This is a genomic window from Gemmobacter sp. 24YEA27 (genome assembly GCF_030052995.1).
Lineage (GTDB): Bacteria > Pseudomonadota > Alphaproteobacteria > Rhodobacterales > Rhodobacteraceae > Pseudogemmobacter.
On record NZ_JASJPW010000009.1, the window covers coordinates 1 to 57,671 of the forward strand.

A 57,671-nucleotide genomic window follows, 5' to 3' on the forward strand; every position below is an offset into this window, starting at 1 on the left:
CACAGAACCAAATTGCGATCTGCCTCTGTTGCACCTTTTACAAAGCTGGGGACAAGCATGCACAAATACCCGTGAAGTTTCAGCTGTTCTGCAAGGGCTTGCGTTGGAGATTTGCCGTCTTCCGCATCCTGATCCGCCAGTCTTCAACTGCAGAGATCGGCCGGATCCAACTGAGCTTTTTTCAGGGCAGGCAGAATCGGTGGCATCAAAAACCGGATCGAGATCGGCCCGATAAGCTACCAGCGTTGGTCTGGCAAAGGAGGTCCCAATCTGGTTCGCCCTCGGATCGCAGTCATGATCGAGAGTGATGTATAGAGGGCAGGCATTCCTTTCGGATTGAAGCGCCCGCCGAAGCGACGTGCTCCTTCGCCGGACAGAGGCTCGCGAGCAGCCGATTGGATGAGGGCACGATAGAGCAGGCCGCGAAAATACATGGTTCCTCAGGCGTGGACGCCAGCCTCGACTGCGTCGATAAAGTCCATGACATCTGCCGCGTAACCGTCGCGCACGAGTTGCATTGCCGTCAGCCCGCTGAAACCTGCAAGTGGCTCGGAGCGATACCAGGCATAGGCAATAAGCGGAGAACCAAAACGGGGTTCGACCCGATTCAGGATCTCGACCATCTCCCGAAGGCGTTTTTGGGTCTTTGCGCTGGAAATGCGATCAGGCCGCATGACTGCGTCGCGGCCAAGGCCGATGGTTCGGGCGACCTCGTCCCGTGTTGTCCGCAAAACCTGGGCAATCCTGCCGGGTGCAAATTGTCCGCCTTCTGCGAAGGTCTCAATACGCATCGCAAAACTCCATTCTGATTGACGCAATATGGCGTCATTATGGGCGGCAATCAAGTCGAACCTTCCCCTCGCTCACGCTGCGGCACATGAAGAGCAGCAGGGCCATTTTTTCCAGTTGGCCCGGTCTGCAAGCACATAGCGCTTCGTTTCGCGCCTGCAGGCCGGGATCATGGCCCTAGCATTTCGTCGCGGTGGTATGATGGCATCGGCACCTCGGGCTGCGATGGCACCGCGGCACCCCTTGGTGTCATAGATGCCATCGGCAGTAACGCTGCCGATTCGCTCTTCAGCCGGGATCTGCGCTAACAGGTCCGGCAGAACGGGCGCATCGCCGATACGGTTGCTGGTCATCTCCACCGCGCGAACTTCAAGGGTTTCAGCGTCAATGCCAATGTGGATCTTGCGCCATTGCCTGCGGCGACTGGCCCCGTGTTTACGGACCTGCCAAGCCTCTGCTTCCCGCCGCTGGAATGCTGTCGCGGCACGAGACCCAGCCAGGCCGAGAAGTCTCGTCCTTGGCGGAAGCTCTGCAGTGGCGGCGCGAACGCCGCCAGCGCCATCGCGGAAATGGGGCCAACACCGGGCATCCTCTGCAGTCGGGCCGAGAACCGCGACCGTCTGCTGGCCGTCGCGACTTGTGCATCAAGCTCGGCGATGCGCTGCGACAGGCTGTCGATCTGATCAAAGCAAAGCTGCGCCATGTGGCCGACCACCGCAGGAAGATCATCTGCGCCCTCGGCGCCCGGCTCCAGAACGGCCCGCAGCTTATCCACGTTCTCCCGCCCCTTTCCGGCGACAAGCCCGAATTCGGCGAGATGTCCACGCAAGGCATTGATCACCTGCGTTCGTTGTCCGACCAGAAGATCCCGCAGCCTGAAGATCATGCCGAGGCCCTGCTGCTCCGGTGTCTTCACCTCGACAAAACGCATGGTCGGCCGACTGCCCGCCTCTGCGATCGCCTCGGCATCCGCCATGTCGTTTTTCTGGCTCTTCACATATGGCTTGACGAATTTCGGGGCTATCAGGCGCACCTCATGCCCGATGGCCGCCAGCGTCCGCGCCCAGTGATGGGCCGTGGCGCAGGCCTCCATCGCAACGACGCACCCGGGCTGCGACTGCATGAACATGAGAAACTGCTTGCGCGACAGTTTCTTGCGAAACACAACCTCACCCTCTGCTGTCGCTCCGTGCAGTTGAAAGACCTGTTTCGCCAAGTCAACGCCGATGATCGAGACTTCCTTCATAGGGGTTCCTCCTGATCCTTTCTGGATCACTGTGGCACATAAGTGCCGTCGGAGAGGCTACCCAACCCATCATCAGAGCCCCGGAAATGCTGGACAGGTGATTTTAACTATGCGTATAGTTCGAACATTCATAATTAATAAAACATTCCTCAACAGGGAAACATCATGCTCAATCGTCGTTCCTTCCTGGCCAGCACCGCTGGCGCAGGCGCTCTTCTTGCATCCCCTGCGCTACTGCGCCCTGCTTTCGCGGCCGAAACGCTCAGGGTCGGTATCCCGGTTCCGATCTCTGGTCCGAATGCGGCCAATGGCAAATTTGCCTCGATGGGAGCGATCATCGCCGCCGAAGAGGCCGCCGCGAAATACGGTCGCGCAGTTGCAACCCTCGACCTTGATACCGAGGGCAAGCCTGCCACCGCCGTGCGCAAGGTCCAGGATGCGATTGAGCGTGACAGCGTGAAACTCTTCGCGGGCGGCATCCTCTCTTCGGAATCCCTTGCCATGGGCAAGGAATGTGAGAAGGGCGGGGCGAATTTTATCACCACTGCCGGTGCTGATGAGATTACCGGCTCGGATTGCAACAAGGCCACCTTCCGCTGGTCGGTGCCGACCTTTGGCGCGGTGAACCAGTCGATCCGCCCGATCATCGATGCGCTGCCCGAGGCGAAGCGCTGGTATACGATCACGCCGCAATATGTCTTTGGTGAGGGTCTTCTGCAGGCCACCCGCGACGTGCTGGAGGAGAAGGGCCTTGATCTGGTTGGCAACAGCTATCACTCGCTGACCGAAAAGGAATTCTCCGGCTATCTGACCAATGCAATGGCTGAGCGCCCGGATGTGCTGCTGATCCTGAATTTCGGCGCACAATGCGCGGATACGCTGCGTCAGGCGGTCTCTTTCGGGATGAAAGAACGCATGACCATCGTGGTTGCCTGGGCTTCGGGTCTGGAACAGTTCGAGGCGCTTGGTGCCGATCTCTGCGAAGGCATCTATTTCGGGGCGCAATACTGGCACACGGTCGATGCGGGCATTAACCCCGATCTAGTGAAACTGACCCAGGCGAAGTACGGCATCAATCCGAATTACTCGCTCGCGGGATCCTACATCTGCACGAAGCTGATGATAGATGCGGCTCAGACCGCTGGTTCGGATGACCCAGAGGCCGTGCGCGCTGCGCTTCAGGGACTGGCCTATCAGGGCCTGACCGGCGAAGAGAGCATCCGCGCAGATGACCATCAGGTTTTGAAAAACTACTATCTGCTCAAGGCGCGCGCCAAAGCGGATATGGCCGACAAGGATGATTTCGCAGAAATTATCTCGTCGGGGCAGAGCTTCCTCAGCGCGGAAGCCGCTGGCTGCAAACTCGGCTGATAACGGAGAAGGGCGGGCTCTCGCAGGCCCGCCTTTGCCTCTGCGCTAACAGGAGATCCTCGGTGACTTATTTATTCCAGATGCTGAATGGCATCGGGCTGGGCATGCTTTACTTTCTGCTTGCCGTGGGCCTGACCATCATCTTCGGCCTGCTGCAATTCGTGAACTTTGCCCATGGCGCCTTCTATCTGCTGGGCGCCTACCTGACCTATGACTTCGTTGAGCGCGGAATGAACTTCTGGCTCGCGATGCTGCTGGCGGCTGTGATTGTCGCCATCGTGGCGGGGGCGGTCGAGGCGATCCTGCTCAGGCGAATATATAAGTTACCCCATACCTTCCATATCCTCGTGACGGTGGGGATCGCGCTTTTCATCCAGGAGATGGTGATCATTCTCTGGGGTCCGCTGGGGGCAGTGTGGCGGCACCGGACGGGCTGAACGGCGTCGTGATCATGGGGGATTTCATCTATCCGAAATACCGCCTCTTCACAATCGCCTTCACCGCCGTCCTGGCCATCGCGCTCTACTGGGCGCTGGAGCGGACCCGGCTGGGGGCCGTGGTGCGCGCGGGGTCCGAATCCGCCGATAATATGGCGCTGCTTGGCTATAACACGCTGAAAATCAACACGCTGGTCTTCGCGGCCGGGGCGGGGCTTGCCGGGCTTGCCGGTGCGCTTGTCTCGCCAATCCGGGGGGTGGAGCCCTTCATGGGGATCGAGGCGCTGTCCATCGCCTTTGTCGTCGTGGTGATCGGTGGCATGGGGTCTTATACCGGGGCACTGGTTGCGGGCATCCTTGTTGGCGTGGTGCAAAGCCTGATGGCGACGATCTGGCCCGAGGGCGCGCGCCTGATGATCTATCTCGGTATGGCGGCGGTTATCGTGATGATGCCCCGCGGCCTGTTCGGGAGGGCATGAGATGCTTCTGATCAACCGACCCTATGTACAGTTCGGTCTTGCACTGGCGACTGTGCTGGCGCTGCCTTTGTTCCTTGGCTCTGGTATCCTTGCCTCCGAGATCCTGATCTATGCGCTGATCGCGGCGGCCTGTAACCTTCTTCTCGGCTATACCGGGCTTTTGTCTTTCGGCCAGGGCATCTTCTTTGGCGTGGGCAGCTATGTGGCGGGGATTTTCCTGACCCGCTATGGCGTTCCGGTCTGGGCGGTGCTGATCATGGCGACGCTTCTGGGCGCGGCGATTGCGACCGTGGTGGGCTGGCTGTCGATCCGGCGCCAGGGCGTCTATTTCGTGATGCTGACACTGGCTTTCTCGCAGCTCTTCTACTTCCTCGCCTATACCTTCGCCGACATAACCGGTGGCGATAACGGTCTGATGGATGTGCCGCGCCCCGAGGTTCTCGGCAACAGGCTGAACTCGGCCTGGAGCTTTTACGTCTTCGTCGCGGTGTCGTTCCTCGTGCTGTTCGCGCTGATGCTGCGCGCCACGCAATCCACCTTCGGCCGCACACTGATTGCGGTGCGCGACAACGAGGAACGCGCGGCGGCGATCGGCTTCCCGGTCAAGGCCTTCAAGACGGCGGCATTCGCGATTTCCGGCGCGGTAACGGCCTATGCCGGGGCGCTGAAGGCGATGCTGATCGGAGTCGCGCCCTTGGCGAATATCGAGCACCACACCTCTGAGATGATCCTGATCATGACGATCATCGGCGGCTCGACGAGCCTCTTTGCCTCGGTGCTTGGTGCTGCGGCCTATATGCTGCTCGCTGACTGGCTGTCGCAAATCTGGCCGCGCTGGCTTCTCCTTTTGGGCCTCGCGCTCGTGGTGGTGGCGCTGTTCCTGCAGAAGGGTCTCTGGGGGCTGGTGGAAAAACTGTGGGTCCTGGCGACCGGCGCGAAGAAGGGGGGCTGAGATATGACCACATCCGACATCGCACTTTCTACGCGGGGCCTCGGCGTCACCTATGGCAAGTTCGTGGCGCTGGCCGATATGGATCTCGATATCCGCCGCAATACGGTGCATTCGATCATCGGCCCGAATGGCGCGGGCAAGACCACGATGTTTCACGCGCTGACCGGGCGGGTGCCGCCCTCGGGGGGGACGATCACCCTGAACGGCACCGACATCACCCGCGTTCGCGATGATGAGAGGGTGCGCCACGGCATCGCGCGGTCTTTCCAGGTGACAAGCCTGTTCCCGACGCTGCCGGTCGCGGAAAACCTGCGGCTGGCGGCCCAGGGCAAGACGCCCTGGCAGGCGCTTGCGCCCTGGCGCAGTGCCGAAAGCAACAAATCCGCGCTGGAAACGGCGGACCGCGTGATGGAACGGCTGCGCCTGACCCATGTCGCCAGGCGGCCTGCGGGCGAGCTGAGCCACGGCCAGCAACGGCGGCTTGAGGTCGGGATGGCGATGGCCTCGCACCCGTCCGTCATCCTGATGGATGAACCGACTTCGGGGATGGGCGTCGAGGATATAGAGGAGATGAAGGCGCTTATTCGCGACCTCGGCCGCGACCATACCGTCTTGTTTATCGAACATAATATGGGGATCGTGATGAATATTTCCGACACGATTACCGTGATGCGGCTGGGGCGCAAACTGGTTGAGGGCAGCCCGGCAGCGGTGCGTGCCGACCCCGAAGTGCAGCGCGCCTATCTGGGCAATATGATCACCGGAGATATCGCATGAGCGTGCTTCTCGAGGTGGAGAACCTCCACGCGTATTACGGCAAAAGCCATATCCTCCAGGGCGTGTCACTTTCGGTGAATGAGGGCGAGGTGGTGACGCTGCTGGGTCGCAATGGCGCGGGCAAATCGACCACGCTGAAAAGCATCGCCGGTGCAGTGACTCCAGCGAAGGGGCGCGTAAGCCTTGGCGGGCGCGATATTGCGGGCCAGCCCGCTTATCGCATTGCGCAGGCCGGTGTCTGTCTGGTTCCGGAAAACCGGGGGATTTTCTCGCTGCTGACGGTCGAGGAAAATCTTAAGATCGCCTGCCGCAAGGGCGCAGCCTGGTCGATTGCAGATATCTACACGTTCTTTCCGCGCCTTGAGGAACGCAAGCGCAACGGGGGCGGCCAGCTCTCGGGCGGCGAGCAGCAGATGCTGTCGATTGCCCGCGCGCTTTTGACCGGCCCGCGTCTTCTGATGCTGGACGAACCGGTCGAGGGGCTTGCCCCGGTGATCGTCGATGAGATCGTGGCGCAGATCCGCAAGATCGCGGCGGCGGGGGTTTCGATCCTGCTGGTGGAGCAGAACCTTGCCGTCTGCACCGCGCTGGCAAGCCGACATAATATAATCGAGCTCGGTCGCATCGTCTATCAGGCCTCTGGCCCGGATTTCATCGCCGACAGCGATGCGCGCGACAGATACCTTGGCGTAAAGGCCTGACAATAAATGAGTAACCTGAATATCAACGGCGAACGCCTCTGGCAGAGCCTGATGGAAACGGCACAGATCGGCGGCAGGACGGATGGCGGCATCGCGCGGCTGACGCTGAGTGCGGATGATGCAAAGATCCGGCAATGGCTGGCTGATCAGACCGCCGCGCTTGGGATGGAACTGGTGGTCGATGAGGTCGGGAATATGTTCGCGACCCTGCCCGGGCGGAGCCCTGATCTGGCCCCGATTGCGATGGGCAGCCACCTGGATACGCAGCCAACCGGCGGCAAGTTTGACGGCGTGCTGGGGGTGCTTGGCGGGCTGGAGGTGTTGCGTACGCTGAAGGACGCGGGCTTCCGGACAGAAGCCCCGCTGATGCTGGTGAACTGGACCAATGAGGAAGGTTCGCGCTTTTCGCCGGCGATGCTGGGCTCGGGCGTCTGGGCCGGGGTCTATTCCCGTGCGGATGCCGATGCACGTCAGGATGCGAATGGCGAGAGTTTTGGCGCGGCGCTTGACCAGATCGGCTGGCGCGGCGAGGCGAAAGCCGGATCGCAGACTTTCGCTGCAATGTTCGAGCTGCATATCGAACAGGGTCCGATCCTTGAGGCCGAGGGCAAGGAGATCGGTATTGTCACCGGGGTTCAGGGTCTCAGATGGTTCGAGGCGCGGCTGACGGGGCGCGCGGCGCATACCGGATCAACGCCAATGTCGATGCGCAAAAATGCGCTGCTGGGTGCTGCGCAGGTGACCCTTGCCGTGGATGCCATCGGCCAGGCCCATGCGCCCAACGCGGTGGCAACGGTTGGTTTCCTGGAGGTTTCGCCCAATTCCAACAACGTCATCCCTGGCGAGGTGAATTTCACCGTCGATCTGCGTCACCCGGATGATACGGTGCTGGAGGCGATGGAGGCCGAGCTGCGCGCGGCCTTTACCGAGGCCGCAGCTACGATCGGGCTGGTGGCGGATCTGCGCCGCATCTCGAAGGTGGATGCGGTCCGGTTCGATCCCGATTGCATTGCATCGGTCAGGACCGGAGTGGAGCGCGCCGGGAATTCCTCACGGGAGATAATCTCGGGCGCCGGCCATGACGCGGTGCATACGGCGGCTGTCGCGCCAACGGTGATGATCTTCGTGCCGTCGCAAGGGGGCTTGAGCCACAATCCGGCGGAATCCACCTCCCTGGCCGAATGTGCCGCCGGGGTACAGGTGCTGCTTGAAGCGGTGCTGGCACATGACCGGCTGCTTGCGGATCGCCGCAAGGCCTGAATGCTCTGCCCGGGCAGGCATCAGCCCCGCCCGGGATTTTCCCATTGAAGACAGACCTATGCGTATCGTCATCGCCCGCCAGAACCACGAGACCAATACATTCTCGCCCGTGCCGACCTCGCTTGCGGCCTTTCGCCCGCTTTATGGTGATGCCGCTCTGGCCGAAGCGAAGGGGATGAAGACCGCGCTCGGCGCGTTTCACGCCTGGGCGAAAAAACAGCGCGCAGAAATTTCCTGCCCGCTGATCGCCCATGCCTGGCCAAGCGCGCCGGTTGAGGATGATGCGTTTGAGCATATGGCCGAAGTCATCCTTGCCGATGTCGCGAAGGGCTGTGATGTCATCCTGCTCGATTTGCACGGCGCGATGGTCACACGTAGCCATGATGACGGCGAAGGCGCGTTACTGTCACAGATCAGGGCGGCCGCGCCCGGCGTTCCGATTGGCGTCGCGCTAGATCTGCACGGGAACATCACGCAGCAGATGGTGGAAAATTGCGATGTGATCGCGGGGTTCAAGACCTATCCGCATATCGATATGTACGAGACCGGCGAACTGGTCTGTAAGATGATGGACCAGATGCAGACGGGTCTGCGCCCGGTCATGGCGCGCGTGCAGCCACCGCTTCTGGGTCATACATTGCCGATGAACACGACCGTGCCCGGAGCGATGCTGGATGTGATCAACCTTGCCCGCGCCGCGGAGGCGCGCGAGGGTGTACTCGCTGTGACGGTATTTGGCGGCTTTCCGGCGGCGGATCTTTACGAGGCAGGGGCGAGTGTGGTCGCGGTGACGACCCCCGATCTTGACCCAAAGGTGGTGGCACATGAGATTGCCCGCGCGATCTGGGATCGCCGGGACGAATTTCTGTATGATCAGAAGCCGCTTGAACAGTCGATTGCGGCCGCCAGGGCGGCGGCGCATGGGCCTGGGCAGGGGCCTGTCCTCATGCTTGACCACGGCGACAACTGTATGTCGGGCGGTACCTGCGAGAATATGGATGTGCTTGAGGCGGCGCTTGCAGCGGGGCTCAGTGGTATTCTGACCGGCCCGGTGGCCGATCCCGAGGCGGTTGAGGCCGCTTTTGCCGCAGGTGTTGGTACAGAGGTGACGATAGATGTCGGCAATAAGATCCCGGCGGAGGGCTTTGCCGCGCCGCGCCCGCCCTTGCCGCTGAAGGGCAAGGTGCTGGCGCTTGGTTCGGGAGATTACCGGATCACCGGACCAATCTACACCGGGATGGAGTGCAGCATGGGCCGTTCTGCGGTGATTGATACCGGCGCGGCCCAGGTGCTGATTTCGTCGCAGACGCATGAACCCTGGGATGAGGCGGTTTTCACCACACTCGGCCTTGATCCGCGCCGCGCCCAATATTTGCTCCTCAAGTCGCGAATGTATTGCCGCCCGGTCTTCGAGCCATTAGCGAAAGCGGTGGTGGAATGTGCCGGAGGCGGGGTGACCGGCTCCGATTACAGCCTTTTCCCATACAGCAAACTACGGCGTCCGATTTGTCCTTTGGATCCGGGCGTCGAATGGGAGTAGCAAATGTCGTCAGATCAGGGCCCGACGGATCATGAAGCGGGCACGCGCATCGTTCTGCCCCCGGCGCGCCCGATGCGGCGGATCAAGCTCTCGGATCAGGTGGCGGAAGAGTTGCGCCGCTGGATTGCACGTGAGAACCTTGGCCCCAGGGACCGGCTGCCCCCAGAAAAGGTGCTGATGCAGCATTTCGGCTGCTCCAAGGGCACGATCCGCGAGGCGCTGAAAGCCCTGGAGGTTGAGGGCCTTTTGATCATGCAGTCGGGCGCAAATGGTGGGCCGGAAATCCAGGCGACCTCGACGCTGGTCGTGATCCAGCAGATGCGGCAGTATTTCCATTTCCAGCATCTCGATTTTAAAGATGTCTACGAGGTGCGCCGCAAGCTGGAAGTGATGCTTGCCGATCACGTCGTCGGGCGTCTGACCCCGGACCACTTTGCCCGTTTGCAGGAAAATATAGACATCTGTCAGCGGGCGGTGCGCGATGATGACCGCGAATCCGGTCGCGTGGTCGAGGTGAAATTCCACGATATCCTTGCCGAGGCCTGCGACAATTCAATCCTTGATCTGATGTGCCGTTTTCTCAATGTGATGGTGCGCGATCTGGTGCTGCGCCGCACCGACAGCCTGCGTGAACACTCGACGTTCGGGCAGCAGAATATTGATGCACATATCGAGCTGCTGGCAGCCTTCCGCCGCGAAGATCGCGCTGCGGTGCGGGAAATCATGGAGCGCCACATGCATTGCGCCGAATGCTCGATGCAGGATCTGGACGCAACCTTCCACCTGGATCTCCTGAGCCGTCAGTAGGACTGACCGCCCCTGCCAGATCCAGACACTCCGGCGCGAGCTCAGGTTGCGACGATGATCCTTTCTCCCGCGGGCCACCTCACTCCGGGCTCAAAGTTGCTTCGCCACATAGGAGCAGACACGATAAGAATAAGCGGCTTTAACGATCGCATATCGTAGGAATGATCCGGGAGCAGGAAGAAAGTATTGGCCGGCCGTTTCGTCCCTCATAGCGGCGATCATGGCCGAGACTTTTCTGCGGCACCATTCGAACGTCAGCATTCAAGAATGCCGCCACGCAGCATTGGCCGGGGCGGACCGTCGGCAAAGGGCCGCCTATTCCTGATCTATCGTCGCCATGTCTCCTCAAAATCCCCTTCGTGAACTTCCCCTGGTTCCCAAATCTCCCCTGTTAAACCTCTCCTGAATTATCCGGAATCTCCCCTCCCTTCACATCGTGATCATCAAGTTCCCCAATCCGATATTTCCATCCTGATATATCTCCCCGCCCATTGGTGGTATTTCCCAGATCAATCTCGAATTCATGTTGTTAACCCTGGGGAGCGGCGGCCCGGTATGATCCGTTCGGCAACCGCCAGCTGCAGGGCAATGGGCGGATGTTCTGCAACGATGTGCTCACACTCCACGACACGCTGACGATCCGTTTCGACCCAGCGATCAAATGGGCTTCCGGGCCGCGGGGGCATGCGTCGCGGATGACCGCTCCGGCTCAGTCGGATCCGGTGTCGTGTGAGGGGCGCCCGACGTCTGCAGAACCGGCTCCAGCGCTTTGCACGACCCTCAGCACCTCACCGAAACAGATCTGATCGAGCCAGTGTCGCAGCGCAGCACCGTTCAGCTCGCGCGCCTCCTGCAGGGCGCGGGCCATTTGCGCCAGGAGCTCGCGGTGGGCGGTGAGAATCTGCAGGGCGCGGCCCTGGCCCTCGGCCAGCCGCTGTGCCACCCGGGCGCGGCGCAGTGGGTCGGCCAGCAAAATGTGATCCGGGGCATCTGTCCAGACCGCACCCTCCCCTCCCAGACCGAAACGGGTGTCGATCATCAGCGCAATCCGGGTCGCGATTGCGAGATCGGAGGCCGGATCCCCTCCGGCACCGACTGAGATCGTGCCGATCAGCAGATGCTCGGCCGCGCGCCCGGCCATGGAGCAGGCGATCTCATCGAGCAGATCACAGAGCAGGTGATTTGTCTTAGCCGACAGCCGATGCGTCTCGCCGCCATCCGCCAGGATCACCAGTCGTTGCGGCACGCCGCGCAGCAAGGCGGCCGCGACAATGGCATGGCCGCATTCGTGGACGGCGGTGCGGGCATCACTGGCGGCCTGTGCCGGGTCAGCGGGCGCGATCCCGAGATGGCCGAGGATTTGCCCGGCATCGAGGCTTTGGCCCGCCGCCCGGGCGTCCGACCTTGCGGCGCGGATAGCAGCATCGATGGCGGCGGCACTGGTGCCCACGATCCGACGGGCCAGGGCCGCAATGTCGATCCGCCCCGCATCGCTGGCCAGATGTTGGCGCAACATGCCGGTGATTGCGGCCATATCGGGCAGGGGCATAGAGATCTTGAGGTCGAAGCGCCCAGGCCTCAGCACCGCCTGGTCAATGCGGCCAGGATCATTGCAGGTGCCGATCACGATCACCCCGGGGTTCCGTGACAGCCCGTCGAGCTCGGACAGGAAGGCGTTAATCACCTGCGTGCGGTAACTGATCCCATGCAGATCGCCATTGTTGCGCGAGCCGACCGCGTCAATCTCGTCGATCAAAAGCAGGCACGGCGCCGCCCGCCGCGCCCTGGAAAAGGCCTGGCGCATCTCGCGCAACATGTCGCCGAGATGCCCCGCTGACTGCCATTGCGCAAAATTTGCCTCGATTATCCGGACCCCGGCCGTGTTGCCCATGGCCCTTGCAAGCCAGCTCTTGCCGGTGCCCGGTGGACCGTAGAGCAGCAATGAATGCGAGAGCTCGCCCCAGTCGATCTCTCCGGCCTGCCAGAGGTTTATATCTGACGCCAGACGCTGAGCGGCGCGCAGGGCCGGGCTATCGCCGGTCATCGCATCGAGGTCCGGGGCGGCCGGCTCGCGCTGTGGCGCATTCGGCCGCAGAGCGGCAGTGCGCTCGGCCAGCCGCCGCGCGACCGCATACGCATCTGGTTCGCGCAGGGCAAGGCGCAGCGTGGTCCAGCTCAACCTTGCGAGATCGTGGCTTTCCGGCAGCAGGCCAGGTAGCGTCGCAGGCGAAAATCTCTGCTGCGCCCCATGGCTATGGTGCAAACCGGCAATCAGGATCTCTCGACTGATCGGGGCGAGGGGGCGGTCGCATTCGATCTCTGCAGTGAGTGTCGGCGGCAGATGGATCCCGTCAATCAGCAGGATCAGGATCGGCAGCCCGGCATCGATCGCCTCGTCGATATACTGCATCTGGCGGCGACGCACCTGGGGCTGGTCGCCCGAAATCTCCGAGGTCCTGGCGGCGACGGTGGCCAGCACATTCGTTACGGGGGGAAGGGACAGCATATCCTCCTCCAGGCGCCAGCCAGGAGGCAAGAGGCCGGCGGGCAGCACCCGCAGCAAAACATCGATCTCCGCCGGGGCAAGCCCGTGCAATACAGTGAGGCTGCCAGGGGCGAGCATGGCATCGAAGGCCTCCTGCGTGCCAAATGTCGCGGCCAGGCGCAGGGTGCAGAACAGATCACGCATCGGGATCGGGGGCAGGATCGGGGAGACGTCTTGCAGGGCTTTGGCCTGCCTGGGGGCCGCCCGTGCCTTTGCGCCCTTGCCCGTTGCAAGGGAGCTGTGGCCCTGCCGGTCGCTTTGCGCCTGCGTCTGTGTCACCCGTTGTGCAGGCAATCGCGTGTTGCTTCGTTGCGGGGCAGAACTCTCGGCTTGCCCGCGGGTATCATCGGCGATGGAAACGCCAGTCCTGAGCCGGGTCAGGAAGCTCTCGGCCAGGGGCAACCAGATTGGATCGGGTGGATTTGTCGCGGGCATGGAGCGTTGGTCCTTTGCGAAAGAGCTGGCGCATCCCGGTGGGATGGCACCGAAACGGGCAGGTCCAGGGCACTGGGGCCAGGGTCATGGAGGGATGGGTGCCGGGGCTTGTGCGGGGCCTGCCCCCTCAGCCGGCTGAACCCTGCCGCCCGACCTCATCGAGCAGGCGCATGATCTCGGGCGTGAGGGAGGCCTCATAAACCTCGGATCGCACCCGGATCTGCCGCTGGTAATGTGCAGGGTCCACAACATCTGTCGGATGGCGGCGGCGCAGATGCGCATGCAACCGTTTCTCGATCCGCACCGCGACATGACCGCTGGCAACCGGCAGCCTGCGCAGGATGCTGCAAGGCATGTCGCGATCCTGCTGCAGCTGCCAGTTCAGGCGCGAGTCCGGGTCCCGGGCAAAGCCGAGTTTTACAACTTGCCTGCCGCTGGAGAGGGTGAAGGCCATTACATATATCCAGCTGGGGGCCGCCGCCCATCCGGGACCACATTCAGCACAGTCGAAGCGTCCAGTCTGCATGTTCTGCCGCGTGATGCTTTGGCGCGCGCCACAACAATGGCCATAAAGCCGGTAACCGGCACGTCCCTGCGGATCGGTTCCGATCAGGACCCAGCCCCGCAGAGCCGCCTTCTCCGCATCGGATTGCGCAAGGCAGATGGTGCAGCGCACCCCTGTTCGCCCCTGCCCGACACGCAGGATCAGTTCATGCTGTCGGCGCAGCTCATGTCCGCAGGGGGCACGATAGAAGCTGTAATGCGGATTGTCCGGGTCGCCGCGCAGCCAGACCAGACCTGCTTCCAGCGCTTCGGTGACGCGGCGGTCGGCCATGCAGCCCGGACAGGTCGGCTGTGCTGTGCGCAAGGTGTAAATCTTCGAGACATGGGCCTGTGCGCAGGTTTTGCATCGAAGTTCGAGGTGAAAGCGGTCCTTGATGCGGGCGGTGATCGAGAACCCTTTCGCCTCGGCCAGCTGATGCCAGTCCTGCGGGATCTCGGTCGGCAAGGCAGACGGGGTGGCATCAGGCTCGGTGGTAACGACAGCTGCACTTACCCATGAAGCAGACGCCTCTCCGGGGGCAGGGGCATTCAGGGAAGGATCTGGCGGTCTTTTGGGCATAGAAAGAACTCTTTCAATTGGGGACATCCATTGCCGATGCTGAAGTGAGTGCCGGTTGTGGCCGATGCCGTGGGCACAGCTGCTCCCCTGCGCGCGCTGGAACGGGCTGCTTTGGCTGCTGTGCGGATGATGTGGAGAACGGTCCGGACGCGCTTAGCCCGAAGGCTCGCCCTGCGCGTCTTCCTCAGGGTCGTTCGCGCTTCCGTGCAGAGTGGCAAGCGCACGCAGCTGCACGAGGCCCTGCGCCAGCAGACCGTCGATATCGGGATCAGGGGGTAAGGGCATGGCCGCCCCACCGATCCCCGGCAGCTCCAGAAGCTCACAGGCCTCACTGAACTCTGCGGCGCTCTCTGCGCCAAGGAGACAATCGGCGAGCAACGTCAGCCGCAGCATGGACTCATGAGCGAGGCTCCGCGCCGGGCTGCGACGGATCAGGGTGATCAGATGGGTGACTTCGGTCTGGGCCCGCTCGGCCTCGTCCAGCCTCGGGCGCATGGCGGAGGCCCAGATACTTTCGCCCCCCTGGAGCGCCTGTTCACTGGCGATGTAATGGGACAGGGCGTCAAGGAACCTCCTGAAGAGGATCGGAATCTGGCCTGGTGGTCTGCCATCAGGCATTGCTTCAATCGCCGCAAGCGGCGTGATAGAGGTGGCGTCAGCCATCGTCGATCTCCCTTGACGAGATCGGTTGTGGTCAGGGCATTGGTGAGGGTTGCCGCCCTTGCCAATGCCCGCCATTCATGACATTATGACTCCATAAAGTCAATCAGGATTTGTCATGACTGAACCCCGTAAATTTGGCAGGCCGTCCACGGACACCGAGGCGATCACCCTGCGTCTGCCCCGAGAAGCGATTCAGGTGATTGATGATCTGCGGCGCCAGGAGCCTGATCTGCCGACCCGGCCAGAGATGATCCGGCGGCTGCTGGATCCTATTCTCGGGCGCAACGGGTCCAATTGACAGCCTGATCCTTTGAGGGAGCAGCGGGCGTTGCGGTCGCCATCCGCAGGCTCTCTGCTTTTGAAAAAGCCCCTGATTTTTGAAACCCATAACAAACAAGAAAACCAATTCCTCTTCAGGATCTTCCCGAAATCTTCCGGTTAATCCTTTATCATTTATAAGCAGATCCTCTCTGGAAAACCCTGTCCGTCAAATTAAAAAATCGGCAGATCTTTTTAGAAAATTTGATGCGAGCCCGAAAAGGAAGTCCCGGTCAGTGGAGCCGGCACCCCCTTCGGAAGGCGGGTGGCAGGGAACCTTACTGCGGCTGGCATGTTGTTGTTTTATCGGCGGGCATTCGGGCGCGGTGCGGCTGGCACTGCGACAGCCGTGTCCGGTGCCACCCCTGCCCCACCCGACACGAATGCATGCCATAGCGCCCGGATGGCCAGATCATGCCGCCGTGCCCGGGGCAGCAGCTGGAGCATCTGCTCTGCCCAACGCTGGTCCTGGGGGTCGCTGCCGCAGCACAACACGACCCCGCGCTGCCCGATCAGCTGCAAGAGGTGCAGCCCCATCCCGGGCTGTGGCTGTGGCCCTGTCACGATGATCAGCGCCGAGGCCCCCTGCGGCATCAATCGTGTCGAAAGAGCGGAGAAAAGATCAGGGACCAGCAGGCAGAGCGACGCATCGCGGGGGCCGATCAAACCGATCCCGCGATAAGCCCCATCCTTAACGGAACCGGGTGGGATCTGCTCCTCCTGCGGAGTGGCTGCGGTGGTAGACAGCCTGTCAAATCCGATGATGCTACCATTGCGGCTGCGACGCGCCATCAGGGCCTCCGAACGTCCGTCGAACCTCAGATCTTCCCGGCAGTCCTGCAGGGCCAGGCGCATGGGTTCAGGAAGCGCCATCCCGGCGCCCTGCGCGATCGGTTGGCACCATATCTGCCGCACCGCCGTCAGATCGCGGGGCGGGTTGGAGCCCCCTTCACGCGCCCGACGCAGGAGGTGGCGGTAACGCCCGGTCTGCAGCCATTGTGCTTTGCGCCATTCTGCAATGTCGCGACGAATCTTGCCAAGCGGGCCGAGGATCGCCTGCAGCTCGGCCCGCCGAGGCGCCGCCCCCCTGTAGCGGGCGATGGCCGGCTGTGGCCTGGGCTCCTGCTCGGGGGCAAAGGCGAAGGGGCCAAACCTTGCTGTCAGCCTCGCCAGCCCCCAGGCCGCACCAAGGGCGCTGGCCGCCATCATCGACCCGTCGCTCTGATCGAGGATCCGGCCTCCGGACCGATGCCGCAGGTAGACCAGTTTTGCCCGCGCCAGCAGGCAATGCAGGGCCTGCCAATCACTTGCCCGCTCAAGCCCGGCACAAAGCCGGCGTCTGATCTCCGCAGGGATCCGGTCGCGCAATGATGAGAGACCGGTGCGCTGCTCACACCCCCTGGTCCCCGGCCATCCGGCCTCAGACCCATCTCACGATCCTGGACCTTGCCTCGCCAATGCGCCGCAGGCTTCGGCAGCAGTTTAACATGGCCATCCTGCACCACGGCGTCGAACCTGCCGCGATCCTCGCTCCATCCCATCTGCCGCTCGATCTCGCGACAGGCGCGCTCCATCCGTGCATAATCCTGTGAAAGTGACAGGGTCTTACCGCTGATCGGATGCACCCGGTTCAGCAGGATATGCACATGCGTGTTAATCCGGTCGCGGTGCACGCCGATCACCTGCTGGTGGCCCGCCGCGCCACATTCACGGTTCATCATCCGGGCCGCCTGGATCGCCTGTGCATCTGACACATTGTCGGTCTCTGGCCAAGACAGGATGATGTGCTTCACGGGCTGCCGGACCCTTTCGTTAAGCCCTGCGGCCGTCTGCATCTGCGCCGCCGCATCCCGCCAATCGCCCGCAAGGTTCAGGGTCCCGGTGCTGCTCGCCTTGCTGCAGACATAACGGATGCGGGCCGCAAGGTCCCGCCTGGGGATTGTTGCCCCCGATCCCGTGCTGACAATCGTATCGCGGATGGATTTGGCGATCATAGCCCGCCCTCATCGCCTATGGTGCTTATTGCCAGCAGACCCTTCTGCAACTCGTGCATCCCGGCGGCGATATCCTGCAGTGCCTGTGCAAGGTCGCCGGGGAGGCCGGGAGTCTGACTCCAGTTCTGCAGGCGGGCGGCCGCCTGGCCGAGGCACCCCGACGCCATACGGGTCGACCGCGGCACACTTCCGCATTCAGCCTGCATCAACTCTCGCGCCCAGCCTGACGCGCCGTGATATCCCTGTCGCCTGGCAGCCGTGCCGAAGGCTGCTTTCTCCTGCGGTGTCACCCGGATGCTGAGGGTCGCACCGCGAATGCGGCGCGACGAGCGGGGCTGACAATCACCCGCCCTGGCCATTGCCGCTCTCCCCCTGGCGGTCGGATGATACGGACGGCGGTGCGGGATTGCTCATTGGCCTTGCTATCGCCGGGTGCGAGATACCTTGTGGCATGGTGTGGTGCTGGCCTGTCGCGCATGCTGTGGGTGGTCCAGCGGTCGGACCTGCAATCTGGGACGCAACCGATCTGGCCGGCGGAGCAGGCGGCGCAACCGCCGGACGGGGCGTCCGTGCTGCCCGCCCGCCCGACCTTTTACCCTTGGCGACAATGTCACGCAGATAATGGGCCAGAGTGCTCTCGCTGATCGCGATGCCGTTCTCGGTGAGGAGGTTCGCAATGTCCTTCCGGGTATACCCCCGCTCAATTGCTGTCATGATCACCGAGACGTTCTCCGAGACCGCCTGGTGGAGTGTCGGCGCTTCAACTGCCTTCTCGGGCAGAGACTGCAGCTTTGCCATGGCCTTTGCCACGCCGTCCCGCGTCAGGGCTGCAGGCCGTGCCATCGGGGCAACCGGTTTGTCTTCGTCTGTTGTTTTATACTGCATTCGTCAAATCCTCTTCTTTGTGGCGTTGCCTTTAAAACATCAGATGGAAATTCAAAAAAAGAAGAGGGAAAATTGAGCTTTTCACATTTGCGATTACATAAAATCTAATTGATGCGGATTTACTTATTAATGATGATAACTGGGTCATCGAATACAGACGGATAATATGATGCACAATCTGTGCCTCCGTATCCCCACCTTCAAAAGAACCGCTGGCAGAGATTTGGCAATCCGGATTGCAATTTGATTTTGCAGGGTATGCGGACGGTAACACCGTCCCCTCGCGGCACGGACCGGGCAACGTGAGCTGCTGCCGGGTTCGTGGACGCGAAGATAAGATCGTGACCAAGGAACTGGAGTGCAGATATTGCGCGCGGAGCAGGAAAGTTGCGCCTTGGCTGTCCTGCCCCCTGCGGGGGTGCGTCAGCGTTCGTCTCCGGCCTGTCGATCGCCATCGAGGCCGCACTGGAGCGGGCCCGAACACGAAAGAATGGAGGCAGACACCCATGGGCCGTCCATCAATAACCGGGCTGCGTAAGAGCAGATAACAAGATGTGCAATGCCCGACTAAATCTGCAATGTGTCCCTGTCGTGGAGCAGATTTAAGGAAGCTGAGCATGGGCCATGGTGACGTCATCTCGGTCAGTCTGGCGCCCAGGCACGGTTTTGCCAAGTCTCCGGTGCCTGAACTGCGGGTGGTTGCCAGCCTTGGAATAGAGGGCGATGCCCATTTCGGCGCGAAAACGCAGCATCGCTATGATAAGCGGTTCAGACGGGACGCCCCGAACCTCCGCCAGGTTCATCTTATTGCAGTCTCTGTTTACGAAGATCTTCACGCATTGGGCTTTGATGTGCAGGCTGGGGATCTGGGCGAGAACATAACGACGTCCGGCCCTGATCTCACATCCCTGCCAGAAGGCACGGTCCTGCGGATTGGCGACGAAGCGCAACTTGAATTGACCGGTCTCAGGGCGCCATGCGTGTTGCTGGATCGTTTCCGGCCGGGTTTGCGCGCGGCTGTCACCGGCACAGGCTTGGATGGCAAATCCTTTTTGCGCGGCGGCGTGATGTCGCTTGTGTTGCTCTCGGGGACAATTCGACCGGGGGACAGGATAAGCGTCATCCCTCCGCCGACCCCATATCGCCCCCTGAAAAACGTGTGAGGCCCGCTGATCCGCCAGAAAGCCCGCCAGACCAGTCCTTACCCAGCCAGATCAATGTCGGGGTTTTCCTGTAGTCGCGCGTTTTTGAAACACGGTCAGGCGGAATTAAATAGTCGATCGGTCTATTAAATCTTGTCAGCCCGCCCCCTGCGCGCCATAAGGGCAGCAGCAGCAGCAGCAGCAGCAGCAGCAGCAGCAGCAGCAGCAGGAGGCGGGTGATGACAGAACTCATGGTCCGGCGTGGCCGGGCACGGCCGCCGCGCAGCCATAGTGATGGACACGTGACCCGCAGCGTCATCGTGCGCCGAGGCACCGAGATGATGGCGGAAACCGGTTTCTTCTCGACCAGCATTGATCAGTTGCTGACCACCGCAGGCATCCCCAAAGGCTCATTTTACCACTACTTCTCCAGCAAGGAGGATTTCGGCCTCGCAGTGGCTTTGTTGCGCAAATCCGGTTATGTCCGGAGTTCCCCTTTCCCCTGACAGACCTATCCCGCGCGCAGCGTGAGGGGCGTTCCAAGGGCGGTGAAGCGGTTCAGGATGGCCGCCCTGATCTGAAGCTCGGCCACCTGTCTGTCGAAGTCGCGCGACATGACGCGCTCTCCCAAGAGTTTGAAGCAGCGCATCTTTGCCTCGACCAGGCTTCGTCGGTGATAGCCGGCCCAGCGTTTCCAGATCGCTCGGCCAAGACGGCGGCAACTGCGCAGGGCGTTGTTGCGCGCGACCGCCCCTGCCGTGTGTTCCTTCCACGGCTTGCCGTTCCTGCGGGGCGGGATGACTGCCGCTGCCCCGCGCGCCGCAATGGCGGCGTGACAGGCCCGCGTGTCATAGGCCCCATCGGCGGTGACCATGCCCAAGGGCTGATCGCCAGGGATCTGGTTCAGCAGGTCGGGCATAACGGGCGCATCGCCGATCCGGCTGCCTGTGATCTCGATAGCCCGGATTTCCAGCGTCTCAGCATCAATCCCGAGGTGAACCTTGCGCCAGTCCCGCGGCTTCGACGGGCCGTGTTTCTTGGCCAGCCACTCGCCATCGCCCTCGGCTTTCACGCCAGTGCTGTCGATCAGCAGGTGCAGAGCGCCTGAGCTGGGGCGGCAGGGGATGTGGACGATCAAGGTCTTTTGGCGACGGCATAGGGTGCTGAAGTCCGGCACCGGCCAATCAAGCCCGGCAAGCTCAAGCAGACTGGCGATCATGCCAGTCGTCTGCCGTAGCGGTAGTCCGAACAGGGTCTTCAGCGTCAGGCAGGTCTGGATCGCGGCATAAGTGAAGACGGGCTGACGACCACGCTTGCCGGTTGGCGCGGCAAGCCACTGCGTCCTGGGGTCAAACCAGATCGACAGCGACCCACGCCGCGCAAGCGCAGCATTGTAGTCATGCCAGTTCGTGGTGCGGTAAGTCGGCGGCTTCGGTCTGCTCATACCGCCTGACTAACAGAGTGGATTCGTGAGGTGAATCCTACGCTGCATTTGCCCAACAAAGCCGGATGAGAACCACACTGCGGTCCTCAGCGACTTGGGCTTTCAGGAGATGATAAACGGCTGACGTCAGCGCGGCGTCCCCTCCTTCAGAAATCGCCTGCATGTAAAGCGCAGATCCGACCTGAAACGAGCCTTGCCGGCGTGACAGTTACCGTTCGGATCCCTGATTGCCGCAGGTGCAACGCGGGTTTTCCGGAGATTGCGTTAATCATGACACGCCTGATGTTTCGGGGCGTTACGCTGCATTTCTTGCGGTTTCATCTGATGAATTGCTGCATGCCTTCGTGATGGGTATCGCCTTTAAAGTGTAACCAGGTCGTCGCGATTCAACCTGATATCAGGTGCCTTTTGGGATCTGTCAGGTGCAGCGGTCCGGCCCAATCCGAAGGGAAGACCGATGCGGCTGAGCAGTGCCGGCATAACTCCATCTCCAGATTTTCGCGCCTTCCGACCTCTGGTCTGGCTTGTCGGTCTGATCGCGGCTCTGTGCATCGCGCTGGTCTCGCCGGCCCTCGCGCAGGAGCGCCAGCAGATCGCCGCCGTCGATCTGTCGAACATCTCTGTCATGGGCAATGCGCCCAGCAGCCGCACATTTACGGTTCCGGCCGGGAGCCGTGTGACCGAAATCGAGACGGCAATCGGTGTTTCGCATCGCGGCAGCAGCTATGGCTCCGAAACCGTGCTGACGCTGATCGCGCCGGGCGGGCAGCGCTTTGAATTTACCGGGCCCGAGATGAATTTCGCATCGCAGCCCGGCTACTATCGCGCCACCAGCAGGTTGCAGGTCAACCCGCCGGTGCTGAATGCCGGCGGCACCTGGACTGTCGAGCTGAGTGATACATACGACGATCGCGCCAACCCGGATTACATCACCGACAGCAATTCCGGTATCGTCCTCTACGACCTGCCCAATCCCGAGCTGAGCCTTTCAGGCTCGTCAGCCGTTCTGGTGATGGGAACCGCCATTGACCCGATCCAGGCCAGCGCTACCGGTGGCGTCGCGCCTTACACCTATTCCATCAGCCCGGCTCTGCCGGCAGGTCTGACGCTGAACGCAAGCACCGGCGCGCTGACCGGCACGCCGGAAGCAGGCAGCCCGGAGACCACCTATACCATCACTGCCGTCGACAGCCGCAACCTGGGCGATGAGGCGACGCTGACCCTGACAGTGGAGGACCGGTCGCTGGTCCTGACCCTGTCGGATAGCAGCATCTCGGCGATCAGGGGCACCGCACTCACTCCCGTCACCGCCAGCGCGAGCGGCGGAGATGAGAATTTCAGCTTCTCCATCTCGCCCGCCTTGCCCTCCGGTCTGTCGATTGACGCAGGGACCGGAACGATCAGCGGCACGCCGACGGTTGCCAGCCCGGTCACCGGCTACACGGTCACCCTGACCGACGGCAACGGCTATACCGAGACCGCCGCTATCAGCATCGGGGTCGAACACCCGCCGCTGGGCCTCAGCCTGTCGCAAAGCTATCTGCGCCTGACCCGTGGTGTGGCGATTGACCCTGCGGTCACCGCGACGATCACCGGCGGCTCGGGCACGGTCAGTTTCTCGGTCAGCCCGATGCTGCCCGCGGGGATTGAACTTGACCCCGTCACCGGCACGATCAGCGGCACGCCGGGCGCCATACTGGCCGCCACCGCCTATACCGTCACCGCCACCGACCAGACCGGCCCCGCTCTCAGCGCGATCCTGACCATCAGCGTCGAGAATGATGATGAGCGCGTCGCTGAGGCGTTCGAGCAGGCCACTACCCGCTTCATGGCGGCGCGGATCGACCGCATGCTCGCTTCCGAGCCGCGCGGATACCGGCTGGAGAACCGGGGCGACACCTCCGGCAATGGCATCACCTCACGCTCCACCCAGAACGGCACCGATCTCAGCTTTGCCGCCGGCCGGCTCAGCGCGGACGGGCTGTGGTTCCTCTGGATTGAGGGCGAATATGCCGAATACCGCTACAGCCACAGCGGCGAAGCGACGCGCAAGGGCGATTTCGGACTGGTCTCGGCAGGGTTCGACTATCTGCTGAACCCTGATCTGACGCTCGGGATGATGGTCCAGGTCGACCGCATGTCCGAGACGGCAAAGGATGCCAGCGACATTTCCGGCAATGGCTGGATGGTCGGGCCTTATATCGCCGGCCGCTTCAGCACCGATCTCTATTATACCGCCCGCATCGCCTATGGCCGCTCTGACAACGACGCGGCGCTCGACGTGTTCGGCGGCGGTGCGGAGTGGTTCCGGGGCGGCTTCGACACCGAGCGCAGCCTTGCCCGTGCCAGCGTCTATGGCATCCGCGATCTGTCGTCCGGCGTCACGGTTTCGCCGAAGCTCGACCTCGCCTGGATGCGCGAAAGCCAGCAGGATTACACAGTGAGCGATGGCGTCAGCAGCGTCGCCGTTGACGGGCTGGCCGTTGAAGTCTGGCGCCTGACGCTGTCCTCTCGCTTCGAGGGGCCGGCGGGACAGAACCTGCGCGCCTTTGTTGAGCCGTCGCTCGCCTGGGACTTCGCGGGCAGCGGCACTGAGGAAAGCGACGATCTGATCGGCGCGCTGGAGCTGGGCCTGCGCTCGGACGCGGCCAGCGCCTGGCAGAGCCTTGTCGCGCTGCGCTATGAGGGGATCGGGGCTGACGACCGGGAGGCGGTCGCGGTGCGGCTCAACCTCAATCGCAGCTTCTGATCTGCCGTGCTTTGACCGGGTTTCCGGCTGTGGCCCCATCGCCGCAGACCGGTACCCGGCCAGACTCTCAGCGAGGTCCGGGCTCAGGGACCCAGCCGCGTCAACGGCGGTTCCAGTGGCACCTCCGGAGCGAACCCGGAAACGTTTCTGCAACAAATGGGTCGCCAGTGACACGCATTATGTTCCGGGGCGTTACGTTCTGTTTCGGACGGTTGCCTCTGCCCGCTTGATCGCGTGGCCCGCTCCCTGCGAAAGATACCTGCTGCCTTCGCGCAGTCGTTAACGCGGCTTCTGCCAGCGGGTTCCAGTGCCAAATTCCCCCAAATTTCCGGTTCGGAGACGCTGATGACCCGTGAGCTGATTTCCTCGTTTCATGAGCTTTCCGCAACGGCCGGGCCGGTTGGGCCAGAGCTGGTAACGTCCGGGCTGGTAACCCCGGATTTTGTGCCGCTGGAGCCGCGTGTTCTGATGGATGCGACGCTGGGCTGGGATATTTCGGGCGCCGATGACCTGGCGGAGTTGCTATCGGGCGTGCACCACCTGCTGGAAAACCAGCTGTCCGGCATTGATGATATTCTGTCGCAATTCGACACCCTCGCCAGTGCCGCGCTTGGCGTGCTGGATGTGCTGGGCGGTGCCGGCAGCCAGGCCGGCGTCGGCGGTGCCGATCAGATCCAGGACATTGCCGACCGGCTGCGTGCGACGATGGCCGAGTTGCGCGACAGCTCTGCCCTTGCGCTGCGGCTGCTTGGCGCGGATACGGCAGGTGGCGATACGGCTGCCGATCTGGTCGGGCTGCTGAATGCTGAGCTGGGGGCATCGGTTGTCACCGGGGACGACATCCGCGCGACTTTCGATCTTGCAGCCTTCACCGGCAATACGGTCGGCGCCAATATCGACACGCTGGTCGAGAGCCTGCTGTCGCGCAATCCTGGCGCCGGTTTCACCGCCGAGGGGCTGCATGCCACCATCACCTCGGTCACCGATGACTATTACGCCGCCGCGCTGAACGGGCTTTTCAGCATTGAGCTGTACGATATCACCATCGGCGGCCAGACCCTTGTCAGCTTTACGCAAAACGTGCTGGACCCGACCCGCGTCGATGTGGCGATCAACCTGCCGCAGTTCGATTTCAACTTTGACGCACTTGCCGAATGGGCGTTCGGTTCTGCCGCGCTGCCCTTCGATCTGGCGATTGAAAGCGATGCGACGCAGTTCCGCTTCCAGCTGGGCGGCGAGATTGCGGCGGTCGAGGGCGGCACCCAGATCCGCCTGCATGTCGACAATCTCGACTTTGACCCGCTGGCACAGTTCGGCGGGCTGCTGGATGTTTCGGGCTGGAATGAGACGGTCAGCCTTGGCCTCCTGTCGCTGGGGATCGACGCGATTGCACTGGCTGAGTTCCGCGTCTCGGTAAGCTATGATGTGGATGCCGATCTCGGCTGGGGCCTGACCATCGGCGCGGCGGGGATCACGGTTGAGCGGCTTGATACCGATACCGGGCTCGGCATCACCACCGAAATCCGCGAGATCGGGGCTGCGGATTACACCGAAGTAACCGAGGGGGAGATCTACACCCTCGCCGCCCTGCAGCTGAAGGGCGGGCTTGATCTCTTCGGGCTGGTTGACGGGCCGGATGGCGCGGGGATGCCTTTCGCAATCAACATGACCTTGTCCTCGGCGCTTCTTGGAGCGGGCATGGGAGATGCGGGGATTGCCGACCGGCTGTCGCGCTTCCTGTCGGATGCCCGGATCGGCTTTGATGTCGATCTGTCGGGATCTGTGGCAGATGAGGGCCTGCGCGAGACGCTGGAAGGCGCGATCGAGGGACTGGCCGCGATGGGGATGGCGCAGATTTCCTCCTTCCTCTCCGATATCGGCGATGTAATTGCCGGCCTTTTGCAGAACTCGCTCCTGAATGTCGAAATCCCCTTTACCAGTATCGAGCTGTCGTCGGTGCTGGCTGAGATCGCCGATGCCTTCACCTCGATCAGCGATCTGTTCCATATTGATCCGGCGGGGCTGGGCTTTGATCCGAAGGCCAGCTCGGTCGCGGTGATTGCGACGGCGGTGACCGAACTGACCGCTGGTTTCGACCCCACAGTGCTGAGCGGTCTCGATCAGATCACCTTTGTTGTCGTGACCGAGACCGGGCGCGAGACGGTGACGGTCAGCCTGACCGGCAATGCCGTCCTGGCCGATCCCACGGCGACGGCTGCGGCGAAGACCGCAGCTCTGGCCTCGCTGATGAACACCGCGCTGGCCGCCTATGGCTTTGCCGTCACCGCCAGCGGCCAGGACCTGCGCATTACCACCGCGAATGGTCAGCCCGCCGCCAATGCGCTGGCGCTCCTGGGCGCGCGGCGCACCAATGGTCAGGCGACGGAGTTCGATTTCACCGATCTCGGTTTTGCCGAAGATCAGCTGGCCGGTGCAGCCGGGGTCTATGCCGATGGCGAGGAGGAAATCCTCGGTCTGCGCCTGGTGGATGCCCAGGGGCTGACCTTCACCCCTGGCGCAGATTTTGCCGAAACCATGATCGGTGTGGAGAAGCTGATCTTCACCGCCGTGGTCGATGGCAAAACGATCCCGGTCCAGGTGCTGAAACCGGCGAATGGCTGGTATGATGCGGATGGCGCGCCGAACCTGACCGGCATGCTGGCGGCGTTTGAGGCCGCGCTGGCGCTGAACGCGCTGCCGCTGGAGGTCACGCTGGTGGATGGCGGCTTCAGCTTCGCCGCTGTGGGGCCTTCGGGCACCTCGATCACCTTCGGCGCTGATCCCGAACAGATGACGCGGGCCTTTGACCTCGCCTCGCTGATGGAATGGGTCAATCTGCAACTGGCGCAGACCGAGACACTGGCCGGTGCCGAGCTGCGGCTGACCGCCGACGGCGCTCTGATGTTCACCTTCCCCGAGGTGACGGTGAATGCCGAAATCGAGGGCAATTTCTCGCTGGCAAATCTCGGCCTCGACGGACTGTCGAACCTGTCGCTTGCCGCACGCGTGCAGGCGGCGCTGTCGGCCAGTTTCGACGCGGCGGTGGGGATTGACCTGATCGGCTTCGCCTCGGCCATGGTGGTGGCGGCGGGTGAGGGTGCGAATGCCATCGAGGCGCGCCATGCGCTGGACAAGGCGGAGGGGGCGAGAGCTCCATCGGCTCGGCGCTCCTCGACAATATCTTCTTTGCCGATCTGGCCTTGCAGGCGCAGATCACCGGCAGCGCCAGCAATATCACCGGCAGTGCCGATCTCGGCCTGATGTCGCTGACCTTCGGGTCGCAAAACTCCGCGCTGAACTTCCTGGAAATCGACACCCAGTTCGATTTCAGCATCCTGGGGCAGGGCGATGGCGGCTTCTCCAGCCGGGTGACGCTGCAGAACATCCTCGACGCCTTCCTTTATGAGGATGCCGACGGCAATCTGAACGTCACGCGCGGGCTGAACACGCTGATTGGCCGCGCCGATCTGCAGGGCGGTATCGTCACCGATGGCAAGGGCGCCGCGCTGGACGCGGATGGCGCGGCCAGCACTGACCGCGCCGATCTGCGCCATGTCGATGCCGATGGCTACACGCTGTCGGAAGGCGAGATCCTGTCGCAATTCTACCTGCAGCTTGGCGATGTGAAGCTGAATGTGATCGGCATCGAGGGGCTGAATGAGGGCCTGATCGACGGCATCGCGCTGACCATCGACGATCTCGCCAGCCCGATTAACAGCCTGAACTACCGCCTGCTCGGCGACGGGACCGAGGCGATCAACTCGCTGGCGACGCTGGGCGATGGCGACATTCTCGACAGTTTCAGCACCATCCTGAACCTCGTCAGTCTTGCGGGCGAGACGCTGAAGGAAAAGCTGCCCTTCCTGAACCAGAATATCCCGCTGCTGAATCTCTCGGTGCTCGATGCGGTGGATTTCGCAAAAGATCTCGCCGCCGAGATGCAGGAGCTGCGCGACAACCCGCAATCGGGTCTGGCAAAACTGGAGACCATGCTGGAAGGCGTCTTCGGCCAGGACACCGTCAGCCTCGTCTGGGATGCGGATGCGAAAACGCTGCGCTTCGGACTCAGCTTCTCGTTCCTGCAGGATTATGCGCAGTCGCTGCCGTTCAACTTCGATTTGCAATCGCTGATCGGCGATCAGCTGGCCTCGATCGTCGGCGCTGATGCCGCGAAGATCCTGACCAATCTGGCCGATGTGAAGGGCGATGGCCGTCTGGTCTTCGACCCCGATCTGACGATGAATTTCGCCTTCGGGATCGACCTGTCGCAGGTGTTGCTGAATGACGCGCCCACTGCAAGCGGCGAGACGCTGCTGACCGATCTGGCGACGGTCGGCGCGCTGGTTGAATCCGCCGAAGGGGCGAATGATCTGCGCATCCGCTGGAAGGATGTGACCACGGGCGCGGCAAAAACCGTCAATATCGACATTGCCGGTGCCGCCATGCTGGAAGAGCTGGTCGCGAAGATCAACACGCAGCTGCAGGGCGCGATTGGCGCCAATGTCAGCTTCACCTTTGATGCTGAAACCGGGAAGATCACGCTGGCCGATGCCAATTCCGGCATCATCCTTGCCGATGATGTCGATGCGCTGTTCGGCGCAGAAACTGCGGTCGCAGCAGAGGCCGACGGCGCGATCGTTCTGGCACTGGCCGAAGGGTTTGAGGATTACGCCGCCGGCTACAGCTTCCACATCGCCTTTGGCGCCGATGCAGGCAAGCTTGGCGCGGGTGTCGATATCACCATCGCCGCCGAAGAAGGCCGCACAGCTGAAGGCTTCGTCACCGCGCTGAACGCTGCCCTTGCCGCCGCCGATGTGGCGCGCAGCGAGGTCTCCGGCCGCGCGGTTTCCGGCTGGGCCATCGCGGTCAGCCAGCTGGTCCGGGCCGAACTGGTCGATGGCGAAATCCGCCTGACCGGCACCAATTTCGCCGAGAGCATCGGCGCCGGTCCGATCACCTTCGGCGTGTCTGGCACCGATGGCGGCCATGCCGTCACCTTCGAGATTTTCGAGCTGGGCGGGTCCAACGCCGCCCGCCTGCTGGGCTTTGACAGCATCGGCAAGGTGATCTCGGGCGATGTCACTTCGAAAACCCTGCTGCAATCGCAGGAAATCGGCGCGCCGCGCGTCTATCTCGATACCGAAGCCTCGGGGCTGAAGCTGGAATTCACCGCTGGTGCCGAGGATGGGCTGAACCTGAAACTCGGCTTCGGCCCGATCTCCATCGGCGTCGTCAACGGGACCGCGCTGCTGACGGCGGGCGCGGGCAGCACCGACCCGGCGCATCTGTCGCTTGGCTTCAACGATATCGATGGCGACGAACACGTTGGGCAATACAACCTCGGCGACCTGGCCGCGCTGGTGATGGATGGCGGGCGCTCGCTGCTGGATCTGTTCAACATCGACGTGGCCATCGGGATCGTGGTCGATCTGGCATTCGAGGACAGCCTTGGTTTCCTCAACAGCAACGAACATGGGCTGACCTACCGCGCCGATCTGGTCACGACCAATGGCCTGGTCTCGCTGTCGGGCCAGGTGCTGGACGCCTTCTCCGGCGATCTGATCAATCTGTGGAATGGCGATGATCTGGAGGGCGAATTCGATCTGCGCCTGCCCTCCATCGATGACATCACCAGCTTCCTGTCGGATTTCAACATCCTGGCCTTCCTGAACGATCCGGCGGCGGTGCTGGATGGTCTGGACATGATCCTCGACCGCATGCAGCAACTGTTCGATGACTATCTGAAGGGAATTGATCTGCCGGTGGTCGGCAATGCCATTGGCTCGGCCGTCACCTTCTTCAGCGATTTCCGCTATGGCATTCTGGCCGAGGCACGCGAGATCGCCCATACGCCGATGGAAGATGGCAGCCTGCCGACCACCATCGACCTGCTGACCGGCTGGTTCAACGATCAGCTGAACGCGGTCTTCAACCCGAATGGCGAGAAGATTCAGTTCATCCAGGCCGCCCTTGATACCGAAGGCGGCATGACCGACAGCTACCTTTACGGCGCGATCAATTTCTCGGCGGTGATCTTCGACGAGTTCCTCGACATCGCCTTCGATCTTGGCCTGCCGGGCTTTGATCTGGCGGTGAAGGAAGGCTCGGGCATCCGCATCACGCTGGATTACAGCGTGAACCTTGGCTTTGGCCTGAACAAGACCGGCTTCTTCCTGCTGAACGACACCGATCAACAGGAGATCCGCATCGGCGTGACGGCGGATGCCGGCACCTTCCAGGGTTCGGCCAAGTTGATGGGCATTCTCGGCCTTGATGTCGATGCGATCACCAAGGTGGATGGCAGCTATATCGGTGAGGGCACGGGCGAGGGCACCGCGATTGTCACCGGCACGCTCGGCGTCGATCTTTACGGCGATCAGGCCTGACGATCATCGACCGTGACGCCACCGAAGGCGCGGGCGAGATTGCGATTGATCTGAGCGGCATTACCCCGCTGACCGGCACCGGGGCGGAACTCAGCTATGAAAAGCTGGTCTATCTGACCCGGCTTTCCACCACCAATCTGGTGAATTTCGTCTTCAACGCCTCGGTCGATATCCAGCTGGGCCTGACCGCGAACATCATCGACCCCACCAAATCCGGCAACCAGCCACTGCTGATCGGCGGCTATCAGGTGATCCCCTCGGTCAAGACCGAGCTGATCGTGCTGGGCGGCTATGATTCCACCACCGGCGCTGGCTTCACCTTCGAGACGGTGGCTTTCGAGAATGTGCGCATCGACGCCAGCGTGCTTTACGACGCGGTGATCCGCCCGATCCTCGACCCGCTGATGGCCTTTATCGAGCCGCTGGCCGCTGCTTTCAGCTGGATGCAGGAGGTGCCGTTCAGCTTCGTCGTCGATGCGCTGTCGCAGTATTTCCCGATCTTCGGCGTGGTGAACTCGGTTCTGAAGACTATCTCGGACATCGCGAATTTTGTGGAAGCGCTGCATGCCTCCGGTGGCGAATTCGTCTTCGGCACCTTCGATTTCACCGGCAGCTTCGTGGGTGACGACGCAACGGGCAAGATCGACAGTTCGTCGATGGTGATGGATGCCTCGTCTTCCTCGACCGCGGTTCTGGCGGGCAGCACCAGTGGCAATGCGCTTGGCGTTTTCGGCAGCCTTTCCAGCGGTTTCGCGCTGGAACTGCCGCTGCTGAGCGACCCCTATTCCGCGATCAACATCCTCCTGGGCAAATACGACCAGGTCGATCTGGTGAAGGTCCACTTCACGCTCTTCAACCTGAATCTGCCGAAGACCGATTTTGTGCAGCTGATCCTGGGTGAGATCGGCGCGCCGGGCTGGGTGAAATCGATCATCTCGGGCGCGCTGAAATTCGAGATCGGCGCGCATGCCTATGCCGGTCTTTCGGCGGGCTATGACCTCTCGGGCATCGTCAATTTCGTCAATACGCTCGATCCGGTCCGGCTGCTGGACGGCGTTTTCCTCGACACCAAACCCTTCATCGATGTGGGCTTCCAGGTCGCGGCTTCGCTGAACCTTGGCATTGCGGGGATCAAGGTTGGCGGCGGCGCCAGCGTCTGGCTGGGCTTCAACGACCCGAATGACGATGGCAAGCTGCGCTTCCCTGAGCTGCTGGCGATCATCGATGCCGGGATCGAGAACCCGTCGAAGTTTCTTGGCTATCTGTTTGAGGGTGGCTTCAACGTCAATTTCTACCTCTCGGTCTGGGCCGGGATCAAACTGGGCTTCATCAATCTGACCTTCGATATCGATGTGGTCGATTTCGATGTTACCATTCCATTCGGTGGCTTCCAGCTGCCGCCGCGCCTGACGCCCGCCGTGGCGGATGGCGGCACAGCTGTGCTGGCCGTCGGCTCGAACATCGGCAATTCGATGTCGACGATGGACAAGGATGGCAATGACGTCATCACCCTGACCGGGCCGCATTCGCCGATCCAGATCGGCCTCTCGAACGAGCAGGGCAGCCTCGGCGGTTCGATGAACCAGAATGTCGGCGGCATTATCATTCCGGCGGGTGAGGGCAACAACACCATCAACCTGTCGCAGCTGGCGACCGATATTCCGATCGTGATCTATGCCGATGGCGGCAATGACACGGTGATGCTGCCTGATGAGGGGCTGATCGTGGTCTTCCTCGGCGATGGTCAGAACAAGGTTACCGCCAATTCGGGCGCGACGGGCACCTATGTGATCTTCGGCGGCTCGGGTAATGATGTGATCGACATTCCCGGCGGCAATGTCGTCTTCTTCGGTGATGGCGATTACGGCATGCGCGATATCTTCCTTGCGCGCTTTGCCAGCACCGATCTGTCGGTGGCCGAGATGACCGCGATCCTTGGCATCACGGCGGATGGCCAGGTCGACACCTCGGCCCGGGCCGAGGTGAATTACGCGATCACCGATGTGGACGGGGTGGCGAAGAAGGTGACGCTTGCGGCCTTCCTCGATGATTACACCCGTTACACCCAGACCAGGGCCAGCACCGCTGCCGATACCGTCACCGCCGGGGCCGGCAATGCGCTGATCATGACCGGCGCAGGGGCCGACAAGATCAAGGCAGGCGCGGGCAGCAGCGGTGTGGTCAAGGTCTATTCCGGGGCGGGCGATGACGATGTCACCGTCGCCGGGGCCCAGGCTTATGTCGAGGGCGGGGCGGGCGCCGATATCATCCGCACCGATGCGGCGGCCTCCGAGATCTGGGGCTGGGGCAAGGCGGCGGGCGAGAGCGGGCTGCTGGACACCACCGGCAATCCGCAGGCGGCCAAGATCAACCAGCTCGCCAGCAGAGACGGCGCTGATATCATCATTGGCGGCGCCGGCAGCGATACGGTCTATGGCCAGCTTGGCAATGACGTGATCGAAGGCGGCGGCGGCAATGACGTGCTCTATGGCGGGCGCGGCACCGATCTGATCACCGGCGGGCGGTTCGAGATCACCTCGGCCAAAACCGGCGCGTCGATCTCGGTCGAAAGCTACAACAAGAACACCGGCTTTGGCCAAAGCGTCTACCTCTCGACCCAGGATCTGGCCGATGGCAATGACGCGATCTATGGCGGCGATGGCGATGACATCCTGCTGGGCGGGGGCGGCGACGACACGCTTTCGGGCGGGCGCGGCGCCGATGTGCTGATCGGCGATTTCGCGAAGATCCGGCTGTCGGCGAACCTCGTGGCCGAGGATATCGAGACGCAGTTCGACAGCTCGGCCAATGCCGGGGTGGACCATCTGAACGGCAATGAGGGCAATGACATCCTGATCGGCGGCGGGCGCGGTGACATCATCACCGACACGCTGGGCGATAATATCATCCTCGGCGATTTCGGCGTGGTGCGCGGCACCCGTCTGAATGAGGCGGTGTCCTCGGTCGAGACCCGCACCGATGCGATGGGCGGGGCCGATCTGATCACCACCGGCGCGGGCAATGACTATATCCTCGCCGGGATCGGCGATGACACGATCTATTCGGGCGATGGCAATGATGCGATCCTGGCCGATGACGGGGTGATGTATCTCTTGCGCGACAAGGATGGCACGGTTACGGCCACGCTGGTCGATACCGGCACCTCGACCGGCAATGATGTGATCGTCACCGGCAATGGCAACAGCCGGATGATCGCAGGTCTGGGCGATGACCGTATCACCGTGGGCGAAGGCCATAATGTGATCATCGGCGATCTGGGCCGCATCGACGCGAGCTCGGCCGAGGGGATCTGGACCGCAACCGACGGCGCCGACACGCTGTTCGGCGGCAATGGCCGCAACAGGGCGGTGCTGGGCGGCGGCGATGACCGCGCCACTCTGGGCAATGGCGGCAACCGGGTGATCGGCGATGCCGGCACCCTGTCCTGGATCGGGCTTTCCGATTTCGGGGGCGACGTGATGGAGACCACCTATGCCAATCGTGGTGGCAATGACGTCATCACCACTGGCTCGGGCGCGGATGTGATCATGGGCGGCTTCGGCAACGACACGCTTTACGGCGGGGCAGGCAATGATGTCATCCTTGGTGACAACGGGCGCTATGCGGCGCCGCTGAACGGCAAAGCTGGCCGCATCACCTCGCTGGTCGGTGAAGAAGAAGGCCGCGACCTGATCTATGGCGGCGCGGGTAATGACATCCTGATCGGCGGCCAGGGCGATGACAGCCTGTATGGCGGCACAGGCGAGGATGTGATCTTCGGCGACAGCGGTGAGGTCACCTTCACCAATGCGACCGATATCGTCACCCTTGAGATGACCGATGTCACCCGGGGCGGCAATGATTTCATCCATACCGATGCCTCCGACAAGGGCGATGACATCCTGCTGGGTCAGGCCGGGAATGACACGATCGAGGCGGGCGGCGGCGATGATGTGATCCTCGGCGATATCGCGACCTTCCTGTTCTCGCATCCCGATCTGCGCCTGCCGGGCCAGTCGGCGGCGGACCGGATGATCCGGTTGGAATCAACCCGGATCGATGTGGGCGGCGATGATCTGATCTATGGCGGCACCGGCAATGACATTGTCGTGGCTGGCTTCGGGGCCGATACGCTTTACGGCGGCGATGGCCAGGATCTGCTGATCGGCGATACTGCGATCATCACCCGCCGCTGGGAAGATGCGGCTGCGGGCGGGCTGATGGAATGGCTGACCATCGACACCAATTTCGCCTTCGAGACCGGCGGTTACGACCATATCTACGGCGAGGGCGGTCATGATGTGATGATCGGTGGCCTTGGCCCGGATATGTTCTACGGCAACACCGCCGAGGATGCGATCTTCTCGGATGGCTATGCTGGCCTGTTCCGCGCCTGGCTGCCCTCGGGCTTTGTCGACCGGGCCGAGAAGGATCAGCGCTACCTCTACACCTCGAACTTCGCGGGGCGGGGTGCGGTGGATGTGGTGTCGAACGCGCAGCAGAATGCGGCGATCGGCAACCCGCTGGAGGCGGTGCTGGAAAGCCCGCTCGGCAAGGTTGTGCCCTTCCCGGGTCTGTCGCGCTATGCGCTGGACCCCGATCTCTGGCGGCGCAGCATCGACATGCTGGACGATCCCGACGTGTTGCGCGCGCTGGCGCAGCTGATCGCGATGGGGGCGGGGTCCGACCTCTTGGCCGAAAGCATGCTGGCCACGCTGATCGAGGCGGGGCTGCTGTCGGGCGATACTGATCCGGTGATGCTGGAGATCCTGATCGGGCGTCTTGCCCAGGTGCTGCAAATGCGCGCCACCAATGCGGAGGCCGTGACGGGTGATCGCCCGCTGGCCGCTGAATAAGACAAAAAAGGAAAGAAAAATGACCGATACCCCGGCCACCAAAGGCAAACACACCACCTCGATGAACGGCATGACCATCCATTGGCATGACGACAAAATGGAAAGCGTCTACGCCAATATCGGCACCGCCACCGCCAATCGCGAAGAGTTCTATCTGCTGCTCGGCACGCATCAGAACTGGCGCGGCAATGCCGGCGACAACAAGGAAATCGACGTGAACCTGTCGACCCGCGTCGTGCTGAACCCCTATGCGGCCAAGCGCTTCGCCGCGATCCTGACCGGCTCGATCAAGGCCTATGAAGATCAGTTCGGCAAGATCGACATCTGACCATAACTTCCTGAAAGACCGCAGTTTTGCTTGATCAGGCCACATCTGTCTTCGTGACCGGTGCGGGACGCCATGTCCTGCGCATCTTCGGCGAGCCCCCTCGCCGGAGGAGCGCGCGCTTATGGTTGATCTGCTTCAGGAGCGCCCTGCGGCGCGCAAACACGGGCGCGGCATGGTGATCTCTGTGCCGCTGCCGGGCGCGCATTGGTGCATCTGGGTGCTGGAGAGCGTGCCGGCCCTGGCCGGGATCGGGCCGATGCTGGCGCGCGCCCAGGCGATCTCGGGCGGGCTGGCGGGGTATGGCGCGTCGCAGGCGCGCCCCGTCGCGCAAAAGGGCCCGGAACTGGCGGCGCTCGCGCTGGCACTGAAAGCGCCGGTCCGTCGCGCCGAGAGTGTGGTGCAGTTCCTTGGCGAGCGGCTGGTCGAGGCGGGCGAAGGCTCTGGCCTCGCGATCTTCACCCTGAAAGGCGAGCGGGTCGCGAAGATCTGGGCCTCGGACAGCGGCATTGCGGCGGCCTCGGATCTGATCCGAAACCTTTTGCCCCGCGCCATCGGCGTCGCGGACAACAACCCCCTGCACTTCGATCTGGGGACGGACGCGCAGGGGGCGCTTGAGGCCGGGCTGATCCTGGAACGGCTGGGCCGTAAAAGCCTGACCCTGCTGCCCCCGGCACAGCCGGGCGGCTATGGCGCGGTGCTGTTTGATACGGAAAGCGCCGATCAGGGCATGGCGCCCGCGATCCCGGCGCTGATGCAGCTGATCCACCCGCTGCGGCTGCAGGCAAAATCCGCGCGCTGGCGCTGGATGAAGCCGCTCGGCTGGGCGGCGGCGGCACTGCTCGCGCTGTTCCTTGCCTGGCCGGTGCCGGAGAGGATCACCCTGACCGGGGTCGCGACGCCCGAGCATTCGGTCATCGCTGCGCTGTCGAGCGATGCCGTGCTGGAGGAGATGCTGGTCCGCGTGGGCGATCAGGTGGGAGAGGGCCAGCCGATGGCCCGCTTCCGCTCCACCACCCTCTCGGAACAGGCGGCGCAGGAGCGGCTGAACATCTCGGTCGAGGAGCTGAACGCCCAGGCCGCGATGGCGAAGAATGATTACGGCGCGGTGCGGTTGCATGAAAGCCGCCGCCAGATCGCCGAGGCGCGGCTGGCCGAGGTGCAGCGGCGGATTGATCAGCTGGTGATCCTGGCGCCGGCGGCGGGGCGGGTGATCTCGGCTTTGCCGCCCCATGCGACCGGCGGCAGCTTCACCACCGGGCGTGAGGTGGCGCAGATCCAGACCGGGTCTGATTTCGTGATGGTGCTGACGCCCTCAACCGGCGATGCGCGCCGACTGACAACCGGCATGAAGGGCAGCGCGATGTTTCGCGGCCTCAGCGATGCGGAATACCGCGTGACGGTAATCTCGCCCCCGGCACTGGTCAGGAACAGCCAGACCGGCACCGATCATCTGGAACTGATCGCCCGCATTGACCCGGGCGATGACCGCCTGCTTGCCGGGTTGACTGGCTATGCCCGCCTTGAAGGAGAGACCACCCCCCGCATCCTGGGCCTGACCCATTACCTGACCGAATATGCAAGGACCACGCTATGGACCTACCTCGGCCTGCGCTTGTGAAGCAGGTGGAGCTGCATCTCTCGGCCGAGGGGCGGGGGTTCAGCTATCTGTTGGTGGACCGCGTCAGCGGTCAGATCCTGCGCCTGAGCCGGGCGGCAGCGGCAGGCTATCGCCGTTTTGCCAATGCTGCGCTCGGCGATGCGGCGGCGCGCGAAGGGCTCGGGCAGGAGGAGGCAAAGCACGGCTTCACCGCCTTGTCCTGGCTCAGACAGATGCGCGAGGGCGCGCGGTTCCAGCGCAAACCCTTCAACCCGATGCAGATGCAGCTGCCTTTATTCGAGGCCGCACCGCTGCAACCACGCCTTCTCCACCTGTCGCGGCTGGCCTTTGGCCTGCCGGGCATCCTGATGCTGGCCGTGCTGGCGCTGATCGTTCTGATGCTGGGCAGCCGGAACGACTGGAAGATCATGGTCGAGTTCCGCGAGGTGTTTTCGATCGAGGCGCTGCTGACCTTCGGCCTTGTCGCGCCCTTCCTGAAGCTGATCCATGAATTCGGCCATATCCTTGCTGCTACTGCCTGCGGCGTACGGCTGCGCAAGGCCGGGGTGAATGTGATCGGGCTTTACCCGATCCCCTATGTCGATTGTTCCGAGGCGGATCTGACCGCCAGCCGCCGCCAGCGCATTCTGATCTCGGGCGCGGGGATCCTGACCGATCTTTGCGTGGGCCTCTTGCTGTTCATCGCCTGGCACCTGGTCTGGAGCGATGAACTGCGCCAGGTGCTGGGCCGCGCCTTCGTCTTCTCGGTGTTCAGCTCGCTTCTGTTCAACGCCAATCCGCTGATGCGGATGGATGGCTATTTCATTCTGGCGGATCTGCTGAATCACCGGAACCTTGGCACCGATGCCACCACGGCGCTGCGGCGGCTCTGGTGGTCGGGTCTGGGGATGGCGGCGACGCCACAACGCTTTCCCATGCGGCATGAGCTGGCGCTGGCGGGGTATGGCCTCGCCTCGATGATTTATCGCTGGGTGATCCTGCTGACGCTCGTGTGGAACCTGCTGCCGCGCTATCTGGGGCTTGGCCTGCTGGTTGGTGCCTGGGGCGGCTGGCTGATGCTGGTGGCGCCGACGCTGAACCGGCTGAACACGCCGCCCCCAGCCAATGTCGCACCGCAGTCGGGCGGGCGCCGTCGTCGGATTATGGCGACCGGCGCGGGGCTTTTGCTGACCGGCGCGCTGTTCATCCCGGTGGCCCCGGTGGCGGTGATAGAGGTCGCGCCGGATGCATTGGGGCGCTATGCGGTCACCGTGAAACAGCCGGGTTTCGTGCGTGAAACCGTGGCCGAGGATGGCCATGTCGCGGCCGGCACGGTGCTGCTGACGCTTTCAAACCCCGCAAGCGAGGCGCGGGTTTCGCTCGCCGCACTTGGCGTGGCCGAGGCCGGGCTTGCCCGCCAGATCGGCACCGCCAGCGGGGCTGCTGGACTGCGGCGGGGCGAGGATCAGGTGATCGCCGCCGAGGCGCAGTATCACCTGGTCGAGGCCGAGCGCGCCGCACTGACCCTGACCGCGACCCTGGCCGGCCGCTTCGCCCTGACACGCAGGCTGCGGCCGGGCGAGTTCCTGCCCGCCGGCACCGTGATCGGACGGCTTTTGCCCGATACGGCAGAGGTCGTGATGGTCGGCGCGGTGCCCGAGCGGCTGGTCCAGCATTTTGAGCGGGGCCTGAGCCGCGCGACGCTGCGTCTGGATGGCCATTATCTGCCGCTGGACCCGGCCATGCTGCATCTGGCCGAAGAACCGCGCCAGGAGGGGCAGCCCGGCCAGCAGGATGGCCGCAACTTCACCCTGCGCCTGACCGCGCCGGTCATCGCCTCGGGCCTTGAGGGGGGCGCGGCGCAACTGCGGCTTTCGTTCGAGACGATCCCGGTCTGGCGCCACGGCGCGCTTTGGGTCGCGGACAAGATCACACAATTCAGGAATGCCGAAATTGCCGAGCGGCAACAACGGCTTGAGAACAATGGTGGGCAGTAGTCCCCCGAAAGGATCAGAGGGTAAGATCATGAACAAGGGAGCGATTTCGCTGCTGGCACTGGTGGCAGGTTTCGGGCTTGCGGCCTGCGATGGCATGTCGAACAAGGCCACGCCGGAGCGGCTGGACGGGCTGGTCACCAATGGCGTCGATGGTAAAAAGCGCGAAAAGGCCGAGGGTGCCTTTGACAAGGCTATGGCCCGCGCCAATTCCATCGCCGGGCTGAATGAGGCGCTTGGCGGCGACGCCACCATGAACGCGGGTGCTGTGCCGCTGAACACGCTGCTTGAGGCGGCGCTGGAGCATAACTCCGACCTTGGTCGTGCCGCCCAGGACATCAACCGCGCCGATGCGCAGCGGATGCGGGCGATCTTCGGCTATCTCCCGCAGCTGAGCCTGAACTACACCTCCACGACCGTCGATACGACGGTGGTGTCTTCGGATAACCAGGTGTTTGAGCTTGGCACCGCGAATTACCCGGTGACCACGATGTATGTCGAAATGCGCCAGCCGCTGATCGATATGAGCCGGATCTATGGCATCAAACTGGGCTCCACCGCCCGCACCGCCGCCGAGGTCAGCTATATCGCCACCGCGCAAAAGGTGCTGTTCGAGACCTTCGACGCCTATCTGGTCGCGAGCCAGAGCAAGGCCAAGATCACCGAGCTGAAGGCGCGCGCCGAAAGCCTGCGGCGGCAGTCCAGCGCCGAAAGCGTGCTGACCGATGCGGGTCTGGCGAATGACACCTCGCGCCGGGCGATCCTGACTGAACAGGCCCGCGCCGAAAGCGATCTCGCCATCGAGACCACCCGCTATGCCGAGGCGCTGAGCCGCCTGTCCTGGCTGACCGGCACTGCGATTTCGGATGTGCAGAAAGTCGATGTGCCGGGCTCGATCATGGGCAGCGAGCGCAATGTCACCGCCGAAGCCGCTAAAGAAGCTGCGCGCAAGAACAACCCGGAGCTTCTGAGCATCGCGATTGGTGTGGTGCAGGCGGATCTGGCGCGCAAACAGGCGATTGCCGCCGATTTCGGCCCGGTGGTCGATCTGTTCATGACGATGGAGACCGAGACGCGGGAAGGCAGCCGCTTTGGCGGTGGTTCGGAAACCGAGGAAACCACCACCGGCGTCCGCGTCACGTTGCCGATCTTCAACGCGCGCGGCGATGGGCTGCGCACGCTGGATGCCAATGTCGATCTGCGCGCCGCCATCGTCGATTTCCACGCCTCGCGCCGCCAGGTCGATACCGAGACGGTGATGGTGCTGGAGCGGATGAAGCAGCTTTCGGCCTCGATCGGGCGGTTGTCGCAGGCGGCCTCCAACGCCAATGCCAATGCGAAGACCGAGCGTGACCGCGTGGCGACCGGCGAGTCGAATGAGCTGATCCTGGCGGCGCGTGAGCGGCAGTCCAGCGAGATGAAGATGGAGCTGGAAGTGCAGCGCATCGAATATCTGCGCGCCTGGGTCAAGCTGCAGCACCTGACCGGAGCGATGAATAAGAATGTTCTGCGCTAAACCTCTGCTGCCGCTCGGCATCGTCTGCGCGCTGCTGCCGGGTCTTGCCCCGGCGCAGGCGCAGGACCTGGCACCCGGCCTTGCGCCGATGCCGGTCTCCTGCGCGGTTCGCGCTTTGCGCGAGGTCAGGGTGGCGGCGCCGGTCTCGGGCGTGATCGCCAGCGTGGCGGTGCGGCCGGGCCAGAAAGTGGCTGAGGGCGAGGTGCTTGCGCGCTTCGATTCCCAGCTGGCCGAGGCGGAACTTGCACTGGCCGAGGCGCGGGCCAGTGACACCGCGGCGCGCGACAGTGCGACGGCGCGGATCGCGGCGCTGACCTCACGCCTGGCGCGACTGGAAAAGGCGCTGCGCAGCCGGGCGGTCTCGGAGGCGGAAGTGGAAACCGCGCGCCTCGACCTCGATCTGGCGAAAGGCGAGCTGCTGCGCGCCGAGGCGGAGCTGCGTTTCGCCGGGCTGGAAGCCGCGCGGGTACGGGTTGGCGTCGAGAAAGCCGTGATCCGCAGCCCGGTTGCCGGCACCGTGGGTGAGATGCTGATCGATGCCGGGGAGGCGCCCGACAGTCAGCAGCCGATTGCGGTGATCACGGTCACCGATCCGCTCCGGGTTGAAGCCTGGGTGCCGTCGTCCGAGGTGCCGGCGTTTCTTGCCAGGACCAGCTTCCGCGCCCGGATCGGCGGCACCGAACGCCCGCTCGATTTCGATTATGCCGCGCCGATGGCCGATATTTCCTCGGGCACCATCTCGGTCTTTTTCACGCTGACGGCCCCGGATCTGCTGCCGGGGCTGGATTGTCAGATCATCACTCCGCCGCCCGGCGGTGAAGGAGCGAAGCTATGAGCCGCCACATCCTTTCATCTCTCGCGGCCCTTCTTGCGCTGGCCGCGCCGGCGGCGGCGCAGCAGACCGGCGGCGGGGCAGAAGTGTCCGCCGGGGCGGCCTGGTCCTCGACCAGGGGGGCGATTGTCAGCATCGGGCTGGAGGGCGAGAACATCCTTCAGAGCGGCATCGATCTCGGCCTTGAATACCGCGAGGGTGAGAAGGGGCAGGATGGCCGGCTGCGGCTGCGCTATGTCCATCAGATGGGCGACACAAGGCTGGGCACTGACACGCGGCTGATCCTGTCCGGGCTGCACAGCCGCAGCAACTGGGATGATGACGGCTATGCCACCGCGCGCTCACGCCTCGGGCTGGCGGTCTCGGCGCGGGTTGCACGGCAGATCCGGGTGCAGGGCGGCGTGTTCTGGCAGGAAGATTCCATCAACGATATCAAGATCGACACTTCGCCCCTGATCCTCTCCGAACAGGGCCATTCCGACACTGCCGGGATCGAGCTGACGCTGAGCTTCGGTGAGATCGACCACCGCCAGTTGCCGGGCCATGGCCAGATGCTCGACCTGACCTGGACCAATGCTTTCGCGGGCGACCGTCATTTTGACTCGCTGGAGATGAATGCGGTGATAGCCCGCAGACTGACACCCGACTGGGCGCTGAGTCTGCGTCTGGGCGGGGGCGCCATCGAGGCGCGGGACGGGCAGAGCCTCTCGATCCATGACCGCGCCTTCCTTGGCGGCAAGGCACCACGCGGCTTTGGTATCGGCGGCGTCGGCCCGCGCGATTACCTTGCGGATGTGACCGACACTGCGCTTGGCGGCAGCCGCTATGTCCTCGCCAGTGTCGAGCTGCGCCGCGATATTTCCGAGCGCTTTATGATGGGGGCCTTTGTCGATGCCGGCAGCGTCTGGAAGCTCGACGGTGCGCCGGTCGGTGCAGGCGGCCCGGTGGATGACAGCTATGACCTGCGCAGCGCTGCCGGCCTGTCGCTTTACTGGAAGACGGGGCTTGGCATCGTGAATGTCAGCTTCGCCGCGCCGCTGTCGCACCGGGAACATGACAGCCTGAACCGGGTCTCACTGAACCTTATCTCCAGCTTCTGACCGGCGCATCCGGCCGCCCGGAGCCACCGGTTCCGGGCGGCACTGCCGAGCCGGCCCGACTGTTACCCGCCCGCATCACTTTCAAACACGTGCTGTTGCCCGGTGTTTCATTACGTTACTTTATGACAATTGCCCGGTTTTCCCTGAAACTCTATAAAATAAATCATTGCAGCTTTTGTGAGTGGTGTCGGGTTCCGACAGAAAACAGGAACAGATGCAGCCACTGCCTGCACGGTCTGATCCGAGCACGCGGAGAGCCATCATGAAAACTGAATCATCGACAGAGCTGGCAGAGCGGATCCTGGACTGGCTGGAGCATTACGCCAGCACTCCGGGCCCGGCTTCTGGTCCGGGCGATGACGCTTTGTTTTTGCTCTTGGCGACGCTGAAAAGCGATCTGCAATATGTAAGCAACATGGCAAAGCCGCCGCCGCCCTCGCGTCAGCGACCGGGCTTTTCGCCTTTGGCTGTATCACGCTGACGAAATCGGGCTTCGCCTGAAGCAGGGGAAGCGCTTCAGGCGGCGGCCCTATCATGGACACAAGAATGACCAGGCGATTTTTCACATGTCATTGCGGGCATAAAGTCCGCTTTTTGTCCGTGCATTGCGGCCTCTGCTGGGCCCCGACGCCGTTGCGCAACAGAGGCTGGGTCTGGATCGGCACCGGGCTTCTGGTGACGGCCGCACTGCTAGGGTCACTGATGCTTCTGGTGGTCTGAGGCATCCCGGTGTCAGGCCCTTCCTGAAGCGAGGGCATGACACCGGAAATCCGGCTCAGGTGATGATGATAGGCTCAAGCAGACGAATACCCCCGCCGCGAATGATCTGGACCGGCAGTTCCGTGCCCGCCGATCTGATTTTGATCCGCAGCCGGCTGATCGCCACATCAAGTTTGCGGCTTTCGACCGGCACGAAATCCTCCTCATAGATGCTTTGCAGGCTGTTGCGGCTGATAATCTTGCCGACCTGTCCCGCCATCTGCTCCAGCAGGAGTGACTCCTTGCCGGAGACCGCCAGCGTCGCGCCATTTGGGCAATGCAGCGCCTGACGCGCCCGGTCCAGTACCCAGCCGCCGGTCTTCGCCGCAGGCAAGGCGGGCTCGGGGGCGGTATAGGGCAGCGGGGGAACCGTCTCAGACCTGTCCTGTGGCTGGCTCGTCACTCCGCGCATCCGGCGCACCCGCAGCCCCAGATTCCACGCCGCCAGCGCCAGTTCCTCACTGTCGACCGGCTTCGTCAGATAAAGATCGGCCCCGGTCTCATAGCCCCTGACGCGGTCCTGCCGGCTGCCCCGCGCGGTCAGCACGATAATGCCGGCATCGCCTTTTGCGGCCATGAACCGCGCCAGATCAAAGCCGCTGACATCAGGCAGGTTGACGTCCAGAATGACCACGTCATAACGATTTTGCTGCAGGGCCGCGAAGAAGGCCGCCCCCGTTGCCGCCTCATCCACCACGAAATTGCAGAGGCTCAGATACTCTGCCAGGCCACGCCGGAGATCCTCATTGTCCTCTACGAGAACTACCCTCTGCCGCGGAGAGTCGGGGTTTCTTGGCATCAGGAGCAGGCCTCATTCATATGTCTCAGACCCGTCTGCGGGACGGGGCGGGAAACGTGCGGTTCGGGGCGTGGGGAAAAGGAAAGCACCTGGCCGCAGAATGGCAGCCTCACTGAAGCACATGGAATGGTCTGGGTCTGTTAACACATTCCGGGCCTGTGCCGGTAGGTGGTTAGGCACCGTTCTGGTGATCTTTTTAATCTTTGTATCTGCAGGCACCGCCGGTGCCGACATGGTTCCGGGCGCGCCGCTCTCGCTGGAGGGCCGCGTCGCCATGCTGCGCGACAGCACCGGTCAGCTGAGCCTGACCGACGTGCTGGAGCGCCAGGACAGCTTCGTCCCGACAAAGCCCACCGCAAGCTTCGGCTATACCAGCGACGCGATCTGGCTCAGGCTGGAGATCACTGCGAAAGAGCGCAAACGTGCGGTGCTGAGCCTGCAGCCGAACTATCTCGATCTGGTGGATTTCTACATTGCCGAAGAGCGCGGCGGCCTGCGCGCCACCGATTTCGCGCTGTGGAAAGGCGGCGATCATCGTCCGATCCAGGAGGACGGGATTTCCGGCCTGATGGATGCGGTCCGACTTGATCTGAAGCCGGATCGCGCGACGGTGGTACTGATCCGCATTGAAAACCGCAATTCCTCCACCCAGGTCGATCTGCGACTTCACCCTGAGCAGAATCATATCATTTTCGTCACCACATCGGCCCTGATCTACGGGCTGTGGTTTGGCGGCATGGCGATCATGGTGATGATCCAGTTCGTATTTCTTTATTATGATCGCAAGCCGCAATATTTCTGGCTGGCGATGGCGACATTCGGCGTCTCGATGATATATTTCGGCAATCTCGGGATCAGCCGGGTCTATCTCTTCCCGGGGAACGGCCGTGCCAATGATTTCTTCATCGGATTCAATGCCTGGATCGGGATGACGATCAGCGTGGTGTCCTGCATAAGTATTATGGATATTATGCGGAAGAGTATTTTTCTGCGCATCGCCTATGCCATTCCGGCGATGCTTGGTCTGGTCGGAGGTTTATTCTCGGCACTCGGTATGAACCTCGTCTTTGGTCCGATCGGATCGCTCGCTGCCTTGGCAATCGCCATCCTGAATATGTGCGTGGCAATCTACTATCGTAACGAAGATGGTTTTGCCGGCAAGATGCGGGCCACCGCCTATTCTCTGACCGGGATAGGCGTTTCAATGGCGCTGATGCAAAGATTAGGCGCGCCTTTGCTGCCGAATTTCGTTATGCACGCCTATGGAATTGCCGTTCTCGGCCAGATGCTGCTGTTGACCGGCGCAATGGCGGTGCGGATGCGCGATATGGAATCCCGCAACCGCATGATCCGACAGCGCGAGCTGGAAACCGCGAAAACGGCTGAGAAGAAGGCGGCAGATCTGGTCGAGGAACGGACAGAAGAGCTTGCCTCCGCAAAGCGAGTGGCGGAGGAGGCTCTGCAGGCGGAACTGGAAAGCCAGCGCCAGAAGATCAGTTTTTTTGAGGCGGTATCGCATCAGTATCGTACCCCTCTGGCAGTCATCCGTGCAACAGTAGACGCGATCGGTATCTCGCTTCCCACTGAGGATGATATCAACAAAGAACGTATAACCCGCGTGCGTCGCGCCATATCCCGGCTTGTCGATATTCTTGAGGTGAACCTTGTCCGAAGTCGCGTCCAGGGCGCGTCTTTCCAGGCAGAGCTCGAAGCACATTCTGTCAGAAATCTGATCGCCGCCGGCACCGGCCGCGCGATGGAACTGATGCCAAATGCGCAGTTGGAACTGATTGTAGACACAGATACAGAAGATGCCCTTATCATGGCCGATCTGGAAATGTTCGAAATAGCCCTCGTCAGCGTGATTGAAAATTCCACCAAATATGCCTCAGATGAACGCAGCTCTGAAATAGCGCTGACGACCAGACTGGAGGGCGATGAAATCGTCATCAGTATCAAAGACAAAGGCATCGGAATACCCGAAGACGAGATTTCCAGAATTTTTGGAAACGGCTATCGTGGCGGCAGCGCGATAAATATCGAAGGCTCCGGCCTTGGACTGTTCCTGGTCGACCGGATCATCGCATCCCACTCCGGCACAGTCACGGCAGAGAGTAAGGTGGGAACCGGCACGACCATAAGCTTCCGCCTGCCACAGGCGCCGTCAGTCTGAGCCGGAGCTTTGGGGAAATTCTTGCGCATTGTAGGTGTACAGATGGGGTATTCGGCTGGCTTCCCATCCAGGCTCCAGACTCATTGACTTTAGAGCCAGAAGAGGACGGTTGCGGCGAGTGCTATGGCCGAGAGAAAGACGATGGGGCACCTGGCTTCTCTTGTCGCAACCCGCCGCCAATCCTTGAGCCTGCCGAACATGATCTCAATGCGGTTGCGGCGTTTATAGCGGCGTTTGTCGTCCCCGATGGCTTTCTTTCTGCCCTTCCTGCCGGGGATGCATGCCTTTATCCCTTTGTCTTTTAACGCATCTCTGAACCAGTCAGCATCATATCCCCGGTCAGCCAGCATCCACTCTGCCTGCGGCAGGCTGCGCAGCATGGCAGCGGCTCCGGTATAGTCGTTGACGGGGCCTGCGGTGATGAACATGCTGATCGGGCGGCCCTGAGCATCGGCGAAGGCATGAAGCTTCGTGTTCATCCCACCCTTCGTGCGCCCGATCAGCCTGCCGCGCCCCCCTTTTTTAACCGCAGGCTGGAGGCCGTGCGATGCGCTTTCAGATACTTGCGCAGGCTCACTCGAACGCATGGCGTTCGCCTGCTCACTTCGATCATAATCGTCTTCTCGTCAGCAGCCTCGGCGGCCAGGCCGGTCATGAAACGGGTGAACACACCCATCCGGCTCCAGTGATTCCATCGGTTGTAGAGGGTCTTGGGCGGGCCGTATTCACGGGGTGCGTCACACCAGCGCAAGCCATTGCGATTGATAAAGATTATGCCACTCAGCACACGGCGATCATCTACGCGCGGCTTACCATGGCTGTTGGGAAAGAACGGCTCAAGCCGCGCCATCTGCGCGTCTGTCAGCCAGAAAAGATTGCTCATCAGAAGGGCCTCCTGGCGCCTCCTGAATCATCGAACAAGGCGATATTCAATGGGTCCTGACCCTGGCAACCTCCTCGACCCGGTCACGCCAGCGGTCGAGATACCATTCCATCTCCTCCCGCCCTCCGGCGCGGAACCGCACGGTCAACGACCCGTCCTCCAGCCTTTCCGAACTCTGCTTTGGATGGAACATGCAGCTGCGCGCCTCGTCGCGTGCCTTGGCTGGTAGCCTTCAACCCGATCACAGGAGCCGTGAGTGTTGCAGCACATCCATGAAAAAGCCCGCATTTCTGCGAGCCTTTTGCCTTTCTGTCCTGCATCCGTCGTTCAGCCGCGCGGTTTGCCGTAGATGTCGAAATCGAAATATTTGTCGGCAATCTCATCATAGGTGCCATTGTCGAGAATGGCTTTGAGCCCGGTGTTGAATTTTTCGATATTCTCGTCGCCTTTACGGAAGGCAGCACCGATGCTCAGCGGCGGATAGGTCTCATCTTCAACCACTGCGAGAGCTTTGAAACCGGCCCCATCAGCTGAGCCGAGAAAGGCGAGCGAGCCCATCCGGCCCGCGAGGACGACATCGACACGCCCGGCGACCAGATCGGCCAGCAATTCATCCTGCGCCTGATAGACCTTGATCTCAGCCTGGCCATCAAATTTGCGATTCAGATATTCCTCATGAGCGCTGCCAGTCTGCACGCCCAGCAGGGTGCTTTTCATGATATCGGCATCATTCGGATCAAACTTCATATCCTTCTGGCCGATATAGATCGCGTTGGAGGAATAATAGGGGTCTGAGAAGTCAACCACTTCCAGCCGCTTCGGCGTGATGCTCATCGAGGCGATGATCATATCGATCTTTTTGGTTTCCAGCGCGGGAATGATGCCATTCCAGGCCACCGGCTCAATGACGCAATCCAGTGCGGCAGCGGCACAGACCGCTGTTACCAACTCAACCTCAAACCCATGAAAGGAGCCGTCCGCTTCCTGCCAGCTCATGGGTTTATAGGGGGCGGAATCCATCCCGACTTTCAGCTGCTGGGCCATAGCCGGCGCGGCAAAGGCCAGCATCGCGGCAAGGGTAAGTGCCGTTTTTTTCATTGGTGTTTCTCCATGTTGGTCGTTCGTTTCTTGTTAAAACCGTTTAAGCTCCAGCAATTGCGCAGAGGAACATGCCCGCCCTCACCTTTTCGCCAGGTTGAAACGCCTCTCGACGATGCCGAGCGCCTGCACGACCAGGAAGGTCAGAACCAGATAGATGCCGGCGATGAACAACAAAGGCTCATAGGTCAGCAAAGTGTCGTGGCGCGCCTGGACAACAATCGCATACATCTCGGGCACCGTGACGGTGGCGATCAGGGGAATTGCCTTCAGCTGCAAAACCGTCTCGCCCGCGAGGGTGGGGAGGGCCTGGCGCAGGGCCAGCGGCAGCCAGATACGGCGAAAGATCCTGGCCTTTGACATGCCGAAGGCCTGGCCCGCCTCGATTTCACCGCGGCCGACTCCGGCAAAAGCACCGCGCATGATCTCGCCCGAATAGGCAGCGTAGTTCAGCGACAGGGCCAGAACCGCAAAAGGCCTGGCCTCGCGCACATGGGGCCAGAAAATGGTTTCACGGATGCCCGGGATTTGGGTGATCATCGCGCCGACGCCGAAATAGAACAGCCAGAGCTGCATCAGGAGCGGCGTCCCCGGAAGGTCGTGCAATAGGCGACGGAAAGCCAGCGCAGCGGTCCGCGTGACACCACCTGCGCCAGACCCAGTGGCAGCGCCAGCAGGAAGCCGAACACAACCGATGCGGCCCAGATCGCAATGGTGATTTTGAAACCGTTCCAGAACTTTGGCAGATATTGGGGCAGCCAGTCCCACTGCAGTCCCGTCACAATCGCGTAAAGAATGGCCAGCCCGATCGCGATATAGATGACGCGGTAAAGGGGCAAAGCGGCACGCAACCCGCGCGCGGATGAAAAGGCAAGCTCGCTCATCTGTGTTTCACCGTGCCGCGGCTGTAGCGCGCCTCAAGCTGATTGAAGACGAGCCGCGAAATCAGCGTGATCGTCAGATAGAGGGCCGAGGCCGCAAGAAAGAAGGTCATGTAATGTTTGGTGCTGCCCGCCGCTTGTTTGGCCACCAGAGCAAGTTCCGAAAAGCCGACCACCGACAGGAGCGCGGTCTCTTTGGTGGCAATGACCCAAAGGTTTGAAAGTCCTGGCAGGGCACGTGGCACCAGAAGGGGCAGCGTCACGCGACGGAAGGCCGTCCATTTCGCCATACCATAGGCCGAGGCGGCCTCGTGACAGCCGGTTGGAATGGCCTGGATCGCTCCCCTGATCACCTCGGTGCTATAGGCGCCTTGCACGGTTGCGATCACCATCACGCCTGCCATGGCGCCATTGACGTTGATCGGGCCAAGGCCAAAGTGGCCAGCCAGGGCGTTCAGACCCGCCGTCCCCGCATAAAAGAGGATCAGGATCAGGATCAGCTCCGGCACGGCCCTGATCAGAGTTGTGTAGATGGCCAGCAATTCTTTCAGCCAGGGCGGTCCGTAGACCTTGCCCATTGCGCCGCCAATGCCGATCAGCTGGCCCAAAAGATACCCCCCAGGGCGATCTGTACGGTCTTGAGCGCACCCCAGAGCAGTGCGCCGCCCCAGCCGGGTGAGTCCCAGGCGAGAAGGCTCCAGTCGGTGATATTCAGAAGATCCATCAGCCCCGCCTCAGTATTTCGGTGCGAGGAAGGCGCGCAGTGCCTCGGATTTCGGCGCGTCGAAAACTTCCGCCGGATGGCCCTGCTCTTCGATCACTCCATTGCGCAGGAAGATGATTTCGCTGGCAACATTGCGGGCAAACTGCATCTCATGCGTCACAAGGATCATGGTCCGGCCTTCGCGGGCGAGATCAGCAATGACCGAAAGCACCTCGCCCACCAGTTCCGGATCCAGGGCAGAGGTCGGCTCGTCAAACAACATGGCATGCGGGTCAACCGCCAGGGCGCGTGCAATCGCGGCGCGTTGCTTTTGCCCGCCCGAGAGCATCTCGGGAAAGGTGTCACGCTTGGCCAGCAATCCGACGCGGTCGAGCAGCCGTTCGGCATTGGCAATCGCCGCATCACGGTTCTGGCCCAGCACCTGGACCGGCGCCTCGATCACATTTTCCAGCACGGTGCGATGCGGCCAGAGGTTGAAGGCCTGGAACACCATCCCGAGCCGCGCCCGCAGGCGGTTAAGCTGCGCCGCGTTAGCTGCGCGCAGGCCCCCCTTTCCGTCAGACCTGGTTTCAACCAGCTCACCATGCAGCCGCACCTCGCCCGCTGTCGGGGTTTCAAGAAAGTTAATGCAGCGCAACATGGTCGACTTGCCCGAACCCGAGCCGCCGATGATCGCAATCACGTCACCGGAATGGGCCGTCAGAGAAACCCCTTTCAGCACCTCCAGGTCGCCAAAACGCTTGCGCAGCCCGGTCAGCTGAACCGCCACCTTTCTTTCCGCCATCAACTCGCCTCTCCTGTGGTGGTCGTCGGTTGTCTCATAGCCTTCACGCGCTGTTTTTCGGCTGCGGGGACAGCCCGGGCGTTCCGATATCCCAGAAAAGACCCGTCATCCCGATCAGCCCCTGACGCAGTACCGGCATCAGAGCATGTTCATCCGGCGCGTGCTGGTTGCAGCCCGCATAGCTGTGCGGGATCCAGATTGTTGGCAGACCCAGAATATCGGCAAAGCAATCATTGGGCAGCGAGCCGCCCAGATTGGGCAAGAGATGCGGCGCAAGGCCGGTGCTTTCCTCCAGCGAACCCGCCGTAAACTGCACCCAGGGGTGATCGGGATCCAGCCGCGTCGCGGGGAAATAGCCGGTGTCTGTCATGGTGATCTGCACCATTCCGAAGCCCGCCTGATCCAGGTGGCGTCGCAGGGCCGGAAGGATTTCCTCCGGATCGGTCCCGACCACATAGCGCAGCTGACAGGTGGCATGGGCTTCACCTGCGATGGCATTCACCGGCGCTTCGGGCCGCCCCGATTTCATCGCCAGCACTGCAAAACTGTTCCAGCCAAAGACCCGCTCCGTCTGGCTCAGGCTTTCCTCTCCCCAGTCGGGGTCGAGGGCAAAGCCGGCCTCCGGTACGGGCAGAACCGCCAGCACCTCGCGAATGCGCGGGGTCAGCGTGTCGGGACGCCATTCCGGCACCTGGATCTGGCCCCGCTGGTCGGTAATCACCGCCAGAGCATGGGCCAGAATGATCGCGGGATCTGCGATCAACCCGCCAAAATTACCCGAATGATGCGCGCCCTGGCGCAAATCAACGCTCAGCCGGAAGGTCAGTGAACTGCGCGATCCGGTGAAAATCATCGGCCTGGCGGGGTCAATGCGTGGTCCGTCCGAGGCGATCAGCACATCGGCCTCCAGAAGCGCGGCCTCGCTGCGGCAAAACTCCTGCAACCCGGGGGAGCCCGCCTCTTCCCCCATCTCTATCAGGAGTTTCGCGTTGAAGCCCAGCCGGCCGCGCGATGCGATCACCTGCTGAAGCGCGGTCAGGTTGACCAGATGCTGGCCCTTGTTATCTGCCGTTCCCCGGCCATAGACCCGGTCATCTTCCTGCTGCAACCGGAAGGGAGAGAGCCCTTCACGCCAGTCTTCGGCCTGGCCATGAACGACATCCCCATGGCCATAGATCAGCACTGTCGGCAGGCCCGGATCTTCGATGCGACTCGCCAGCAGAAAAGGCGGCCCGCCCTGTTCGGGGTTGTCATGAAGGACGGATCCGAAGCCAAGCGCCTGCAGCCTTGGCTGCAGATCCAGGGTCAGATAGGCCAGCAGCTCGGGCGCGGCTGCGGGGTTCTGGCTTTCACTGGGGCGGGACAAAAGGGCGGCAAGGTCCGCGAGAAAAGCCCCGTTGTCGAAATATGCGACGGCATTGCGCAGCGCGGCGTTACGGGTGGGCAATGTCATGGTGCCTCATGGAGTTGGCTCTGGGTTTGCCCGGAGGCGTTGGATCCGTCCGGATCGGGTGCGACCGCGGAATATTGCTCTCGCAGCAGGTTTTTTTGCACCTTTCCCATCGTGTTGCGCGGAAGCTCTGCGATGAAGATCACCCGTTTTGGCTGTTTGAAACGTGCGAGCTGCGTTGCCAGCGCGGCGATGATCGCGTCTCCGGTCAGGGCCGAAGTGCCGGTGGGCACCACGATTGCCGTCACCGCCTCGCCAAAATCCGGGTGCGGCACGCCGATCACGGCGGATTCCAGGACGCCGGGGATCTCGTCGATCGCGGCTTCCACTTCTTTGGGGTAGACGTTGTAGCCGCCGGTGATGATCAGGTCTTTGCCGCGTCCGACGATATGGACATAGCCCCGGTCATCAATGCGACCGAGGTCGCCGGTGATGAAGAAGCCATTGGCGCGCAGCTCTGCCGCCGTCTTCTCCGGCATCCGCCAATAGCCCCTGAAGACATTGGCGCCGCGCACCTCGATCATGCCGATCTCGCCCTGCGGCAGCTCCGCGCCGGTCTCCGGATCGGTTACGATCACCTCGGTCCCCGGCAGCGGCAATCCGACTGTGCCTGCCACCCTGTCTCCGGTATAGGGGTTCGAGGTGTTCATATTCGTTTCGGTCATGCCATAGCGTTCCAGAATGGCGTGGCCGGTGCGTGCGCGCCATTCGCGGTGGGTTTCCGCCAGCAGCGGCGCAGAGCCGGAGATGAAGAGGCGCATATGCGCGGTGGTTGCCGTGTTCAGCCGCGCCTCGGCCAGCAGCCTTGTATAGAAGGTTGGCACCCCCATCAGCACCGTGGCGCGGTCCATCAGACCGAGGATGCGGTCAGGGTCAAATTTCGGCAGCAGGATCATCGATGCGCCCGAGAAGAGCGTCACATTGGTCGCGACGAACAAGCCATGGGTATGAAAGATCGGCAGCGCATGGATCAGCAGGTCGCTTGCCGTAAAGTGCCATGCCTCGCGCAGGCTCAGCGCGTTCGAGACCAGGTTGCCATGGGTCAGCATCGCCCCTTTGACCGCCCCGTCGTCCCCGAGGTGTAAAGGAGCGCCGCCAGATCATCCGCCTCACGCGGCAGGGTGGCGAAATCACCGGGCGCGGCCTTTGCCGCTTCGGTCAGGCTGCCCTGGCCTTCTGCATCCAGCGTCACCACCCGCGCCCCGGCCTTTTCGGCGGTCGCCGCCAGATCGCCGGCGCGGGCCGGATCGCAGACAAAGAGAGCGGGCTCTGCATCGCCGATAAAATAGGCGATCTCGGCCGGGGTATAGCCGGTGTTCAGCGGCAGGAAGACCGCGCCCGCCCGCAGCGTGGCGAGGTAGAGGATGATCGCCTCAACCGATTTTTCCACCTGCACCGCCACCCGGTCGCCGGGGACCACGCCAAGCCCGCTCAGCGCATGCGCCATTTTCCCGCTGCGCCGGGTCAGTTCGGTATAGCTGATCCGCTCGCCGCCCGGGGTTTCGATGGCGGTCGCCCCGGGATCTGTGATGGAGCGGGTCAGAATGTCGAAAAGATTGGCGGACATGGCATATTCCTGCAAAGGCGGGCTGTCAGAGGCGGGGGACGGGCTTCGCGGCCTTCACCGCGTCTGAGGCGACGATGTCACCACGCTCGGCAAAGCCCTCATGGTTCACTTCGATCTGGCTGAGGTCGTAGAGGTAATTGACCATCAGCCCATGCGACTGTTTCAACCCATTCTCCGAGACGTCTCCCAGAAAATTCAGCAGTTCCAGCCGGGCGCCGTTGCCCAGATGGAAGCGCGCCACCGGATCGATAACACGCCCCACCTTGTCGCGGGCGCTGAGGAAATAGCTGGCAGCGGCGGCCAGAAGCGGCGCGCGGATCTCGGCGCCATCCTCATGCCAGTCCGGCTGGTCGAGAGCGGTGAAAACAAGACGTTGCTCCGGGTGATCAGGTCGGAGGTCTCGTCCTTGCGCTGCGCGTAAAGCCAGGCGGCAAAGCCCGGCACCGGCGACAGGGTGACGAAGGTCCTGATATTCGGGCATTCGGCCTTCAGTTCCTCGACCACCTGTTTGATCAGGAAATTGCCGAAGGAAACCCCCGCCAGCCCTTTCTGGGTGTTGGAAATGGAATAGAAGACCGCGGTATCGGCCTCTTCCGCGCGGATCGGCCGGCGTGTGAGGTCCAGAAGCTCTGCCACATTGTCGGGACTGGCGCGGGTCAGCGCGACCTCGACGAAAATCAGCGGCTCATCGGTCAGCTGCGGGTGAAAAAACCCATAGCAGCGCCGGTCGCCGGGCTGCAGGCGGTTGCGCAGATCGTCCCAGTTGCGGATCGCATGCACGGCCTCGTAGCGGATGATCTTTTCAAGAATACTGGCCGGGGTGTTCCAGTCGATACGGCGCAGGCCAAGGAAGCCCGGTTGAACCAGGACCCGAAGAGATGCGCGAAATCCTGGTCGACCCGCCGCAGCTCCGGCTGGTCGCGCAGATGGCCGATGAGCTCCTCGCGCATCCTGACCAGCGCCGCAGTGCCGCCCGGTGCAAGGTTCAGGCGCCGCAGCAATTCCTGGCGGCGCGGCTCGGAGGCGCTGTGCAGTGCCTCCATCGGCCCGGCCGCGTCGGGAGCCTGTTGCAGGGCGGCCAGAGCGGCCTGCACCGCCTTCGGGTCGGGGCCGAAATCATCGGCCAGTGCCCGAAGGAAGGCCAGCCGCCCCTCAGGCCCCGCATCCTCAAAAGCCGCCAGCAGGGCACGCGCAATCACCACGCCCGAGGCCTCTCCGCGCCGCGACAGGAGGCGCGCGCCCAGCTCCGTCAGATCAGGGGGCGGGAGCCTGTCGCGCCGGACCCCTGCGCGCCAGCCCATAAAGCGCCGGCCACGTTCGCTCAGGCTCTCAAACAGATCGCCCAGCAGCGAAGGGCGGGATGAAGCAGATCCGGTTCTGGACATGACATGGTTTCCGGTTTGATGCGCCGGTAGAGTGCTGACCCCAAGGCCGGCAAAGGCCCGCGATCACCTTCATGATATATGCATTGCAACACACGTTGTATATAACAATCTTTCAGATGGATTAACGACGGCTAAAAGAAGAGAAAATTGGCATCGCCATCGGTTGAGACGATGGCACCAGGGGTTCCCACTGTCCCCTGTCCCTGTGCTTTTTTTGCGGAATGGCCGTCGACCGCCCAGGTATCGAAAGTCACGTAACTGTCGGCCCGGCAGCGTGTCAGACTCATCGCACACGGGCGCATCCGCGCGGCACCAGGCGTTGCCCGGATCGCGGTCTCATTCGCCCTGGCGACCTTGCAAGTGGTGTTGTAGAATTTCAGCTCGTTCCCGTCAGCCTGGATATGGCTGCCGGCCACCATCACCGCGCCGCAATCGACCACGGCCTTTTGCGGATCCTGCACCGTCCGGGCGATGGTCGGCGCGACCACAAGGCCGCGCAGGCCGCCGGGTCTGAATCTCGGACCATGGGTCCTGTGGCTTCTGCCGCAGCCGCGTCACATCACATCTGGCAGATGGCCGGCGCCTCCGGCGGGGATATCTTGATCCGAAAAGACGGGGCTTTGTTCCCGGCCCGGATAGCCCGGGACAGGGACGGGGCAGCGCCCCTCCTATTCCCGGTATTCCGGCTGCTGCGCCCATGTCCAGGCATCACCGATCATCTGCCGCAGGGTCGAGCGTTTCGGCTCCCAGCCCAGTTCCTCAACTGCCCGGGCCGAGCCCGAGACCAGCGCCACCGCATCGCCTGGGCGGCGCTCACCCTGGATGATCGGCACCTCCCTGTTGGTAACGGTGCGGGCGGCATCGATCACCTCGCGCACGGAAAAGCCTCTTCCGGTGCCGAGGTTGAAGGCCCGGGTGCCCTTGCCGTCCAGCAGCCATTTCAGCCCCAGCACATGAGCATCGACCAGATCCGATACATGGACATAGTCGCGCACGCAGGTGCCGTCGCGGGTGGCGTAATCGGAGCCGAAGACGGTCAGCGCAGGGCGCTTACCCGCCACCGCCTCCAGCATGAGCGGGATCAGATGTGTCTCGGGCTGGTGCTGTTCACCCAGCTGCCCCTCGGGATCGGCGCCCGCTACGTTGAAATAGCGGAAGATCACATGGTTCAGTGGATAGGCCGCCGCGAAATCACCAAGGATATTCTCGATGGCCTTTTTCGAGCCGCCATAGGCATTGATCGGGTATTGCGGCGTGGTCTCGGTCAACACCACCCCATCCTGATCGCCATAAGTGGCGCAGGTCGAGGAGAAGACGAAATTACCGATCCCGGCCGCCACCGTTGCCTCGATCAGGTTCAGCGCGCCCTCAACATTCACCCGCCAGTATTTGCCGGGATCCTTCATCGACTCGCCCACCAGTGACAGCGCCGCGAAATGCATCACCGCAATGGGCCGGTGTTCGGCCAGCGCTGCATCGATCGAGGCGCGGTCCAGGAGATCTCCCCTGGCCAGCGGCCCGTATTTTACCGCCTCGGCCCAGCCGGTCGAGAGATTGTCGAAAGCCACCGGCAAAAACCCGGCCCGTGCCAGCGCCTTACAGGCATGCGACCCGATATACCCGGCACCACCCGTCACAAGAACGCGGTCCATCAGATGTCCTTTGCGAATCTCATCCGCCCGATGCCTAGCGCGCAGAGAACGCAAAAGCCAGAAAGTCCGGACCGGAAGCGGAGCAGATATGCGAGGCTGGTCAATTCAGATCCAGACTGCCTGTAGCGTGTACGCGGCAAGGGGCGGCCCGGTATTGCCGGGCCAGCGCTTCGGGCGAAATCAGACCGATATCAGCCCTTCGCGCCCTGGCCGACATCATAGACTTCTCCGTAGCGGATGAGGTCATCCTCGCCCCCTTGCCGGGGTTCTCGATCCTGTGGGCGGCGCCCAGGGGGATATAGGCCGGCTGGTTCTCGCGGATCAGTTTCACCTGATCATCAGTGGTCACATTTGCCGTTCCCTCGACCACGACGCAATGCACGGCGCGATGTTCAGGCGATTGATGTGACAGGACAGCGCCCGATCTCACGACGATGCGCCTGACCTGAAGACACTCGCCGATGACCAGGCTTTGCAACATGCCCCGGGGGCGGTGCCCGGTCCCCTGGTCGGATTTCGAGAGCAGGAGGGGCCGCCGCCAGTTCGGCAGCGCCGTATTTCAACGTTCCAGCTCTGTCAGACCCTGTTGGGGCGCGATCTCGATCCCGGCCAGCTGTTCAGCCTTCCTCTCCAGGGAGCGCCCCCCATCGAGCCTTGAGTTCAGACACCTGAGGAACTCTGTTCAGCCACACTATAAAAGCGTGCGCCCTGTGCGCCGTAAGCACAGATGTCCGGGTCTAAGTCAGCCAGCAGATCCAAGGATCAGATCGGCGGCTTTTTCCGCGATCATGAAAACGGCCGCCTGGGTGTTTCCGGCAACCACTGTCGGCATCACGGATGCGTCGGTAATGCGCAACCCTGCCAACCCGTGCAGCTTCAGGGACGGGTCAACAACAGCCATCGGGTCGGTGCCCATCTTTGCCGTTCCGGCATTGTGATAGATGGTCTGGCCATTGCGGCGGGTGAACTCGTCCCAATCGGCCTCGCTTGCGCAATCCGGGCCAGGGCTCATTTCATGCGCGACATAGGGCGCAAGCGCCTTTTGCCCCACAATGTCACGCGCGATCTGCATCCCGCGGCGCATGACGATCAGATCCGCTGGTGACGAGAGGAAGTTCGGAGCGATTGCCGGCTGCGCATATGGATCGGCGGTACGGATATGAATGGAACCAACGCTTTCCGGGCGCAGCTGGGTGACGCCGATCGTCATACCGGGCTGATGATCCAGGATCCGCTTTGCCGCATCGGCG

At 62.5% G+C, this 57,671-nt stretch carries 49 protein-coding genes and 5 pseudogenes (1 of these 54 running past the window's edge); 26 read left to right on the top strand and 28 right to left on the bottom strand.

The window, feature by feature from the left end; genetic code table 11:
- The coding region (locus tag QNO18_RS24840; protein ID WP_283180125.1) for a hypothetical protein at positions 1-308 on the top strand (308 nt) is incomplete at its 5' end.
- Between the two features lie 132 nt (positions 309-440).
- On the opposite strand, the gene QNO18_RS24845 is transcribed toward QNO18_RS24840, so the two are convergent.
- From QNO18_RS24845 to QNO18_RS24855, 3 genes and pseudogenes are all read right to left on the bottom strand, one after another.
- The gene (locus QNO18_RS24845; RefSeq protein ID WP_283180126.1) at positions 441-791 is read right to left on the bottom strand and encodes an antitoxin Xre/MbcA/ParS toxin-binding domain-containing protein; all 351 of its coding nucleotides are present in this window, start codon (positions 789-791) and stop codon (positions 441-443) included.
- Positions 792-965: 174 nt separating this feature from the next.
- Positions 966-1,229, bottom strand: a pseudogene (locus QNO18_RS24850) (transposase); the annotation flags it as partial.
- The gene (locus QNO18_RS24855; protein ID WP_283180177.1) at positions 1,139-2,035 is read right to left on the bottom strand and encodes an IS110 family transposase; all 897 of its coding nucleotides are present in this window, start codon (positions 2,033-2,035) and stop codon (positions 1,139-1,141) included. The pseudogene QNO18_RS24850 and the gene QNO18_RS24855, both read right to left, overlap by 91 nt.
- A gap of 165 nt (positions 2,036-2,200) precedes the next feature.
- On the opposite strand from QNO18_RS24855, the gene QNO18_RS24860 reads away from it, so the two are divergent.
- The 9 genes from QNO18_RS24860 (at position 2,201) to QNO18_RS24900 (ending at position 10,359) form a co-directional block, all read left to right on the top strand.
- Positions 2,201-3,406: an ABC transporter substrate-binding protein gene (locus QNO18_RS24860; protein ID WP_283180127.1), complete on the top strand. Its 1,206-nt coding sequence runs from the start codon at positions 2,201-2,203 to the stop codon at positions 3,404-3,406.
- A 62-nt stretch (positions 3,407-3,468) separates the two neighbouring features.
- The gene (locus QNO18_RS24865) at positions 3,469-3,843 is read left to right on the top strand and encodes a hypothetical protein (protein ID WP_283180128.1); all 375 of its coding nucleotides are present in this window, start codon (positions 3,469-3,471) and stop codon (positions 3,841-3,843) included.
- Entirely contained in the window at positions 3,822-4,322 is a 501-nt protein-coding gene (locus QNO18_RS24870; RefSeq protein WP_283180129.1) for a branched-chain amino acid ABC transporter permease, read from the top strand. The genes QNO18_RS24865 and QNO18_RS24870 overlap by 22 nt, the downstream gene beginning before the upstream one ends.
- Before the next feature lies 1 nt (position 4,323).
- Positions 4,324-5,274: a branched-chain amino acid ABC transporter permease gene (locus tag QNO18_RS24875; protein WP_283180130.1), complete on the top strand. Its 951-nt coding sequence runs from the start codon at positions 4,324-4,326 to the stop codon at positions 5,272-5,274.
- Between the two features lie 3 nt (positions 5,275-5,277).
- Positions 5,278-6,051, top strand: a complete 774-nt coding sequence (locus QNO18_RS24880; protein ID WP_283180131.1) for an ABC transporter ATP-binding protein — start codon at positions 5,278-5,280, stop codon at positions 6,049-6,051.
- Positions 6,048-6,752, top strand: coding sequence for an ABC transporter ATP-binding protein (locus QNO18_RS24885; RefSeq protein ID WP_283180132.1), 705 nt, complete (start codon positions 6,048-6,050; stop codon positions 6,750-6,752). Before QNO18_RS24880 ends, QNO18_RS24885 begins: the two co-directional genes overlap by 4 nt.
- Before the next feature lie 6 nt (positions 6,753-6,758).
- Positions 6,759-8,012, top strand: coding sequence for a Zn-dependent hydrolase (locus QNO18_RS24890; RefSeq protein ID WP_283180133.1), 1,254 nt, complete (start codon positions 6,759-6,761; stop codon positions 8,010-8,012).
- 58 nt (positions 8,013-8,070) lie between these two features.
- On the top strand, positions 8,071-9,552 hold the full coding sequence (locus QNO18_RS24895) for a M81 family metallopeptidase (RefSeq protein ID WP_283180134.1): 1,482 nt from the start codon (positions 8,071-8,073) through the stop codon (positions 9,550-9,552).
- Positions 9,553-9,555: 3 nt separating this feature from the next.
- Positions 9,556-10,359: an FCD domain-containing protein gene (locus QNO18_RS24900; RefSeq protein WP_283180135.1), complete on the top strand. Its 804-nt coding sequence runs from the start codon at positions 9,556-9,558 to the stop codon at positions 10,357-10,359.
- Between the two features lie 709 nt (positions 10,360-11,068).
- Here QNO18_RS24900 and QNO18_RS24905 read toward each other — a convergent pair.
- From QNO18_RS24905 to QNO18_RS24915, 3 genes are all read right to left on the bottom strand, one after another.
- Complete coding sequence (locus tag QNO18_RS24905) at positions 11,069-13,183, bottom strand: AAA family ATPase (RefSeq protein ID WP_283180136.1); 2,115 nt, start codon at positions 13,181-13,183, stop codon at positions 11,069-11,071.
- Positions 13,184-13,466: 283 nt separating this feature from the next.
- Positions 13,467-14,348: a GIY-YIG nuclease family protein gene (locus QNO18_RS24910; RefSeq protein WP_283180137.1), complete on the bottom strand. Its 882-nt coding sequence runs from the start codon at positions 14,346-14,348 to the stop codon at positions 13,467-13,469.
- A gap of 267 nt (positions 14,349-14,615) precedes the next feature.
- Positions 14,616-15,125: a hypothetical protein gene (locus tag QNO18_RS24915; protein ID WP_092903356.1), complete on the bottom strand. Its 510-nt coding sequence runs from the start codon at positions 15,123-15,125 to the stop codon at positions 14,616-14,618.
- 115 nt (positions 15,126-15,240) lie between these two features.
- Here QNO18_RS24915 and QNO18_RS24920 point away from each other — a divergent pair, with 115 nt between their 5' ends.
- Positions 15,241-15,423, top strand: a complete 183-nt coding sequence (locus QNO18_RS24920; protein ID WP_092903354.1) for a hypothetical protein — start codon at positions 15,241-15,243, stop codon at positions 15,421-15,423.
- A gap of 323 nt (positions 15,424-15,746) precedes the next feature.
- Here QNO18_RS24920 and QNO18_RS24925 read toward each other — a convergent pair whose 3' ends face one another.
- Positions 15,747-16,649: a hypothetical protein gene (locus QNO18_RS24925; RefSeq protein WP_283180138.1), complete on the bottom strand. Its 903-nt coding sequence runs from the start codon at positions 16,647-16,649 to the stop codon at positions 15,747-15,749.
- Positions 16,649-17,437: a relaxase/mobilization nuclease domain-containing protein gene (locus QNO18_RS24930; RefSeq protein ID WP_283180139.1), complete on the bottom strand. Its 789-nt coding sequence runs from the start codon at positions 17,435-17,437 to the stop codon at positions 16,649-16,651. The genes QNO18_RS24925 and QNO18_RS24930 overlap by 1 nt, the downstream gene beginning before the upstream one ends.
- Before the next feature lie 676 nt (positions 17,438-18,113).
- Here QNO18_RS24930 and QNO18_RS24935 point away from each other — a divergent pair.
- Together QNO18_RS24935 and QNO18_RS24940 are read left to right on the top strand one after the other, a co-directional pair.
- Entirely contained in the window at positions 18,114-18,398 is a 285-nt protein-coding gene (locus QNO18_RS24935; RefSeq protein ID WP_283180140.1) for a hypothetical protein, read from the top strand.
- A 541-nt stretch (positions 18,399-18,939) separates the two neighbouring features.
- Positions 18,940-19,485 carry an MOSC domain-containing protein gene (locus QNO18_RS24940; RefSeq protein ID WP_283180141.1) on the top strand — a complete coding sequence of 182 codons (546 nt, stop codon included), beginning with the start codon at positions 18,940-18,942 and terminating at the stop codon, positions 19,483-19,485.
- Here the strand turns inward: QNO18_RS24940 and QNO18_RS24945 are convergent.
- The gene (locus QNO18_RS24945; protein WP_283180142.1) at positions 19,442-19,717 is read right to left on the bottom strand and encodes a hypothetical protein; all 276 of its coding nucleotides are present in this window, start codon (positions 19,715-19,717) and stop codon (positions 19,442-19,444) included. The two genes, QNO18_RS24940 and QNO18_RS24945, sit on opposite strands and share 44 nt — an antisense overlap.
- On the opposite strand from QNO18_RS24945, the gene QNO18_RS24950 reads away from it, so the two are divergent.
- Positions 19,704-19,970 (top strand): TetR/AcrR family transcriptional regulator, encoded by a 267-nt coding sequence (locus QNO18_RS24950; RefSeq protein ID WP_283180143.1) that lies wholly within the window; start codon positions 19,704-19,706, stop codon positions 19,968-19,970. The two genes, QNO18_RS24945 and QNO18_RS24950, sit on opposite strands and share 14 nt — an antisense overlap.
- 5 nt (positions 19,971-19,975) lie before the next feature.
- On the opposite strand, the gene QNO18_RS24955 is transcribed toward QNO18_RS24950, so the two are convergent.
- Positions 19,976-20,908 carry an IS5 family transposase gene (locus QNO18_RS24955; RefSeq protein ID WP_283179988.1) on the bottom strand — a complete coding sequence of 311 codons (933 nt, stop codon included), beginning with the start codon at positions 20,906-20,908 and terminating at the stop codon, positions 19,976-19,978.
- A 457-nt stretch (positions 20,909-21,365) separates the two neighbouring features.
- Between QNO18_RS24955 and QNO18_RS24960 the strand changes: the two genes are divergently transcribed.
- From QNO18_RS24960 to QNO18_RS25010, 11 genes are all read left to right on the top strand, one after another.
- Complete coding sequence (locus tag QNO18_RS24960; RefSeq protein ID WP_283180144.1) at positions 21,366-23,657, top strand: putative Ig domain-containing protein; 2,292 nt, start codon at positions 21,366-21,368, stop codon at positions 23,655-23,657.
- Between the two features lie 345 nt (positions 23,658-24,002).
- On the top strand, positions 24,003-26,918 hold the full coding sequence (locus tag QNO18_RS24965; RefSeq protein WP_283180145.1) for a hypothetical protein: 2,916 nt from the start codon (positions 24,003-24,005) through the stop codon (positions 26,916-26,918).
- Positions 26,858-30,043, top strand: coding sequence for a hypothetical protein (locus QNO18_RS24970; RefSeq protein ID WP_283180146.1), 3,186 nt, complete (start codon positions 26,858-26,860; stop codon positions 30,041-30,043). Before QNO18_RS24965 ends, QNO18_RS24970 begins: the two co-directional genes overlap by 61 nt.
- A 140-nt stretch (positions 30,044-30,183) precedes the next feature.
- Positions 30,184-34,899 carry a calcium-binding protein gene (locus QNO18_RS24975; protein ID WP_283180147.1) on the top strand — a complete coding sequence of 1,572 codons (4,716 nt, stop codon included), beginning with the start codon at positions 30,184-30,186 and terminating at the stop codon, positions 34,897-34,899.
- A gap of 19 nt (positions 34,900-34,918) precedes the next feature.
- Positions 34,919-35,227 (top strand): DUF3467 domain-containing protein, encoded by a 309-nt coding sequence (locus tag QNO18_RS24980; protein WP_143040590.1) that lies wholly within the window; start codon positions 34,919-34,921, stop codon positions 35,225-35,227.
- A 121-nt stretch (positions 35,228-35,348) separates the two neighbouring features.
- Positions 35,349-36,845, top strand: coding sequence for a hypothetical protein (locus QNO18_RS24985; protein ID WP_283180148.1), 1,497 nt, complete (start codon positions 35,349-35,351; stop codon positions 36,843-36,845).
- Positions 36,818-38,821 carry a site-2 protease family protein gene (locus tag QNO18_RS24990; protein WP_283180149.1) on the top strand — a complete coding sequence of 668 codons (2,004 nt, stop codon included), beginning with the start codon at positions 36,818-36,820 and terminating at the stop codon, positions 38,819-38,821. The genes QNO18_RS24985 and QNO18_RS24990 overlap by 28 nt, the downstream gene beginning before the upstream one ends.
- A gap of 28 nt (positions 38,822-38,849) precedes the next feature.
- Positions 38,850-40,334 (top strand): TolC family protein, encoded by a 1,485-nt coding sequence (locus tag QNO18_RS24995; protein ID WP_283180150.1) that lies wholly within the window; start codon positions 38,850-38,852, stop codon positions 40,332-40,334.
- Positions 40,321-41,169, top strand: a complete 849-nt coding sequence (locus tag QNO18_RS25000) for an efflux RND transporter periplasmic adaptor subunit (protein ID WP_283180151.1) — start codon at positions 40,321-40,323, stop codon at positions 41,167-41,169. The genes QNO18_RS24995 and QNO18_RS25000 overlap by 14 nt, the downstream gene beginning before the upstream one ends.
- On the top strand, positions 41,166-42,266 hold the full coding sequence (locus QNO18_RS25005) for a BamA/TamA family outer membrane protein (RefSeq protein WP_283180152.1): 1,101 nt from the start codon (positions 41,166-41,168) through the stop codon (positions 42,264-42,266). Before QNO18_RS25000 ends, QNO18_RS25005 begins: the two co-directional genes overlap by 4 nt.
- A 262-nt stretch (positions 42,267-42,528) precedes the next feature.
- A complete protein-coding gene (locus QNO18_RS25010; protein ID WP_283180153.1) occupies positions 42,529-42,747 on the top strand; it encodes a hypothetical protein in 219 nt (72 codons plus the stop codon).
- A 294-nt stretch (positions 42,748-43,041) separates the two neighbouring features.
- Here the strand turns inward: QNO18_RS25010 and QNO18_RS25015 are convergent, their stop codons facing one another.
- Positions 43,042-43,824, bottom strand: coding sequence for a response regulator transcription factor (locus QNO18_RS25015; RefSeq protein WP_283180154.1), 783 nt, complete (start codon positions 43,822-43,824; stop codon positions 43,042-43,044).
- Positions 43,825-43,924: 100 nt separating this feature from the next.
- Here QNO18_RS25015 and QNO18_RS25020 point away from each other — a divergent pair, with 100 nt between their 5' ends.
- Positions 43,925-45,997 carry a sensor histidine kinase gene (locus QNO18_RS25020; RefSeq protein WP_283180155.1) on the top strand — a complete coding sequence of 691 codons (2,073 nt, stop codon included), beginning with the start codon at positions 43,925-43,927 and terminating at the stop codon, positions 45,995-45,997.
- An 89-nt stretch (positions 45,998-46,086) separates the two neighbouring features.
- On the opposite strand, the gene QNO18_RS25025 is transcribed toward QNO18_RS25020, so the two are convergent.
- From QNO18_RS25025 to QNO18_RS25085, 17 genes and pseudogenes are all read right to left on the bottom strand, one after another.
- A protein-coding gene (locus tag QNO18_RS25025) for an IS5 family transposase (RefSeq protein ID WP_283180156.1) occupies positions 46,087-46,880 on the bottom strand; the annotation gives its coding sequence in 2 pieces (ribosomal slippage) (positions 46,087-46,523 and positions 46,523-46,880; 795 coding nt in all).
- A gap of 327 nt (positions 46,881-47,207) precedes the next feature.
- The gene (locus QNO18_RS25030) at positions 47,208-47,978 is read right to left on the bottom strand and encodes a transporter substrate-binding domain-containing protein (protein WP_283180157.1); all 771 of its coding nucleotides are present in this window, start codon (positions 47,976-47,978) and stop codon (positions 47,208-47,210) included.
- 81 nt (positions 47,979-48,059) lie between these two features.
- Positions 48,060-48,554: an ABC transporter permease subunit gene (locus tag QNO18_RS25035; protein ID WP_283180158.1), complete on the bottom strand. Its 495-nt coding sequence runs from the start codon at positions 48,552-48,554 to the stop codon at positions 48,060-48,062.
- Positions 48,554-48,862 carry a hypothetical protein gene (locus QNO18_RS25040; protein WP_283180159.1) on the bottom strand — a complete coding sequence of 103 codons (309 nt, stop codon included), beginning with the start codon at positions 48,860-48,862 and terminating at the stop codon, positions 48,554-48,556. Before QNO18_RS25040 ends, QNO18_RS25035 begins: the two co-directional genes overlap by 1 nt.
- Positions 48,859-49,467, bottom strand: coding sequence for an ABC transporter permease subunit (locus QNO18_RS25045; RefSeq protein ID WP_349293954.1), 609 nt, complete (start codon positions 49,465-49,467; stop codon positions 48,859-48,861). Before QNO18_RS25045 ends, QNO18_RS25040 begins: the two co-directional genes overlap by 4 nt.
- Positions 49,455-49,583: a hypothetical protein gene (locus QNO18_RS25905; protein WP_349293955.1), complete on the bottom strand. Its 129-nt coding sequence runs from the start codon at positions 49,581-49,583 to the stop codon at positions 49,455-49,457. The genes QNO18_RS25045 and QNO18_RS25905 overlap by 13 nt, the downstream gene beginning before the upstream one ends.
- A 10-nt stretch (positions 49,584-49,593) precedes the next feature.
- Positions 49,594-50,367: an ATP-binding cassette domain-containing protein gene (locus QNO18_RS25050; RefSeq protein ID WP_283180160.1), complete on the bottom strand. Its 774-nt coding sequence runs from the start codon at positions 50,365-50,367 to the stop codon at positions 49,594-49,596.
- A gap of 43 nt (positions 50,368-50,410) precedes the next feature.
- Complete coding sequence (locus QNO18_RS25055) at positions 50,411-51,820, bottom strand: M20 family metallopeptidase (RefSeq protein WP_283180161.1); 1,410 nt, start codon at positions 51,818-51,820, stop codon at positions 50,411-50,413.
- Positions 51,817-53,384: pseudogene (locus tag QNO18_RS25060) on the bottom strand (malonyl-CoA synthase). The gene QNO18_RS25055 and the pseudogene QNO18_RS25060 overlap by 4 nt, the downstream one beginning before the upstream one ends.
- Before the next feature lie 25 nt (positions 53,385-53,409).
- Positions 53,410-53,550, bottom strand: coding sequence for a hypothetical protein (locus QNO18_RS25910; protein ID WP_349293958.1), 141 nt, complete (start codon positions 53,548-53,550; stop codon positions 53,410-53,412).
- An 18-nt stretch (positions 53,551-53,568) separates the two neighbouring features.
- Positions 53,569-53,865 (bottom strand): annotated as a pseudogene (locus QNO18_RS25915) (malonyl-CoA decarboxylase family protein); the annotation flags it as partial.
- Positions 53,826-54,194: pseudogene (locus tag QNO18_RS25920) on the bottom strand (malonyl-CoA decarboxylase family protein); the annotation flags it as partial. The pseudogenes QNO18_RS25920 and QNO18_RS25915, both read right to left, overlap by 40 nt.
- On the bottom strand, positions 54,077-54,769 hold the full coding sequence (locus QNO18_RS25925) for a malonyl-CoA decarboxylase N-terminal domain-containing protein (RefSeq protein WP_349293956.1): 693 nt from the start codon (positions 54,767-54,769) through the stop codon (positions 54,077-54,079). The pseudogene QNO18_RS25920 and the gene QNO18_RS25925, both read right to left, overlap by 118 nt.
- Before the next feature lie 131 nt (positions 54,770-54,900).
- On the bottom strand, positions 54,901-55,257 hold the full coding sequence (locus QNO18_RS25070; protein ID WP_283180162.1) for a hypothetical protein: 357 nt from the start codon (positions 55,255-55,257) through the stop codon (positions 54,901-54,903).
- Positions 55,258-55,437: 180 nt separating this feature from the next.
- Positions 55,438-56,424, bottom strand: a complete 987-nt coding sequence (gene galE / locus QNO18_RS25075) for a UDP-glucose 4-epimerase GalE (protein WP_283180178.1) — start codon at positions 56,422-56,424, stop codon at positions 55,438-55,440.
- A gap of 253 nt (positions 56,425-56,677) precedes the next feature.
- Positions 56,678-56,917, bottom strand: a pseudogene (gene cpsB, locus QNO18_RS25080) (mannose-1-phosphate guanylyltransferase/mannose-6-phosphate isomerase); the annotation flags it as partial.
- A gap of 246 nt (positions 56,918-57,163) precedes the next feature.
- Positions 57,164-57,671, bottom strand: partial view of a GMC family oxidoreductase N-terminal domain-containing protein gene (locus tag QNO18_RS25085; RefSeq protein ID WP_283180163.1) — the 3' portion only. 1,091 nt of this gene lie beyond the right edge of the window; only the last 508 of its 1,599 coding nucleotides appear in the window; its start codon lies off the right edge, out of view — the gene reads right to left on this strand; it ends in the stop codon at positions 57,164-57,166.

Excerpts from the sequence above, each read along its gene's own strand:
- QNO18_RS24990 (WP_283180149.1), top strand. The coding sequence starts at position 36,818 with ATGGACCTACCTCGGCCTGCGCTTGTGAAGCAGGTGGAGCTGCATCTC.
- QNO18_RS24940 (WP_283180141.1), top strand. The coding sequence starts at position 18,940 with ATGGGCCATGGTGACGTCATCTCGGTCAGTCTGGCGCCCAGGCACGGT.
- QNO18_RS25905 (WP_349293955.1), bottom strand. The coding sequence starts at position 49,583 with ATGGATCTTCTGAATATCACCGACTGGAGCCTTCTCGCCTGGGACTCA.
- QNO18_RS24890 (WP_283180133.1), top strand. The coding sequence starts at position 6,759 with ATGAGTAACCTGAATATCAACGGCGAACGCCTCTGGCAGAGCCTGATG.
- QNO18_RS24980 (WP_143040590.1), top strand. The coding sequence starts at position 34,919 with ATGACCGATACCCCGGCCACCAAAGGCAAACACACCACCTCGATGAAC.
- QNO18_RS24895 (WP_283180134.1), top strand. The coding sequence starts at position 8,071 with ATGCGTATCGTCATCGCCCGCCAGAACCACGAGACCAATACATTCTCG.
- QNO18_RS25010 (WP_283180153.1), top strand. The coding sequence starts at position 42,529 with ATGAAAACTGAATCATCGACAGAGCTGGCAGAGCGGATCCTGGACTGG.
- QNO18_RS24925 (WP_283180138.1), bottom strand. The coding sequence starts at position 16,649 with ATGGCGGCCAGCGCCCTTGGTGCGGCCTGGGGGCTGGCGAGGCTGACA.
- QNO18_RS25015 (WP_283180154.1), bottom strand. The coding sequence starts at position 43,824 with ATGCCAAGAAACCCCGACTCTCCGCGGCAGAGGGTAGTTCTCGTAGAG.
- QNO18_RS24880 (WP_283180131.1), top strand. The coding sequence starts at position 5,278 with ATGACCACATCCGACATCGCACTTTCTACGCGGGGCCTCGGCGTCACC.
- QNO18_RS25040 (WP_283180159.1), bottom strand. The coding sequence starts at position 48,862 with ATGAGCGAGCTTGCCTTTTCATCCGCGCGCGGGTTGCGTGCCGCTTTG.
- QNO18_RS24965 (WP_283180145.1), top strand. The coding sequence starts at position 24,003 with ATGACCCGTGAGCTGATTTCCTCGTTTCATGAGCTTTCCGCAACGGCC.
- QNO18_RS25000 (WP_283180151.1), top strand. The coding sequence starts at position 40,321 with ATGTTCTGCGCTAAACCTCTGCTGCCGCTCGGCATCGTCTGCGCGCTG.
- QNO18_RS24950 (WP_283180143.1), top strand. The coding sequence starts at position 19,704 with ATGACAGAACTCATGGTCCGGCGTGGCCGGGCACGGCCGCCGCGCAGC.
- QNO18_RS25005 (WP_283180152.1), top strand. The coding sequence starts at position 41,166 with ATGAGCCGCCACATCCTTTCATCTCTCGCGGCCCTTCTTGCGCTGGCC.
- QNO18_RS24935 (WP_283180140.1), top strand. The coding sequence starts at position 18,114 with ATGTCCTTCCGGGTATACCCCCGCTCAATTGCTGTCATGATCACCGAG.
- QNO18_RS24875 (WP_283180130.1), top strand. The coding sequence starts at position 4,324 with ATGCTTCTGATCAACCGACCCTATGTACAGTTCGGTCTTGCACTGGCG.
- QNO18_RS24885 (WP_283180132.1), top strand. The coding sequence starts at position 6,048 with ATGAGCGTGCTTCTCGAGGTGGAGAACCTCCACGCGTATTACGGCAAA.
- QNO18_RS24995 (WP_283180150.1), top strand. The coding sequence starts at position 38,850 with ATGAACAAGGGAGCGATTTCGCTGCTGGCACTGGTGGCAGGTTTCGGG.
- QNO18_RS25030 (WP_283180157.1), bottom strand. The coding sequence starts at position 47,978 with ATGAAAAAAACGGCACTTACCCTTGCCGCGATGCTGGCCTTTGCCGCG.
- QNO18_RS24960 (WP_283180144.1), top strand. The coding sequence starts at position 21,366 with ATGCGGCTGAGCAGTGCCGGCATAACTCCATCTCCAGATTTTCGCGCC.
- QNO18_RS25035 (WP_283180158.1), bottom strand. The coding sequence starts at position 48,554 with ATGCAGCTCTGGCTGTTCTATTTCGGCGTCGGCGCGATGATCACCCAA.
- QNO18_RS24855 (WP_283180177.1), bottom strand. The coding sequence starts at position 2,035 with ATGAAGGAAGTCTCGATCATCGGCGTTGACTTGGCGAAACAGGTCTTT.
- QNO18_RS24920 (WP_092903354.1), top strand. The coding sequence starts at position 15,241 with ATGACTGAACCCCGTAAATTTGGCAGGCCGTCCACGGACACCGAGGCG.
- QNO18_RS24860 (WP_283180127.1), top strand. The coding sequence starts at position 2,201 with ATGCTCAATCGTCGTTCCTTCCTGGCCAGCACCGCTGGCGCAGGCGCT.
- QNO18_RS25050 (WP_283180160.1), bottom strand. The coding sequence starts at position 50,367 with ATGGCGGAAAGAAAGGTGGCGGTTCAGCTGACCGGGCTGCGCAAGCGT.
- QNO18_RS25055 (WP_283180161.1), bottom strand. The coding sequence starts at position 51,820 with ATGACATTGCCCACCCGTAACGCCGCGCTGCGCAATGCCGTCGCATAT.
- QNO18_RS24900 (WP_283180135.1), top strand. The coding sequence starts at position 9,556 with ATGTCGTCAGATCAGGGCCCGACGGATCATGAAGCGGGCACGCGCATC.
- QNO18_RS24845 (WP_283180126.1), bottom strand. The coding sequence starts at position 791 with ATGCGTATTGAGACCTTCGCAGAAGGCGGACAATTTGCACCCGGCAGG.
- QNO18_RS25020 (WP_283180155.1), top strand. The coding sequence starts at position 43,925 with ATGGCAGCCTCACTGAAGCACATGGAATGGTCTGGGTCTGTTAACACA.
- QNO18_RS24945 (WP_283180142.1), bottom strand. The coding sequence starts at position 19,717 with ATGAGTTCTGTCATCACCCGCCTCCTGCTGCTGCTGCTGCTGCTGCTG.
- QNO18_RS25925 (WP_349293956.1), bottom strand. The coding sequence starts at position 54,769 with ATGTCCAGAACCGGATCTGCTTCATCCCGCCCTTCGCTGCTGGGCGAT.
- QNO18_RS24930 (WP_283180139.1), bottom strand. The coding sequence starts at position 17,437 with ATGATCGCCAAATCCATCCGCGATACGATTGTCAGCACGGGATCGGGG.
- QNO18_RS24955 (WP_283179988.1), bottom strand. The coding sequence starts at position 20,908 with ATGAGCAGACCGAAGCCGCCGACTTACCGCACCACGAACTGGCATGAC.
- QNO18_RS24985 (WP_283180148.1), top strand. The coding sequence starts at position 35,349 with ATGGTTGATCTGCTTCAGGAGCGCCCTGCGGCGCGCAAACACGGGCGC.
- QNO18_RS24915 (WP_092903356.1), bottom strand. The coding sequence starts at position 15,125 with ATGGCTGACGCCACCTCTATCACGCCGCTTGCGGCGATTGAAGCAATG.